This window comes from Sodalis sp. RH14, from assembly GCF_047324285.1.
Classification (GTDB): Bacteria; Pseudomonadota; Gammaproteobacteria; order Enterobacterales; family Enterobacteriaceae; genus Acerihabitans.
Genome location: NZ_CP178739.1, coordinates 806,189 through 863,859 on the forward strand (window position 1 = coordinate 806,189; position 57,671 = coordinate 863,859).

Here is a 57,671-nt window from a genome sequence, read left to right on the forward strand (position 1 = left end):
CTGGCCGTCGATCGCGTGATTGGCCTTGAGAACGCCATGCCCTGGCATCTGCCTGCCGATATGGCCTGGTTTAAGCGCAATACCCTGCATAAACCGGTGATCATGGGCAGGCGTACCTATGAATCCATCGGCCAGCCCCTGCCGGGGCGGTTGAATATCGTCCTTAGCCGCCATCCGGCGGCGGACGACCGCGTCACCTGGGTGACCACGCCGGAACAGGCCCTGGCCGCCGCCGGTGAGGCACAGGAAGTGATGGTGATTGGCGGCGGCAAGATCTATGCGCATTTCCTGCCGCAGGCCGCGCGTCTTTACCTGACGCATATTGATGCCGAGATTGACGGCGATACCTATTTCCCGGAGTACGAACCGGATCAGTGGCAGTCCACTTTCAGCGAATTCCACGATGCCGATGAGAAGAACAGCCACAGTTTCTGCTGGGAAATACTCGATCGCCGCTAAGCGCAGACGTCGGCGTTAACGCCGAATCAACGGCCATCCGGTCGTTGATTCCCTCCCCTTACATAAGCGACGTCGCCTCGACGCCGCTCTCATCCTGGCGATTGGAGGGCTGGATAAAGTAGCGTTTATCTTCCCAGCGCAGCATGGTCAGGTGGCCGCCCCAGCAGCAGCCGGTGTCCAGCGCATACACATTCGCCGGCGTGCCTTTACCCTCAAGCGACGCCCAGTGACCGAAGGCAATGCTGTAGTTCTCCGCCACCGGTCCCGGGATCATAAACCACGGCCGCAGCGGGGCAGGGGCGCTGCCGGGGGCATCCTTGGCAATCATGTCCAGCTGGCCGTTGGGGAAACAGTAGCGCATCCGGGTCAGGGCATTGGTGCTAAATCGCAGCCGCGCCAGGCCGCTTAGCTCGGGCGACCAATTGCTGGGCATATCCCCGTACATAGCGTCCAGAAACAGCGGGTAGCTGTCGCTGCTGAGTATCGCTTCCACTTCCCGGGCGCAGGTCTTGGCGGTGTCCAGATCCCACTGCGGCGTGATGCCGGCATGGGCCATCACCAGTTTTTTTTCTTCGTCCACCTGCAGCACCGGTTGCCGGCGCAGCCAGTTGATCAGCGTATCGGCGTCGGGGGCTTCCAGCAACGGGGTAATACGATCACGGGGTTTATTACGGCTGATGCCGGCGTAGACCGCCAGCAGGTGCAGATCATGATTGCCCAGCACCATCCGCACGCAGTCGCCGAGTTCGCGCACAAAACGCAACACTTCCAGCGAAGCGGGCCCGCGCGCCACCAGATCGCCGGTGAGCCAGAGGGTATCCGCCGCGGGATTGAAGGTCACTTGGGACAACAGTGACGTCAGCTCGTCGTAGCAGCCATGAATATCCCCGATTAAGTATGTCGACATAATTAGTGTATAAGTGTTGGGATTGCTAAGCGAAAGACGGGAATGGCAATACGAAAAGACTGCCCCTCATGATCCAGCATTTCATAGTGGCCTTCCATCGTGCCCAAAGGCGTTTCGAGAATGGCCCCGCTGGTATATTGAAACTCGCTGCCGGGCAGGATGATCGGCTGCTCGCCGACCACGCCCTCGCCCTGGACCTGTGTTTCCTTGCCGTTGGCGTTGGTTATCAGCCAATAACGCCCGACCAGCTGTACGTTATGCCGCCCGAGATTACGTACGGTAATAGTATAAGCAAAGACATAACGCTCCTGTTCGGGCATAGACTGTGTCTCGACATACATACTTTGAACCTGTACACAAACGCGTGGCGAATTAATCATGACAGCTGCTCCTGTTATTCCTGTTGCGAAGGGTGCTCCGCCAGCCAGTTCGCCAGTTGGCAGTACTGCGCCACGGTAATATTTTCAGCGCGCAGGATCGGGTCGATGCCCAACGCCTTTAATTGCTCCGCGGTAAAAAGGTTACCCAGGCTGTTACGCACGGTTTTGCGGCGCTGGTTAAACGCCTGGCTGGTAATGCGCGCCAGCACCTGCAGGTCGCTGACCGGGTAGGGCAGCTCGGCGTAAGGCACCAGCCGTACCACCGCGGAGTCCACTTTTGGCGCCGGCCGGAATGAGGTCGGCGGCACTTCCAGCACGGGAATGATCTGGCAATAATACTGCGCCATCACGCTCAGGCGGCCATAGGCTTTGCTGTCCGGGCCGGCGACCAGCCGGTTGACCACTTCTTTTTGCAACATAAAATGCATGTCGCGGATTGCCTGAGTATAGCCGAAAAGGTGAAACATCAACGGCGTGGAAATATTGTACGGGAGATTGCCGAATACCCGCAACGGCTGCCCCAGCTGTCGCGACAGTTCGGCAAAATCCACCGTCATGGCATCCTGCTGCACAATGGTCAGCTTGCTGTTCAGGAACGGATGCGTCGCCAGGCGGGCGGCCAGATCGCGATCCAGCTCGATGACCGTCATATGATCGATGCGTTCCGCCACCGGTTCGGTCAGCGCGCCGAGGCCGGGGCCGATTTCCACCATGGCCTGATCGGGCAGGGGATGGATGGCGGAGACGATGGAATCGATGATATTGCCGTCATGAAGAAAATTCTGACCAAAACGTTTGCGGGCCAGATGGCCCTGGTGAACAAGTTTACTCATTACGGTTATTTATCATTTTAATGGCGAGATTTAACGCCGTTTTGATGCTGCCGGCCTCCGCCAGACCAGTGCCGGCCAGTTCCAGCGCGGTGCCGTGATCGACGGAGGTACGTATAAAAGGTAAACCGAGGGTAATATTGACCGCGCGGCCAAAACCCTGGTATTTCAGTACCGGCAGGCCCTGGTCGTGGTACATCGCCAGCACCGCGTCGGCATGTTGCAGGTATTTGGGCTGAAACAGCGTGTCGGCCGGCAACGGCCCGACCAGGTCATAGCCTTCCCCGCGCAGGGCGTCCAGCGTGGGGATGATGATATCGATCTCTTCCCGGCCCATATGCCCGCCTTCGCCCGCATGGGGGTTCAGTCCGCAGACGTAGATACGTGGACGGGGAATGCCGAACTGCGCGCGTAAATCACCATCGAGAATGGCGATCACTTCCCGCAGGGTTTGCGCCGTGATGGCCGCCGGCACCGCCGATAACGGCAGGTGGGTGGTCGCCAGCGCCACGCGCAGCGATTCGGTGGCCAACATCATGACCACCCGTTCGCGCCGGCTGCGCCCGGCGAAAAATTCGGTATGGCCGGTAAAGGCCAGACCGCCGTCGTTAATAATGCCCTTGTGCACCGGGCCGGTAAGCAGGGCGGCAAACTCGCCGTCCAGGCATCCGTCGCAGGCGCGCGCCAGGGTGTCCACAACATAGCCGCTGTTGGCGACATCCAGCGCGCCGGGCGTAACCGGGGCGGGGGCGGTAATGGCCAGTACGCTGACGCTGCCGGCAGGCCTCGGCGCCGCCGGCTGCTGCGGCTGATAAGGGTAAAGCCGCAGCGGCAGCCCAAGGCGGCGCGCGCGGGCGAGCAGGACATCCGGATCGGCGCAGACCACCAGTTCCACCGGCCAGGCCTGCTGCGCCAGCATGGCGACCAGATCGGGACCAATCCCGGCGGGTTCGCCGGGAGTGATCGCCAGCCGCGCGTTATTGCGCATCGCCATCCATGATTTTGACGTAGGCGCCGGCACGCTGTTCCTGCATCCAGGTCTGCGATTCTTCGGCGAATTTGCGGTTGAACAGCAGGCGATAGGCCTGATCTTTTTTGGTGGCGTCGGTACGGTCAACCTGGCGCGTGTCGAGCAACTGGATCAGATGCCAGCCGAAAGAAGAATGCACCGGCTGGCTGATTTCGCCTTTCTTCAGGCGCATAAGCGCGTCCTGGAACGCGGGATCGTAAGCCTGCGGAGCGGCCCAGCCCAGATCGCCGCCCTGGTTGGCGGAGCCGGGGTCCTGTGACAGCAATTTGGCCTGGGCGGCGAAATCGGTCTTGCCGCTTTTAATCAGCGCCAGCACCTCGTTAAGCTTGGCTTCGGCCTGCTGGTCGGTCAAGACCACCGACGGGCGCAGCAGGATATGCCGGGCATGGACTTCCGTGACCGAGACCTTTTCATCGCCGCCGCGGATATCGTTGACCTTCAGGATGTGGAAGCCGACGCCGGAGCGGATCGGACCGATAACCGCCCCTTTGGGCGCCCCCTGCAGGCGTTCAGCGAACAGGCTCGGCAATTCTTCCAGCTTGCCCCAGCCCATTTGGCCGCCTTTCAAAGCCTGCGGATCCGCTGAGTAGCTGATGGCCAGCTTGCCGAAATCGGCGCCGCCCTTGATTTGCTGCACCAGCGAGCCGGCCATGGCTTCCGCTTTATCCACCTGCTCCTGCGTCGGATTTTCCGGCAGCGGGATCAGAATATGGCTTAAGTTGTATTGCGCGCCGTTGCCGGTTTGCGCCGCAATCTGCTGGGCCAGGGAATCCACTTCCTGCGGCAGGATGGTCACGCGGCGGCGTACTTCGCCGTTGCGCACTTCGGCAATCAGCATCTCCTTGCGGATTTGCTTACGATAGGTGTCGTAGCTGATGCCGTCATAGGCCAGGCGGCTGCGCAACTGATCCAGCGTCATTTTATTTTGCGCGGCAATGTTGGTAATGGATTGGGTCAGCTGTTCGTCCGTGACGGTAACGTTATTGCGCTGGGCGATGGACAGGATGATATTGTCCATGATCAAACGTTCGATAATCTGACGACGCAGCGTCGCGTCATCGGGCAACTGCTGTTTTGCATCCTGGGCATTGCGTTTCACTGATTGCAGCAGTCCGTCCACATCACTTTCGAGAACGACACTGTTATCGACCACGGCAGCAACTTTGTCCACCACTTGGGGCGCTGCGAACGCGGTTCCGGCGCACATCGCCATGCAGAGAATAAGCGTTCTCCAGTTTTTCATAACTTTTCCATTTATATCAGCCGCATTCGCGGATTCTAGATTAACGTTCGCTGGTCCGAAACGGCCTTAAAACGCCCGTTGGTACGGCAGTATGCCGGAACCCAGCAACTTGTCGGTACCGAGACCGTAATCGCTGCTCAGACCGCGCAGTTGTATATTAAACGTCACGGCATTGTCGTAATTACTGGTGTTACTGTTGTAGTTCCAACTGGTGATCTTGCGATCGTAGCCCACCGTCGCCGCCCAGCAACAGGTGTTGTACTGCACGCCAATCAGCTGTTCGGCGGGCTGGCTTGCCTTGGTATCATAATAATACGCGCCGACAAGCGACCACCGGTCGCGGATTGGCCAGCTGGCGATGGTGCCAATCTGCGCGATCCCCTGCTGATAGCCCGGATGCGAAATGTTGGGCAACATGGCCTGGATATATTCGGGACTGGCATAACGGTAGTTCAATTGAACCATCCGGTTATCGTCGCGACGGTATTCCAGGACCGCGTCGCCCAGCGCCACGCTGTTCAGCCGGGTATCATACTGTACGCCGCCGCGCGCGGCCCACTGGTTATTGATCTGCCAGAAGGTGTCGCCGGCCCAGACGACGCTGCCCGTTTCGGCATCCTGATCCAGGCTGCTGTTGGTCGAACCGGTGCGCGGACGGGTAAAGTAATAGATTTGACCCAGCGAAGCGTTAAAACGTTCAACCAGGGCGTCATCATAAAGCCGGGTGGTTACGCCGCCCGATACCTGGTTGGCGGAGGCGATGCGATCGAGGCCGCTGTAGCTGCGGTCGCGGAACAGGCCCGTATAGTCGGTCTGCAGCAGCGTGGAATCGTACACGTTGATATTGCTCTGGTCGCGGTAGGGCACATACAGGTATTGCACCCGCGGTTCCAGGGTCTGGGTATAATCCTGCGCCCAGTCCATATTCCGTTCAAAAATCATTTTGCCGTCGGTCTTGAACTGCGGCATCACCCGGTTGACCGTGCCGTCCAGCCGGCTGTCGGGATTATTGGTATTGTAAGTATCGAGATTGTCCTGCTGATAATGGGTGGCCATCAGCTTGGTTTCGGTGTTCAGGCTGCCCCAGCGGTTGGCCAGCGGCAGGCTGATGGTCGGTTCGACATGCAGCCGCGTGGCCTCGGGGTTATTGCTGCTGACGCTGGTAAACTTGGCGGCCTGGCTGACGATGCGGGTATCAAACGGGCCGACATCGTTCTTGTAATAGGTGACGTCAAGCTGCGGCGCCGCGCGGTAGGCGCTGCTGTCGCCGAAATTAGAGAATATCTGGAACTGCTTGCTGGCCAGGGTGACGTCCCAGTTCTCGTCGGAATAACCGACGCTGAATTTCTGCGTGGCGTAGCCGTCGGTAGTGGAACCGTACTGCGAGGTCAGATCGGTAAAATAATAGGGATCGCTGACCCGGGTATAATCGACGTTGAAACGCCAGACGTCATCCATCACGCCGTTGTGCCGCCAGTACAGCATCCAGCGGTCGGTATTGCTGTCGGAGGGATGATCGGTGGCGTATTCCGAATCGCTGGGCAACCAGTCGAACTGCACCAGGCCCATCCCCGGCGCGGTCAGGTAGCGGAATTCGTTTTGCAACTGGGTGCCGCGTTTACTCATATAATGCGGCGTAATGGTGGCGTCGTAGTTTGGCGCCAGGTTCAGGTAATAGGGGGCGGAAAATTCAAAACCGCTCTTGGTGCCGTATTTGGCATTGGGGATCAGGAAGCCGGAACGGCGCTTATCGCCCACCGGCAGCTGAAGGTAAGGGCTGTAGAACACCGGCACCTTGCCGATCCTGAAGCGGGCGTTATAGATTTCCGCCACCTGTTCTTCACGGTCGTGGATGACTTCCGAGCCTTGTACGCTCCAGCTGTCGTCCCCGGGCAGGCATGAGGTAAAGGTGCCGTTTTCCAAGACCGTGTAGCGGTTTTGGCCGCGCATTTTCATGGTATCGGCATCGCCGCGTCCCTGGCGTCCCACCATCTGGTAGTCGCCCTGGTAAACGTCGGTGTCCTTGGTATTCAGGTTTGACCAGGCCTTAGGTCCATTGAGTTTGATCTGGTTATCGCTGTAATGGACGTCGCCGGTGGCCGTGGCGGTACGCACCGGGTCTTGCTGGCCGGACTGTGTCTGCTGTAGCTCCACCTGTTTGGCATTGAGCGTGCTGTTGCCCTGTTCCACGTCCACGTTGCCGGTAAACAGCGCGTTATCCGGGTAATTGGCCGTCGTATGGTCCGCCTGGATATGCACCGGCAGTTGATTCGGGTCGCCCGTGACCAGCGGCTTGGTATAGGCAGGCACGCCCAGCATGCATTGATCGGCAAAATCCGCCAACGCATGATGGCTATAAAGCGCCGACCAGATCAGGCTGGCCAGCAATGTAGGGAAACGTTTCTTCATATGCTTTTCGGGTGTTCCGTCATCTTGGGCTTCATGCCGTCAAACGGTCAGAGACTATCTCACTCACCGGAGTTGCGCCAGTGTTAAATCCTGCCGTTTATCCGCGCACCGTTAGGCACAGCGATAAATGACAGGTATGATAAAGCAAATTTGCAGTGACGGCATGATGAATTGAGGAGTATATGCGGTATTGGGGTAAGGTGTTGGGCGTTATTCTGGGTTTTCTATCCGGAGCAGGGTTTTGGGGCGTGGTGTTAGGCTTCCTGATTGGCCATATGATTGATAAGGCGCGCGGTGCACGCGGCGGCGGCGGTTTTTTCGCCGATCAGCAGACCCGGCAGAATGTCTTTTTCCGCACCACCTTTCAGGTCATGGGGCATCTTACCAAATCAAAGGGGCGCGTTACCGAGGCGGATATCCAAAACGCCAGCCTGATGATGGATCGCCTGCGGCTTGACGGCGCCGCGCGCACCGCGGCGCAGCAGGCCTTCCGTGAAGGCAAGGAAAGCCAGTTTCCGCTGCGCGCGTCGCTGCGCGAGTTTCGCCAGGTCTGCTTCGGGCGTTTTGATCTCGTCAGGATGTTCCTGGAAATCCAAATCCAGGCCGCGTTCGCCGATGGATCGTTACATCCCAACGAGCGGCAGGTGCTGTATGTGATTGCCGAGGAACTGGGCATCTCGCGGGTGCAATTCGATCAGTTCCTCAGCATGATGGAGGGCGGCCAGCAGTTTGGCGGCGGCGATTACGCGCAGGGCGGCTACCGGCCCGGCGGCGAGCGCGGTCCCACGCTTGAGGACGCCTGCAAGGTGCTCGGCGTCAACAGTACCGACGACGCCATCGTCATCAAGCGCGCCTATCGCAAGCTGATGAGCGAACATCATCCGGATAAGCTGGTGGCGAAAGGGCTGCCGCCGGAAATGATGGAAATGGCCAAGCAGAAAACGCAGGCCATTCAGGCGGCCTACGATCTGATTAAGCGCGAGAAAGGGTTTCACTGATCGTCCGCCGCATGCATTACGGCGGGCCGCTCAGAAATCCGCTTCGCAGCGGAAATGAATGGGCGAGTGGAAGGCCGGGTGGGTAATGGCCAGCTCCTGGGCATGCAACAGCAGCCGGCCGGCCATGGCCTTGGCCTGCGGCGTGGCGTAAAAACCATCGCCCAGGATCGGATGACCGATAGCCTGCATATGCACCCGCAGCTGGTGCGAGCGCCCGGTGACCGGCATCAGCAGCACCCGCGCGGTGAGATCGGCGTCATAAGACAATACCCGGTATTGCGTTTGCGCCGCCTTGCCGGTGGCAAAGCACACCTTTTGCAGCGGCCGGTTGGGCCAGTCGCATATCAACGGTAAATCAATCAATCCCTCTTCCTGGGCGGGGTGTCCCCATACCCTGGCAATATAGGACTTGCGCGGCTCGCGTTCGCGGAACTGGCGTTTCAACTCCCGCTCCGCCGCCTTGGACAAGGCCACGACCATCACGCCGCTGGTGGCCATGTCCAGCCGGTGCACGGACTGCGCCAGCGGGAATTGCGCCAGGACCCGGGTCATCACGCTGTCGTTATGCTCAGGCAAGCGGCCGGGAACCGACAGCAGGCCGCTGGGTTTGTTGACCGCCATAATATGCGCGTCCTGGTACAGGATATGCAGCCAGGGTTCGGTGGGCGGATTATAGGGTTCCATGCTGCTCCGGTTTGCCCGGGGCGTCGCCCCGGGTAGGTCATGCTTACTGATGGGTCACCACGATCAGGCGAATGGCATCCAGCCGCCAGTTTGCCTGGTCCAACTGCTCGAGCACCTGCTGGCGGTTGGACGCCAGCGTCTCCAGCTCGTCCTCGCGAATCGCCGGATTGACGGCCTTTAACGCCTCCAGGCGATGCAGTTCGGCGCTCAGGCTTTCGTCCGCCTGCCGCCGGGCGTTGTCTATCAATACCTGGGCCTGTTTCGCCACCAGCGCTTCGCTGCTTTGCAACAGCTTATGCACCTCCGGCTGTACCGCGCTGACCAGTTTACCGGCGGTATGACGCTTCACCGCGTTGAGCTGGCGATTAAACTGCTCGAATTCAACCTGGCCGGCCAAATCATTGCCGTTCTGATCAAGCAGCAACCGGACCGGCGTGGCGGGCAGGAAGCGGCTCAACTGCAGTTTTTTCGGCGCGGGCGCCTCCACCACATACACCAGTTCCACCAGCAGGGTGCCCGCCGGCAGCGCTTTATTGCGCAGCAACGATACCGCGCTGGTGCCGCTGTCACCCGATAATACCAGATCCAAACCGTTGCGGATGATCGGATGCTCCCAACTGATAAACTGGGTATCTTCCCGGGACAGCGCCTGCTCGCGGTTAAAGGTAATGGTGCATCCTTCCTCGGGCAGGCCCGGGAAATCAGGCACCAGCATATGCTCCGAGGGTGTCAGCACGATCAGGCTGTCGCTGCGATCTTCCTGGTTGATGCCCACGATATCAAATAAGTTAAGCGCGAAATTCACCAACTGGGCGTCGCTGTCCTGGCCGGCGATGGCATCGGCCAGCGCCTGCGCCTGTTCACCGCCGTTGGAATGCTGCTCCAGAAGACGGTCGCGCCCCTGTTCCAGTTGCAGCTTCAACAGGTCGTGCTGGCGGCGGCAGGCGTGGATAAAGTCATCCAGGCCGTCGAGTTTGGCGGGTTCGCCCAGGTAGCCGATCAACTGCTGGTAGTATTGATCGTACAACGTCCGGCCGGTGGGACAGGTATGTTCAAACGCGTCCAGGCCTTCATGATACCAGCGGATCAGCACCGCTTGGGCCGTTTGCTCCAGATAAGGCACGAAGATCAGGATATCGTGGTTCTGGCCGATGCGATCCAGGCGGCCGATGCGCTGCTCCAGCAGATCCGGATTGAATGGCAGATCGAACATCACCATCCGGCTGGCGAACTGGAAGTTACGGCCCTCGGAGCCGATTTCCGAACAGAGCAGCACCTGGGCGCCGTCGTCTTGCGCGGCGAAATAGGCGGCGGCGCGGTCGCGGTCGAGCAGCGACAGACCTTCGTGGAACACCGCGGCGCGGATCCCTTCGCGCTCGCGCAATACCTGTTCAAGCTGCAGCGCGGTGGCGGCATGGGCGCAGATCACCAGCACTTTCTCCTGCCGGTTTTGCAGCAGGAAATCCATCAGCCATTCGACGCGGGGATCGAAGTTCCACCAGGTGGCGTTCTGGCCCTCGAACTGCTGATAAATCTGTTCGGGATAAAGCATGTTGCGCGCCCGATCGTCCAGCGTCAGTTTACCGCCCATGATGCCGGCCACTTTAATGGCGGTCTGGTATTGCGCGGGCAGCGGCAGCCTGATTTGATGCAGCAGCCGGCGCGGGAAGCCTTTCACCCCCTGGCGGGTATTGCGAAACAGCACCCGGCTGGTGCCGTGGCGATCCATCAACATGGCGATCAGTTCATGACGCGCCGCCTGGGCGCGCTCATCCTCGCCATTGGCGACGGAAAGCAGGGGTTCGATGCTTTGCTCGCCTATCATATCGGCCAGCAGGTTCTTGGCGTCCTTGTCCAGCGCCTTGCCGTTCAGCAGCAGGGTCACCGCGTCGGCTACCGGGCGGTAACGCTGTTGCTCCGCCACGAACTCCTGGTAGTCATGGAACCGATCGGGATCCAGCAGCCGCAGCCGGGCGAAATGGCTTTGCAGCCCCAGCTGCTCCGGGGTGGCGGTCAGCAATAAGATCCCGGGAATACTGCGCGCCAGCTGTTCGATGACCTGATATTCGCGGCTGGGGGCCTCCTCGCTCCAGGAAAGATGATGGGCTTCATCCACCACCATCAGGTCAAAATCGGCGTCGGCCAGCTTTTCCAGCCGCTCGTGGTTACGGCGGACAAAATCCAGCGAGCACAGCACCAGTTGTTCGGTTTCAAACGGATTATCGCTGTCCTGCATGGCCTCGGAGTAGCGCTCGTCATCGAACAGCGAGAACAGCAGGTTGAAACGGCGCAGCATTTCCACCAGCCATTGATGCATCAACGACTCGGGAACGATGATCAGCACCCGCTCGGCGCGGCCGGTGAGCAACTGCTGATGGATAATCATGCCGGCCTCGATGGTCTTGCCCAGGCCCACTTCGTCCGCCAGCAAAACCCGGGGAGCGTAGCGCTGTCCCACTTCGGAGGCGATATGCAACTGGTGGGGAATCAGGTTGGCGCGGATGCCGCGCAGTCCGTTCCAGGCCTGGCGGAACTGCTCACTGTGAAACTTGCGCGCCCGATAACGCAGGGCAAAACGGTCCATGCGATCGATCTGGCCGGCGAACAGTCGGTCCTGGGGTTTGCTGAAGGTCAGCTTGCTGTCGAGCAGGACTTCCCGCAGGGCCGTATCGGCCTGGCCGTTATCCAATCGGGTGCCGATGTAGGTCAGCAGGCCGTCTTCTTCACGCACGGATTCCACGCTGAGCTGCCAGCCCTCGTGGCTGGTGATGGTATCGCCGGGATTAAATATTACGCGGGTGATAGGCGCATCCGCGCGGGCATAAAGACGGTTTTCACCGATAGCGGAAAACAGCAGGGTGACCATGCGGGCATCCTGTGCCACCACGGTTCCCAGTCCTAATTCACTTTCCGTATCGCTGATCCAGCGTTGACCTAAGGTAAAAGGCATAAATTCTCGGCTCGGTGTTATGTTAGGCAAAAATACCGGCAATAGCGCGGCTTACCGCGGCCTGGTGCCACGGCGGTGAAAAATGCGGCAAGAGTGATGCTGAGGTCTGAAAAGGCGCTATGTTAATGGATGAGTGTCGCTTCGTCACCTACCAATCCATCACTTTCGCATCAAAACAGTCCCATCTGACCTGATATAAGCGTAGCAAAGTCATCACGCAGGAAGGGGAGGATGGCATCCGCCACCGGCTGGAGCTGTTTGGCCAGGTAGTGATTATAGTCCGGCACGCTTTGCCGGATTTCCAGGGGCTCGGGACCGTGGGCGGTCATGATATAGCTTATCCACCCGCCGTTTTGGTACTGCTGCTGCCGGCCGTGACGGGCATTATACTCATCGGCGATAAGCGCCGCGCGGGCCTGGGGCGGCACGTTTTTCTGGTATTCGCTTAACCTGCGCCGCAGGCGTTTGCGATACACCAGCAGGGCGTCCAGCTCGCCGGACAGGGTGCGGCGGACATAATCGCGGACAAAATCCTGATACGGCTGGCGCCGGAAGATGCGCTCATACAATTGTTGCTGGAACTGCTGGGCCAGGGGCGTCCAGTCGCTGCGCACGGTTTCCAGGCCTTTAAATACCATGCGTTCGCCCTTGTCGTCCTGTACCAGGCCGGCATAACGTTTTTTGCTGCCCAGCTCCGCGCCGCGAATCGTAGGCATCAGGAAACGGGTGAAGTGTGTCTCGTACTCAAGTTCCAGCGCGCTTTCCAGCCCCATGGTGTCGCGCAGGTGCGTTTGCCACCATTGATTGATATCGCTGACCAGGCGTTGACCGATGGCATTGGCCGCTTCGCTATCGTGGGCGTGCTTCAGCCAGACAAACGTGGAGTCGGTATCGCCGTAGATTACCGGATAACCCCGGGCTTCGATAAGCTCGCGGGTGCGGTGCATAATGTCATGGCCGCGCAGGGTAATGGAGGAGGCCAGCCGGGCGTCGAAAAAACGGCAGCCGGGCGCGCCCAGCACGCCGTAGAAAGCGTTCATGATAATTTTCAACGCCTGCGATAAGGGCCGGTTATTTTCCCGTTTCGCCCGCTCGCGCCCGAGCCAAAGCTCCCGAACGATGTCCGGCAGGCAGTGATGGGTGCGGGAGAAGCGCGCGCCGATAAAACCCGCGACCGTCCCGTCCGGCGCGTCGCCGGCCATGCCTTCGATCAGCCCCACCGGATCAATGAGAAAGGTGCGGATAATAGAGGGATAAAGGCTTTTATAATCCAGCACCAGCACCGAGTCGTACAGGCCGGGGCGGGAATCCATGACATAACCGCCGGGGCTGGCCTGCATCGGTACATCGCCAAGATTGGGCGCCACAAAACCCGCCCGGTGCATTCTGGGCAGGTAGAGCCAGGTAAACGCGGCCACCGATCCGCCGCTGCGATCGGCGGCCAGCCCGGTGACGGTGGCGCGTTCCAGCAGAAACGCCAGCAGGCGGGTATGGTCAAAAATACGCGTCACCAGCTCACAGTCCTTGAGATTGTAGCGGGCCAGCGCCGGCTTATCTTCCTGGTACAACCGGTCGATTTCGTCCATGCGCTGGTAGGGCGTCGAGATATCCTTTCCCTCGCCCAGCAGCGTCTGCGCCACGTTTTCCAGGCTAAACGAGGAAAACTGCCAGAAGGCGGATTTCAGCGCCTCGATGCCGTCGATAATCAGGCGGCCGGCGGCGCTGGCGAAATAATGTCCCGCCTTGGCGCCATGTTCGCGCCATTCCAGCGCCGCGCCGCCGCGCCCGAGCAGCAAAGGCTGATGGTAGCGTTCCGCCTGTTTTTGCAGGATACGTAAATCAAACTGCACCAGGTTCCAGCCGATAACGGCATCGGGGTCATGGTCGGCGAACCACTGGTTCAGGCGCTGGATCAACGCCGCGCGGGTGGGTACGTATTCAAGGAATCCGGACGACCCGGCGCCGGCGGCCGGGGGCTCGCCCAGCATATAAACCCGCCGCTGCCCGCAGCCTTGCAGACCGATGCAATAGAGTTCGCCAAAACGGTTGGTTTCAATATCCAGCGAAACCAGTTTCAGCGCGGGCCGGTAATCAGGCGACGGCTTAAGCCGCGCGTGGGTGATAACGCCGTTTTCCTGCACATGGCCGTCAAACCAGACCGGGGCGGTGATAAAACGCTCCATCAGATAACGCTCCGGTGGGCGAATGTCGGCTTCATACAGCGGTATGCCGGACTCGTGGCACCGTTTTTCCAGCCGGCCTAAATCGCGATAGTGCCGGCAGTAAACGCCGACCACCGGGCGACGATGAAAGTCACGCAGCGCCAGCGGACGCAGCTCGCAGCCGGGGATGGCGGCCGCCAGGGTTTGCGCGCGCGGCAGGCACTCCGCGGGCATAAACGCCACCGCTTGCTGCGGCGGCAGGCTGATTTTCCGCGCGCCGCCATCGGTCGCCAGCCAGAAATCGATGACGGCGCCTTCGGGAGTATCCCGCCAGTGGCGGGTAAGGACAAAACCCTGGCCGGGCAGGGATTGGTCTGGCATGGCGTCTGGATATCCGGTTAAAGTAAATGAAGCGTCGCCTTATCTCGGGCAACCTGATAATTATGATTATTTATACAGTATTTGTCCAGTTGCGCGGCGTCCGGACAAGCGCAGCCAAATCTTCATACAATTGTTACGTTGACCGGCGGGCCTTCTAGCCCTGACAATCCATCGGCTTATAGAAACCTGAGGGGGTTATGCTGGCTTTTTTCGAACACTGGGTTACGCAGTCATTGGCTTTTTCGCTTTTTGCCGTCTCGTTGGTGGCATTTCTTGAATCCCTGGCTTTTGTCGGGCTGTTATTACCGGGTACGGTGATGATGGCGACGCTGGGCGCGCTTATCGGCAGCGGCGCGATGGGATTTTATCCCGCCTGGGCGGCCGGCATTATCGGATGCTTTCTTGGCGATTGGATTTCCTATGTTATCGGCCATGGCTGTAAAAAATCGCTGAAACGCTGGTCTTTCCTGAAAAAAAACCGCGCCACGTTGAATAAAATCGAACATGCCCTGCACCGGCATAGCGTGTTGACGATCCTGGCCGGCCGGTTTATCGGCCCTACCCGGCCGTTGGTGCCGATGGTGGCCGGGATGCTGGACCTGCCGCCCCTGAAATTCGCCTTGCCCAATGTTATCGGCTGCCTCACCTGGCCACCTGCGTATTTTATGCCCGGCATCCTGGCCGGGGTGGCTATTAATATCCCAGACGGACAGCACTCCGGGCAATTCCGTGGCCTGCTGTTAGGCGTGGCCCTGTTGGGCTGGCTGGCCGGCTGGCTTGGATGGCGCTGGTTGCGAACCGATAAACGCCAGGCCGATCGCCTCACCCGCTGGCTGCCGCTGTCGCGATTGCGCTGGCTGGCCCCCCTTTGCCTCCTGGCGATGGCGGCGGCGCTGGTTGCGCTTATCCAGCATCCGCTGATGCCGATCTACGCGGCTCAATTCTGGAAAGTGGTCAGGGTGTGACCGACGGCTTCAGTATTTGGAGAATAAGGTATATATCGCCTTACCTAAATCCGGCTGCGTTCCTATAATCGAGGAAAAATTCTCCGCCAGCACCGTTCCGGTACTGGTGAGTAATTCACGGAACTGCGGGGCGGTAAGGTTTTTTTTATTGGCGATGGCAATACTTGACAGGCATGCCGCCACACCCGCCACGATGGGATTGGCCGGCGAATTGCCGGAAAAATTATTGATGTACCAGGCATTGGTTTTATTGAGCAGCGTGGCATAACCGTATGAGGTCGTTACCACAAAATCACCCCAGCTCGAACTGTCTATGCGCGAACCAAAATTACTGTAGGCGGCCCTTAGTCCCGTCCTTGGGTCGAGGGCTCCGACAATAATAGCGCCTGAATCCCTTTGATGACGATTGAATTTGCCGTTAAGTATCGGATGGTCTAAATTAATCGCGCCATTCCCCGCCGCCTCAATAACGTGGATACCTTTGGATGTTAACGCGGAGATCATATCAAACCAGGCAGGTTCAAATTCGACCGGAAGATAACATTCCTGATTATAATAAGATCTATTTCCTCCTTGATGCTGCATACCTATTTGGATAACGTCTCCCGCCTTAAGACGGTGATAAAGGTTATAGAGATATTGCAGGCCCCGGGCGGCATAACCCACCTTCGCCCGGCTGGCGATCCCCATAATGCCATACCCCAGCTCCAGCCCCGCCATCACACCCACGGACGCGGTATTGTCGCAGCCGACGGTGACGGCGCCTTCGACAATAGCGCGCTCCGGAGGAAGGTTATTATGACCGGTGAACCAGGCATCAGGCTCGTTGGTAATGATGGTGACATTTTCGCCCCTGCCCCCGGCGTAACTTAGACCGGCGGTGCCGTCGACACCGCCGAGCCTGAAGCTATTGAAACAATGCCGGGCAGGCCAAAGATAATATTGTAAAGGGACGAAGTTATAATTTTCCACGCCGTTAAGCGTTTTTGGCTCATCATCAAGGGTGGGTTGCTCGGTGTGAAGAGCGTTATAACTTCTTGCGCCCCGTAGCGATACGGGTTCGGTAGTGGGATAAACCGTCTCGACTGAGCTGAATAGCGCAATGGCGTGAAGTATTTCATTAATATATTCAACAGCGTTGACATTCTCATTAAAAAATTTGATTTTGAAATAGCGATCCAAGCCAAATGTTTTATTCATTTCTTTGGCCGCATCATCACGAGGACTGCCGGATATGTCAAATAAAGGGGAAACTCCCATGGTTTCAAAGTTAAATTTGAGCTCGTGCTCAATTTTTTGCGCTTCTGAAAAGTAATACGCGCCGGCATTGTTTCGTTTAAGTTGAAACACGATGTTAGTGTATTTGACGCCCTGCTGGGCAAAGAAGTCAATTTTTTTAAGAATTTTGTCACTCATTATAGTTAACCCCCGATAATAAAATCGTATTTGACGGTTGACGAATCATCCCGTCATTTATGATGTTTGGTCTGATAAGAAGTAAAATTTGCACAAAGGCATTGCTGCCGCGGTGATTCAGTTTCTCCTGATGTTTAAATTAATGGTTTGCATAAATTTTTAATGAGAAAAAGATGACAGTCACTATTGTCCCTTCTTGCGCAGGGTGCATGACCTACTGTCGCGTAAAGTTAAATTCAGCTGTGTTAAATAAGATTCTTTAAAACTTAATGCAGATTGTACTCAATATACAATAATCGAAGTGGATGTTTAATAAGTGATTTTTATATATGATTTTTATTTAATATAAACTCTAATTGCAATAAATCAAACAACATTCTCAAATAATAGTGTGAAGCAAGTCAATATTTATTCTAATGTTAAATTATCTTAACTTTAAAATGCTATTTATACGTAATTTCTTATTTTTCATTAAATTCAAAGAAAAAAACATGGATAATAATAAAAAAAAGCTTATGTGTGGCGAAAAAACGGCGACCAGCAAAAGTGCAGGCCGGTTTTTCTTCCGCCGCGGAGGGACGTAACAGCAGTGGTTGTAAAACGTAATGGGGGGTGGTGTGATATGTTTGACAATATAATCATGATGTTGTGCGTGGGGTATTCAGTGGGGTGATACCGGGATGGGGCCGGATGGCGGCTTTTTGGCGTGAAAGGCCAGCATCCCAACTCCCTTATAGGCGGGCTGAAACGCTGGCGATAAAAATCACTACTCGTAAATTGCGGGCATTGCCAGGCGGCATGCGAAAACGCATGACGCTTTTCTGCCGTATCTTGATTATTTTATTTATGAGTTTCCCCAGCATTGACGATAAGCTGTTTACAAATACGTTCATTAGTACAACATAATTAAAATGCTATTACTGCCGATGCCTGTAACCACTGGGGTGCAACAATAAGCCCTTACCAATGGATGCTCTGTGGCATTTCCAGGCGACATTTAATTCCATCTCATAATAGTAACAATTTATTTGGCAAAATGTGAATCGGCTCAAGAATGCTATTTTTGGCTATTTGCCGCGATCTTATTCCAGCACGGGAAGCCATCGCGTCATTATGCGGCGCCGGGCATCGGTGATGTTAATCCTCTCCGGCCAACCGCGGGCGCGGGTCCGGCGCGTGCGGCGCAATACCCAGGACGGCGGCTTCGCCGGCTTCGCCGCTCGCCAGGCGCGCGGTCGGGCCGTCGTAATAAATGCGGCCATCGACAATCAGCAGGGTGCGCGGCGCGATGCGCACGGCGTCATCCAGGTTGTGCGATACCATTAACAGGGTCAGGCCGCGGCTGGCGCACACGTCGTCCACCCGTTGCAGCATATCGACACGCAAGGCGGGGTCGAGCGCGGAAAACGGCTCATCAAGCAGCAGGATGGGGCGGTCGCGCACCAGACAACGCGCCAGGGCCGCCCGCTGCCGTTGCCCGCCGGACAGTTGCCCCGGCAGGCGGTCCAGCAGTTTCTCCAGCCCTACCTGTGCCGCCACCGCATTTAACGCTTCCCGTTGCGCCGGAGTCAACGCCAGCCCCGGATGCAGCCCAAGGCCGATGTTTTCCGCCACCGTCAGGTGAGCGAACAGGTTATGCTCCTGGAACAGCATGGAGACGGGGCGCCGGGCGGGCGGGGTGGCACTGTGATCCTGGCCGTTTAACCACAGGCTGCCGCTGTGCAGGGGCAGAAAACCGGCTATCAGGTTGAGCAGGGTGCTTTTGCCGGCACCGCTGGGGCCCAGAACGGCGACCTTTTCTCCCGCCGCCAGCCGCAGGTCAAAACGCATCGGCAAATGTTGGTAAAGATAGGTCGCTTTATCCAGTTTTATCATGCAGCCCCGTGAGTTTCTCGATTAGCGTAAATAATAAAAAGCACAGCGCCAATAGGAACAGCGCGGTAACGGCCCCGTCCTCGCTGCGATAAGCGCCGATTTGCTGGTAAAGATAGAGCGGCAGGGTCCGGAAATGTTCATTGCCGAACAACGCTACCACGCCAAAATCACCCAGCGACAGGATAGAGGCGAATGCCATGGCGCGGCCAATCGGCTGGCGCAGCGCGCGCCATTCCACCCAATGTAGCCGTGTCAGGCCGCGCATATCCAGGGACAGGCATAAACGATTATACCTTTCCGCCAGGTCCAGCATCGGCGTTTCCAGAATTTTCAGGGCGTAGGGAATGGCCATCAGCGCATTGGTCAGTATGACCAATGCATAGGGGGAACGGGGCAATCCCAGGGTATGGGTGGCGATCAGGAAGAAACCGGTGGCCAGCACAATGCCCGGCATCGCCAGGATCAGCATGCCGCTAAGATCGAGCAGCTGCGCGGACCAGGGACGTTGACGCAGCCTCAGCTCGCGGCTGCTCCATAGCAGCATCAGCGTTAGCACCACGCACAGCAGGCCCGCGCCCAGGGCAATGCGCAGCGACGTCAGCAATGCCGACCACAGCGCCGGCTGCGACAGGACCCGCGCCATGCCCGTATTGACACCGCCGGCCACCACGGCCAGCAGGGGCGGCGCCAGCAGCGCCAGCGCCAGGACAATAACCAGCGCGTCGGTCAAACGGCGCGCCAGATTATCGCCGGGATTGCGCCACTGGGAAAAATGCGTCGCGCCGACGGGAAACGCGCGGGTCAGCCGTTGGCTGGACAAGACCAGCCCCAGGCAACAGATCATTTGCACCAGGGCCAGCAGCGCCGCGCGGCCGGGATCGTAGTCATAGCTTAAGGCCTGGTAAATCGCCAGCTCAATGGTGGTCGCCCGCGGTCCGCCGCCCAACGACAGCACCGTGGCAAAACTGGCGAAACACAGCATAAATATCAGCGCCGCCGCAGGCAGCAGTTGACGGCGCAGATAAGGCCACTCAAGAATGCGGAAGAAATGCCAGCCCGCCATGTCCAGCTGCGCGGCCAACTGGCGCTGCTCCACCGGAATGCCTTCCAGCGCCTGCAACAACAGGCGGGTGGCCAACGGCAGGTTAAAAAATACATGGGCCAGCAGGATCCCCCGCAGGCCGTAGGGTGAAAAACCGTAGGGAATATGCAGCCAGAGGCATAGCTGCGCCAGCCAGCCTTGGCGACCATACACGCTCAGGATGCCGAACACGGCCACCAGCACCGGCAGCACCAGCGTCATGGCGCAAAAGCGCAGCAACAGCAGGCGTCCCGGAAACCGCCGGCGGTAAAGCGCCCGCGCCAAAAAAACGGCGGGCAGCACCGATAGCAGCGCCGACAGCAGCGCCTGCCAAAAGGTAAAACGCAGGACATGCCACAGATAGCTGTCCGACAGCACGTCGCGCCATTGGAGCGTCGGCGCGTTCAGCCACAAGGCGCCGACTGCCGTCAGGGCCACGGCCGTCAGCATCAGCGCGGCCAGCAGTCCCGGCCATAACCAGCGCGGTATCATCGGCCAGGCATCATTGGCTGACGGAACGCAACCAATCCTGGGTCCACGCGCCGCGTTTGGCCGCCACGTCATCCGCGCTGAAATTCAGCGTCTTGGCCGGCAATACGTCAAAGCCGGCCGGCAGCGCGGTTTTGATCACCGGATACATCCAGTTGCCTGTGGGAATGGTCTGCTGGAAAGCCGGGGAAACGACAAAACGCATAAACTGCTGCGCCAGCTGCGGATTTTTACTGGCGGCTAATTGTCCGGCCACCTCGACCTGGAGATAGTGGCCTTCGCTGAAGGTCGCCGCCGCATAGTTATCCTTCTTTTCCTCGTTGATATGATAGGCCGGCGACGTGGTATAGCTGAGCACCATGTCCGCTTCTCCTTTCAGGAATAAGCCATAGGCTTCGCTCCAGCCCTTGGGCACGGTAACGGTTTTTTTCGCCAGCCGTTGCCAGGCCTGGGGCGCTTTATCGCCATATACCTGCTGCACCCAGAGCAATAAGCCCAGTCCCGGGGTACTGGTGCGCGGATCTTCGTAAATGATTTTCAGCGCCTGCGGCCCGTCTATCAGCTCATGCAGGCTTTTGGGCGGATTTTTCAGCTTGTTCTTGTCATAGACAAACGCAAAATACCCGTAATCAAAAGGCAGGAAGGTGGGATCATGCCACGCCTGCGGCAAGGTCAGATGAGCGGTGTCGACGTTATGCGCCGTAAAGAGATGCGTATCCTGCGCGGGCTTAAGCAGGTTGTTATCCAGGCCCAGCACCACATCCGCGTCGCTGTTCTTGCCTTCGATGCGCAAACGGTTGAGCAGGGCGACGCCATCTTCCTGCACGACATATTTCAGCTCGCAGCCACAGTCTTTTTCAAAGGCGGTTTTTATCGCCGGCCCCGGGCCCCATTCGGAGGCAAAGGAATCATAGGTATAAACCGTCAGGACGGGTTTTGCCAACGCCGGGGCGGCGGCGAGCAATAGCAGGCAGGGTAACCATTTTTTCAACACTTTGCGCTCCTGGAAAAAAAAAGGCGGCAAAGGCGTTTGAGGCGGCAGCGGGACGCACTCTCAAATCCCTTCGCCGGTATTAGCCGGATCAGGTTCGACGGGTATACTCTCAGCTTGCGCGCCGGCTAACGCTATGCCGGACGCTTCGCACCCCGTTGAGAACAAATGCAAGTGTAATGGTTTTATCCCTGGCTTAACAGCCTGTCTTACGTGTCTAACGTATCTAACGTATCTAACGTGTCTAACGTGTCTTATGTGTCTTATGTGTCTTATGTGTCTTATGTGTCTTGCGGGTCTTGCGGGTCCGGCGGGGCGAACCAGGCGGATTTGAAATCAAACCATCCCAGCGTATTCATCCTGACCCCGCGCATGCTGCGCTGGCCCTGTAGAATCAGCCAATGATGGAACAGCGGGTGCAGGCGATGGCCGGTGATAAGCGATTGGCACCATTGCGCCATGGACAGGCCCTTGCCGCGCCATTTCTCCAGCGCGTCGCTAAGGTCGGCCGGCAGGCAATGATGCATCAGCGGCATCTCGTAAAAGCTGGCGAACAGGGAATAATCCAGCGGCAGGTAAAAATTAGCGCTGCCGAGCCATAAATCGCTCTCGGCCTCACCGTTATGCCAGGTGGCATAATCCACGGTATTGATCACCAGCGCGATGTCCTGCCGGGCCAGCACCGCACCGAGCGCGCGGCAAAGATCATCGAATTCCGAATGGGCGCGATAAACCGTCAGGGTGATGCTGCGCAGCTCCGCGGGCCTTGGCCGCGGTTGCGCGACCCGGCTATGGCGCCAGCGCGGCAGGATACCGTAGGCCGGCGACCAGTAATGCTGGTAGGCCGATCCCGCCTCGGTCAGCATGGCGATGGGATCGATATTTTCACTCAGCCAGCGGCGGGTATCATCGTTTTGCATCAGCGGCGAACGGGCATCAAACAGCAGGAAATAGCAGCCTTCCTCCAGCCGGGTTTCCAATTGACCCGGGGTGCTGTTATCCGCCTGGAGCTGGACGCCGGAATAGCTCAGCTCGGCGGTGAGTTCCGGCAAGATCCAGATATTCACTTCATCAATCAGTGCGCGATAGCCGAAATAATCATCAAAGGCGCGAATCTTCAATAAGCTTTCCCGGTTGTCGATCACCGCATAGGGTCCGGTGCCGACGGGACGGCGGACGAAGTCCGGCATCGTCTCCCATTCCTGCGGCAAAATCATGGCCGGCACGCTGCCCAATAGCCAGGGCAGCCAGTCGTCCGCGGCGGTCAGGGCGACATCAACGGTATTGGGGATGGCGGACGAGACGGCTTTTATATGGCAAAACAGCGGATTTCCCCGCAGGCGCAGCAGCGAGCTGCACACATCCTGCGGCGTCAGTTCCCGCCCATGATGAAAATGGATCGCCGGACGCAGGTAAAAGCGCCATAACAACGGCGAAATTTGCTGCCAATGATGGGCGAGGTCCGCTTCCAGTTCCCCATTTTCCTCATTTATTTTGGTCAGGCCGCTGAAAATCTGCCGCACGATGTGGTTCTCAGAACGCCGCAAAGGACTGCCGGGCAGCAGGTTCAGCAGCGGGCGATAATACAGTACCCGCAATATGTGCTTGCCCTGGCGGAAGCTGCGGCCCAGATGGGAAAGCAGCATCTGGCGTACCCTGTCCTTATCGCCCACCAGTTGGACCAACTGCTCGATGCGATCCTGCTCCAGCAGATCCTCCGCCCGCTGCTGTTGCAACGCCAGGCCGGTATAGTGAAAGGTCAGCTGCGAGCGCTTGCCGCGCCCGGCTGTCGCCTGCCACTGCAGCCAGCCCATTTCCTGCATGGTTTTCAGCAGCGTACGCACATGCCGGCGCGTACAGCTCAGCGCCTGCGCCAGTTCGTTCAGGGTGGTTTCCTGTGTCTTGCCCTGGCAGCTTTGCCACAGGCGGATAAATTGTTGCTGCAGGCGTGGCGAGGACATAAAAGAGGAACACTCCTTAAAAAGTCATCTGTTTTTCTTCCGGTATCTTAAGCCGATACTGGTCGTGTCGAAAGGGCAGAATAGGGATTGTAACGATGAAAATAGCCAATTTGCGCCGGTTTTATCAGCATTATTTTACCGCCATTTGCGGGCGCGGCGTGATCCGTCCCGACAGGGGCCGCAGCGGACAGCGCATGGCGCTGTTGTTACAGGTAACCCAATGGCATACGGATTCACTGTCCGAGCAGGAATACCGGGAGTGGATGTGATGTCTCGTGGCGGGGGGTGATATAAAAGTCCTGCGGTATTTTCGCTTGCCGTAAGTTTGGTTTTATATGTTGAGCCGGGCGCTGGCAAGCGACAAGGGGATGGCAGTCGCGCCATCCCCTTGACCCCGCGCTCCCGGCAGGTCGCGCGCCGCAAGCGGTGCCTTCCTGCGCCGGATCCACCTTTTCGCACCGGCCCGTACGCGCTCCCGGCGCGAACGGGCCTCTCGCCGCGTCCAGCGGCTCGTGCCGGTGGAACCGGCTCCGTCAGCGCGCTCAATGCCGGCCAAAGGGCCGCTCCCCTTATCACCGGCGTTCACATTCCAGGCATTTAAGTTACCGGCGTATAAATTCCCGGCATTTAAGTTACCGGCATACAAATTCCCGGCGTTCAAATAAAGACTTTTTAATTACAGACGTTGGTTTTGACGTTGTACCGGCATAAAGTGCGCTGGCGGCACAATGCCCGGCTGGATGAGCCGCCGGGAGCGGCGAAAGCTAAGGGTCGCGCCGGGAGCGCGTCCCGTGCGGTCCATAAGAAGGGATATTGTGACGCCAGGGACCGCGCAGCGGCGCACGATCTGCCGGAAGCCCGGGAGACAAGAGGGATGGGCTAGCATCCCTCTTGTCGCTTGCCTGCACCAGGCAACAGGGAACGCCGCTGCTAGCGGCAAGAGAAACCTGCTCCCAGCGTACCCACGCCGTCGCCAGCAATCGACACTTAGTGCAAAAACGCCGGCTGGCTCGCCTCATAATCCGCAATCGCGCCTTCATGCTGCAACGTCAGTCCGATACTGTCCAGCCCGTTGATCATGCAATGCTTGCGAAACGCATCGATCTCGAACGGATAGCTCTTCTCGCCGGCAATGACCCGCTGGTGTTCCAAATCCACCGTGAAGGTGATGCCTTCATTGGCCGCGACCAGGAGGAACAGTTCATCCACCTGCTGCGGCGACAACGTAATGGGCAGCAGTTGGCTGTTAAAGCTGTTGCCGTAAAAAATATCGGCAAAGCTTGGCGCGATGATCGCCTGAAAGCCGTAATCGGCCAACGCCCAAGGCGCATGTTCACGCGACGAGCCGCAGCCGAAGTTTTCCCGCGCCAGTAAAATGCTGGCGCCGCGATAGCGCGGTTTATTCAGTACAAAGTCGGGATTGGGCACCTTGCCGGCGTCGTCGAGAAAACGCCAGTCGTTAAACAGATGTTGGCCGAAACCGGTGCGGGTGACCTTTTGTAAAAACTGTTTCGGAATAATGGCGTCGGTATCCACGTTAGCGGCATCCAACGGCGCCACCAGCCCGGTATGTTGGGTAAATTTTGCCATAAAACTGTCTCCTTAATTCAATTCGCGAATGTCGGCAAAATGACCGGTAACCGCCGCCGCCGCCGCCATGGCCGGACTGACCAGATGAGTTCTGCCGCCGCGACCCTGGCGCCCTTCGAAATTACGATTGCTGGTGGATGCGCAACGCTCGCCTGGGTTAAGACGATCGTTATTCATGGCCAGGCACATGGAGCAGCCGGGTAAACGCCATTCAAAGCCGGCGTCCAAAAAGATTTTGTCCAGGCCTTCGGCTTCCGCCTGGGCCTTGACCGGTCCGGAACCCGGCACCACGATGGCCTGTACGCCGGTGGCGACGCGGCGCCCCTTGGCTACGGCGGCGGCCGCGCGTAAATCCTCGATGCGCGAGTTGGTGCAGGAACCGATAAACACTTTATCGATAGCCACGTCGGTCAGGCGGATGCCGGGCTGCAAATCCATATAAGCCAGCGCCTTGGCGGCGGAGTTGCGTTCCGCCGGATCGCTGAACGAGTCGGGCGACGGGATTATCTGGTTAATGGCAATCACCTGACCCGGATTGGTACCCCAGGTGACCTGCGGAGCGATATCGTCGGCGCGCAGGGTGACCACGCTATCGAAGACCGCGTCGTCGTCGGACTTCAGGGTATTCCAGTAGGCGATCGCCTGCAGCCAGTTATCGCTTTTCGGCGCGAACTGGCGGCCCTGCAGATAGGCGTAAGTCGTGTCGTCCGGCGCCACCAGACCGGCCTTGGCGCCCATTTCTATCGCCATATTGCACAGCGTCATGCGGCCTTCCATGCTCAGGGAGGTGATCGCCTCGCCGCAGAATTCCACCACATGGCCGGTACCGCCGGCGGAGCCGGTTTTACCGATGACCGCCAGCACGATATCCTTGGCGGTAATGCCGGGGGCGGCGCGGCCGGTAACTTCAATCTTCATGGTCTTGGCCCGGCCCTGTTTCAGGGTCTGGGTGGCCAGCACGTGCTCCACTTCCGAGGTGCCGATGCCGAAGGCCAGCGCGCCGAAGGCGCCGTGGGTGGCGGTATGGGAATCGCCGCAGACGATGGTCATGCCCGGCAGCGTCATGCCCTGCTCGGGACCGATCACATGTACGATGCCCTGGTAGGGATGATTCAGGTCATACAGCTGGACGCCGAATTCCGCGCAGTTTTTTATCAGTTCCTGCATCTGGATACGGGCCATCTCGCCGCTGGCGTTAATGTCCCTGGTTTGGGTGGAGACATTATGGTCCATGGTGGCAAAGGTTTTTGACGGCTGGCGCACGGGACGGCCCATGGCGCGCAGGCCGTCGAACGCCTGCGGCGACGTCACCTCATGCACCAGGTGACGATCGATATACAATAAAGGCGTTTCTTCCGGCGCTTCGTAGACGACGTGCGCATCATATAATTTTTGATATAACGACTTGCCCATACTCTTCATGCCCCCTGGGTAATATAACCGGCGATAATACTGCCCATCTCATCGGTGCCGACCGCGGCGCCGCTGCCGGCCAGATCGGCGGTACGGTGTCCGGCTTCCAGCGCCTGGTTGACCGCCCGTTCAACGGCGGCGGCGGCTTCATCCAGGCCCAGGCTGTAGCGCAGCAACAGCGCGGTGGACAGGATTTGCGCCACCGGGTTGGCCAGGTTCTTGCCGGCGATATCCGGCGCCGAACCGCCCGCGGGCTCGTAGAGACCGAAGCCTTGTTCATTGAGGCTGGCGGAGGGCAGCATGCCCATCGAGCCGGTGATCATGGCGCATTCATCGGACAGGATATCGCCAAACAGATTGGAGCACAGCAGCACGTCAAACTGGGACGGGTCCTTGATCAACTGCATGGTGGCGTTATCGATATATAAATGCGCCAACGCCACGTCCGGATAATCCTGGGCGATTTCAGTGACGATTTCACGCCACATAATCGAGCTTTGCAGCACGTTGGCTTTATCGATCGAGGTCACTTTGCCGCGGCGCTTGCGGGCGGATTCAAAGGCGATGCGGGCGATGCGCTCGATTTCAAAGCGGTGATAGACCTCGGTATCGAACGCGCGTTCATGCATGCCGCTGCCTTCCCTGCCTTTCGGCTGGCCGAAATAGATGCCGCCGGTCAGCTCGCGTACGCACAGGATATCAAACCCGCGGGCGGCGATATCGGCGCGCAGCGGACAGAAATCCTCCAGACCCGGATACAGCCGCGCCGGACGCAGGTTGCTGAACAGTTTGAAGTGTTTACGCAGCGGCAACAGCGCGCCGCGCTCGGGCTGCTGGGCCGGCGGCAAGTGTTCCCATTTCGGGCCGCCCACCGAGCCGAACAGAATGGCGTCGGCCTGCTCGCAGCCGTTGACCGTGGCGGCGGGCAGCGGGCTGCCGTGGCGATCGATGGCGGCGCCGCCGACGTCGTATTCGCTGGTGGTGATGCGTACGTCAAAACGCTGGCGCACGGCGGTTAAAATTTTGTAGGCCTGCGCCATGACTTCAGGGCCAATGCCGTCGCCCGGCAATACCGCTATATGATATGTCTTACTCATGTTCACACCGTTTCCTGGTAATCCCGTTTATTGTTTTGCCCTTGCAGACGCTGCAGTTCGATTTCGACCTGCCGCGCGCGCCAGATATTGTTCATCACGTGTATCATTGCCTTGGCCGAGGATTCGATGATATCGGTGGTCAGGCCGACCCCGTGGAAGCGGCGGCCGTGATAATCCACCACGATATCCACCTGGCCCAGCGCGTCGCGGCCGTGGCCTTTTGCGGTCAGCTGATATTTCTGCAGCGTGATGGGATAGTCGGTGATCCGGTTCAGCGCCTGGTAGACCGCGTCCACCGGACCATTGCCGGTTGCCGCTTCGGATTTGGTTTCCTCGCCGCACACCAGCTTAACCGACGCCGTGGCCATATCGTTGGAGCCGGACTGGACGCTGAAATAGTCCAGGCGGAAATGTTCGGGTTCTTCCTGCTGCTTGCTGATAAACGCCAGCGCTTCGAGGTCGTAATCGAATACCTGGCCTTTTTTGTCCGCCAGCTTGACGAAGGCGGCATACAGTTCGTCCAGATTATAATCCTGTTCCTGATAGCCCATTTCCTGCATGCGATGCTTCACCGCCGCCCGGCCGGAACGCGAGGTCAGGTTTAACTGCACTTCCTTCAGACCGATGGTTTCCGGCGTCATGATTTCGTAGTTCTGGCGGTTCTTCAGCACGCCGTCCTGATGGATGCCGGAGGAGTGGGCAAAGGCGTTGGACCCCACCACCGCCTTGTTGGCCGGGATGGGCATATTGCACAGCTGGCTGACAATCTGGCTGGTACGGTAGATTTCCTGATGATTGATATTGGTGTGCACGCCCAGGATATCGGCGCGCACTTTAATCGCCATGATCACTTCTTCCAGCGCGGTGTTGCCGGCGCGCTCGCCGATGCCGTTCAGGGTGCCTTCGACCTGCCGGGCGCCGGCCTGCACCGCGGCGATGGAATTGCCGGTCGCCATGCCCAGATCGTCGTGGCAATGCACCGAGATAATGGCTTTATCAATATTGGGCACGCGTTCATACAGGGAGGTGATGATGCCGCCGAACTGCACCGGGGTGGTGTAGCCGACGGTATCGGGAATATTGATGGTGCGGGCGCCGGCGTTAATCGCCGCTTCGACGATACGGCACAGGTTATCGATCGGGGTCCTGCCGGCGTCTTCGCAAGAGAATTCCACATCGTCGGTGTAGTTGCGCGCGCGTTTGACCGACTGCACCGCCATCTCCATCACCTGTTCGAAGCTGCGCTTGAGCTTGGATTCAATATGCAGCGTGGAGGTCGCCAGGAACACATGGATGCGGAACGCCTCGGCGACGCGCAAGGCTTCGGCGGCCACATCGATATCTTTTTCCACGCAGCGGGCCAGGCCGCAAACCCGGCTGTTCTTGATTTGACGGGCAATGGTCTGGACCGACTCAAAGTCGCCGGGAGAGGACACCGGGAAACCCACTTCCATTACATCGATGCCCATTCTTTCCAGAGCCAGGGCGATTTGCAGTTTCTCTTTCACACTCAGGCTGGCCTGCAATGCTTGTTCACCGTCGCGCAGCGTGGTATCAAAAATTATAACTTGTTGGCTCATGATTAATCCTATCTTCGTTTTTGGACGCGGTTTCTGGGCACGTTGCGCGGGCAAAAAAAAACCCGCGCCATGCGCGGGTTCTTTATCTGGGACGTATGAGTCAGCTCTGAACTCCGTGTACCAGCGTACCGCGCATCGACAGTGCGAGTAGTAGTAGGCCTAGTAGACGGAAAGAAGCGAACATGTTAGAGCGGCGTCCCAGTTCATGAATGAGTCATTGTATTTATAGGTACAGGATTCATTGGCGGGTGTCAACCATTCATACGCAATGCTTATCACCGCGCGCATTTCGCGGTTAATCCATGCAAATGTTAAGATGCTGTAATTATCCCGTCCAGCAGCGCGGTGGGTTTTGTGCCGCGTTAAAAGCAGTGTTTTATAGCGTCAATCTCGAGAACGGTAGCGTAAAAATTATTAGCGCCGCCGCGGTGCTGATTTTTGCTATTTGCCTGCCTTATCATCTGGCGTTATCGTTACCGGTCATAAATTAATAACAAAAATATTTCAGGGGCAGCTTTTCCCATCCCTGTGCCAAGCGACAGCGGCCTGTTGCTGCTGCGAAGAACCTACGTAAGCCTGGAGGCAAACCCATGGAGATGTTGTCAGGAGCCGAGATGGTCGTCCGATCGTTAATCGACCAGGGCGTGAAGCATATATTCGGTTATCCCGGCGGGGCCGTGCTGGACATCTACGATGCGCTGCATACGGTAGGCGGGATCGATCATATCCTGGTGCGTCACGAGCAGGGCGCGGTGCATATGGCCGACGGCTATGCGCGCGCCACCGGCAAGGTGGGCGTGGTGCTGGTGACCTCCGGCCCGGGCGCCACCAATGCCGTGACCGGCATTGCCACCGCCTATATGGATTCCATTCCCCTGGTGGTGATTTCCGGCCAGGTGGCCAGTTCGCTTATCGGTTTCGACGCTTTTCAGGAATGCGATATGGTGGGCATTTCCCGCCCGGTGGTGAAACACAGCTTTTTGGTGAAGAAAACCGAAGATATCCCCGGCATCCTGAAAAAAGCCTTTTACCTTGCCGCCACCGGCCGTCCCGGCCCGGTGGTGATTGACGTGCCCAAGGATATCGTTAATCCGGCCAATAAATTTCCCTATCTTTACCCGGACTCGGTATCGCTGCGTTCCTATAATCCGACGGTACAGGGCCATAAAGGGCAAATACGCCGCGCGCTGCAAACCCTGCTGGCCGCCGAGCGTCCGGTTATCTATACCGGCGGCGGGGCGATAACCGCCGGTTGCCATCAGGAGCTGCGTCTGCTGGCCGAAAAACTCAATATACCGGTGACCAGTTCTTTGATGGGATTGGGCAGTTTCCCGGGTACACATCGCCAGAGCCTGGGCATGCTGGGGATGCACGGCACTTATGAAGCCAATATGGCGATGCATCGCGCCGATGTGATTTTTGCAGTCGGGGTGCGTTTTGACGATCGCACCACGAATAATTTATTAAAATACTGTCCGGATGCCACGGTGCTGCATATCGATATCGATCCGGCCTCGATTTCCAAAACCGTTACGGCGGACGTGCCCATCGTCGGCGACGCCCGCCAGGTGCTGGTGCAAATGCTGGATCAGTTGGAGCAGGGCGAGAATACGCAGCAGTTCGACGCGTTGCGCGACTGGTGGCAGGATATCGAACAGTGGCGCGCCCGCCATTGCCTGGACTACGATCACCGCAGCGGCAAGATCAAGCCGCAGGCGGTGATCGAAACCTTGTTCCGCCTGACCGGCGGCAAGGCGTATGTGACTTCGGATGTCGGCCAGCATCAGATGTTCGCCGCGCTCTATTATCAATTTGACCAGCCGCGCCACTGGATTAACTCCGGCGGCCTGGGCACCATGGGCTTCGGGTTGCCCGCCGCGCTTGGCGTGAAGTTGGCGCTGCCCGACGAAACGGTGATTTGTATTACCGGCGACGGGAGTATCCAGATGAATATTCAGGAGTTGTCCACGGCGCTGCAATATGATCTGCCGGTGGTGGTGGTGAGTCTGAACAATCGTTATCTGGGTATGGTGAAGCAGTGGCAGGATATGATCTATTCCGGCCGTCATTCCCAGTCCTATATGGAATCGCTGCCGGATTTCGTCAAGCTGGCGGAAGCCTACGGCCATGTGGGCATTTCCATCCAGTCGCCGGATGAGCTGGAAAGCAAGCTGGCCCAGGCGCTGGCGCAAAAGAATCGTCTGGTGTTCGTGGATGTGATGGTTGACGGTACGGAACATGTCTATCCCATGCAGATTCGGGGCGGCGGCATGGACGAAATGTGGTTAAGCAAAACGGAGAGGACCTGATCATGCGCCGGATTTTATCAGTATTGCTGGAAAACGAGTCGGGCGCGTTATCGCGGGTGATCGGGTTGTTTGCCCAGCGCGGTTACAATATCGAGAGCCTGACCGTGGCGCCGACCGACGATCCCACGTTGTCGCGCATGACCATCCAGACCATGGGCGACGCCAAGGTGCTGGAGCAAATCGAGAAACAGCTGCATAAGCTGGTGGATGTGCTGCGCGTGAGCGAGCTTGGGCAAGGGCAGGGTACTCATGTCGAGCGGGAAATCATGTTGGTGAAGGTGCAGGCCGAGGGCGGCGCGCGCGAGGAAGTGAAGCGCTGCGCCGATATTTTCCGCGGGCAGATCGTGGATGTGACCTCGTCGCTGTATACCGTTCAGCTGGCGGGGACCAGCGATAAGCTGGATGCTTTTTTGTCCACTATTCGCGACGTGGGCAGTATCGTCGAAGTGGCCCGGTCAGGGATCGTCGGGCTGGCGCGCGGCGATAAGGTGATGCGCTGAGCATCGAGTCGTAGGGGCGCTCTCCCTTTAACACGCTTTATGCGGCATCGGTGATGACGGGCATAGCCTGCCATGGGGCCTCGGTCGGGCGGGCACACCACGCCCGATTCAACCCCATCGGCATGCTCTCCCTTTAACAGGTTTTATGCGGCATCGGTGATGGCGGGCATAGCCTGCCATGGGGCCTCGGTCGGGCGGGAACACCACGCCCGATTCGACCCCCTTGGCACGCATTTCCTTGAACACGTCTGCTTTACGTTTGGTGTTGGCACGCTCTTCCTTGAACAAAACGGTTTCTGCTTTGTGTACCGCCATTTCCCCGCCTTACTCGCGCGTCTATTCGCTTCTTGGCGTTTTATGCTGATAAAAGTTGTAGCATAATGATATACCCCGATGAGAATATGGATATATTGGGTCACTGTTAAATCTTTCAGCGCAAAGGAGTCTCTGTGAAACTGGATGAAATCGCGCGCCTGGCAGGCGTTTCGCGCACAACCGCCAGTTATGTGATCAACGGTAAAGCGAAACAATACCGCGTTAGCGATAAAACCGTGGAAAAGGTGATGGCGGTGGTTCGGGAACATAACTACCATCCCAACGCGGTTGCCGCCGGTCTCAGGGCAGGGAGGACGCGTTCCATCGGCCTGGTGATACCCGATCTGGAGAATACCAGTTATACCCGCATCGCCAACTATCTGGAGCGCCAGGCGCGCCAGCGCGGCTATCAGTTGCTGATCGCCTGTTCCGAGGATCAGCCGGATAATGAAATGCGCTGCATTGAACATCTGCTGCAACGGCAGGTGGACGCCATTATCGTTTCCACGGCCTTGCCGCCGGAACATCCATTTTACCAGCGCTGGGCCACCGATCCTTTTCCTATTATCGCCCTCGATCGCGCGCTTGATCCCGATCATTTTATCAGCGTGGTGGGCGCGGATCAGGATGATGCGGAAATGTTGTCGCGGGAACTGCGCAGTTTTCACGGCGCGTCGGTTTTGTATTTAGGCGCTTTGCCCGAGCTGTCGGTGAGTTTCCTGCGCGAGCAGGGCTTCAGGCGCGGATGGGAAGGCGACGCCAGGCAGCCTGATTTCCTCTATGCCAATAGTTATGAGCGCTCGTCTTCGGCGGCGTTGTTCAGCCAGTATCTGGAGAGCCATGACATGCCGCAGGCGATTTTTACCACGTCGTTTTCCCTGCTGCAGGGCGTGATGGACGTGACATTAAAGCGTAGCGGCAGGCTGCCGCCCGATTTGGCGATCGCCACTTTCGGCGATAATGAACTGCTGGATTTCCTGGAGTGTCCGGTGCTGGCGGTGGCGCAGCGTCATCGTGAGGTGGCGGAGCGGGTGCTGGAATTGGTGCTGGCAAGCCTGGACGAGCCGCACAGGCCGAAACCGGGATTGACCCGTATCAGGCGCAGCCTGTTTCGCCGCGGCTCGCTCAGCCGCGCCTGAGGGCCTTGCCCGCCCTCGCCCGCAAGGTGGTTAAGCCCGGTGAAGCCGGGCTGTCGGGTTCCGGCCCGGCGCCAATGCTGCCGGACCGGGTTTGCGGGGTAAATCAGTTAACGTAGCCTTTCACGTGGAACAGCCGGCGGCAATACTCAAGAAAATAGCCATATGCCACGCCCAGAATCATCGACCCTACCGCATTAGACGTGACCGCCGTCAAAATCTGTTGTGAATCCGCGCCGACCGCCAGCAGGATCAGGACATACACCGGCGATTGAAAACTGACATAGGCCAGCAAATCGGCAATGTTACGCGCCCAGAACCGGTTCGGGCCGTGACGGCGCGCCAATCTCAGCACCGCATCGCGATACTGGCCGAACGGCCAGGCAATGACAATGTTGACCGGAACGGAAAGCAATCTGGAGGATAAGGATTGTTGAAGTGTCATGCCGGACAGCAACACCTCAATAAACATCCCCGCGATAAAGCAATACACCACCAAAGCAAATGTGTCAGCCGCAGCCATGCGCAGACGAGATGAGCGCGAAAACATAACGGGTAGCTCCAAAGGAAAAAGGTCGCCGGGTGATGCGTTTACGCATCGGTGATAGTGTTTTGTGGTGTGTATTCTATGTGGCATAGAGTACATCACTGGATGTAAGTAGTTAACTAGCTAATAGTTTTTATTTCAATCATATGAGCAGCTCCTTATGCTTAATTTCCAGCGTTGATGTTCACGTTAAGCTATTTCATTCGGCCTGGAAACTTTAATGATTTATTTTCAATAAGTTATGTAGCGGTCGTTGGCGGAAGGTTTGGATTTGGCGGCAATTGTTCGCGAAATAAATGACAGTCAGCCAATTTCTACAGGCAAAATTTGCGTTAGGAATATTCTGGATTGGCTAATTAAGCTGGACATTCATAAATAAAATTGCGGATAAAATCGCCAGTTTTATCGGTAAATAAAAGTAAAGACCACATTATTAATGTCGGCGCATCTTTATATTTCAAAGCCTGTTTAGGATGGCTTGCGCGACGGCAATTATAAAAAAATTGCGCTAAAACAAATGCACCGCCGTCCAGGCCGATCTGGCGATTGAGCGAGGCGCCGCGGTAAGCGTATAATCGGCGCCGGCGACCCGACGCTCCCTCAGGCGGCTTGGTCTGGGTTTATATCAAAAAATTGCTAATTTTTAATCGAAACACCGCATTTATGAATATCATGATGTTATTAGTGTACTTTTTTGCCCCTCTGCAACTAATTCCCGTCAGAGTTTCTTAATTGATGCATAAATAATCCCATTCTTGCTCGTTAGTAGCTTGACAATGTTTTAATACCATTCGTACACTCTTTTGCGTGGGAATAAGTGGGGTTTCGTGGTGAAAAGGGTTTTTCGGGGGTAAATCGACATATGTTCCGTGGGGCAACGTTGGTTAATCTCGACAGTAAAGGCAGGCTAGCCGTGCCAACCCGCTACAGGGAAAAGCTGATCGAGGAAACGGAAGGATTGATGGTGTGTACCATCGACCTCCACCAACCATGCCTGTTGCTTTATCCCCTGCCGGAATGGGAAGTGATTGAACAGAAGCTTTCCCGTCTGTCGAGCATGAACCCCGCCGAACGCCGAGTGCAGCGCCTGTTGTTGGGACATGCCAGCGAATGCCAGATGGATGGCGCCGGGCGGCTGCTTATTGCGCAAACATTACGGCTCCACGCCGGACTTACCAAAGAAGTGATGCTGGTTGGACAATTCAATAAATTTGAATTGTGGGATGAACAGACCTGGTATCAACAAGTCAAGGATGATATCGACGCTGAACTGTCGGCGCAGGAACCACTCTCTGTGCGACTACAAGACTTGTCACTATAGCTATGGCAGAAACTTATCAACATACCACCGTCTTGCTGGATGAAGCGGTTAACGGCCTGAACCTGCGCCCCAATGGCATTTACATTGACGGCACGTTCGGTCGCGGTGGTCATTCGCGCCTGATCCTGTCCCAATTGGGGGCGGAGGGACAACTGCTGGCTATTGATCGCGATCCCCAGGCCATTGAAGCCGCCCGCGCCATAGACGACCCCCGGTTCAGCGTTATCCACGGCCCGTTTTCCGCCATCGCGGACTATATGTCCGAGCGCGGGCTGACCGGCCGCGTGGACGGCATCCTGCTTGATTTGGGCGTGTCGTCGCCGCAGCTTGACGATCCGCTGCGCGGGTTTTCCTTTATGCGCGACGGTCCGCTGGATATGCGCATGGATACCTCCCGCGGGCTGTCCGCCGCCGAGTGGCTGGCCAAGGCCGGCGCCGACGATATCGCCTGGGTGTTAAAGACCTTCGGCGAAGAGCGCTTTGCCAAACGCATCGCCGAGGCCATCGTGGAAAAAAGTAAGCAGTCGCCGATGACGCGCACCCATGAACTGGCCGAGCTTATCGTTAACGCCAGCCCGTTTCGTGAAAAGCATAAGCATCCGGCGACCCGCAGCTTCCAGGCGATCCGCATTTATATCAATAGCGAGCTGGAAGAACTCGAACGGGCGCTGGATAGCGCCCTTGGCGTATTGGCGCCCGGCGGGCGCCTGTCGGTCATCAGCTTTCACTCGCTGGAAGATCGGCTGGTCAAACGTTTTATCCGCGACCATAGCCGCGGACCCCAGGTGCCTGCGCGCATGCCGTTGACCGAAGCGCAGATCGCCGAGCAGGGCGGCCAGGCGCAGCTTAAGCCGGTGGGCAAAATGCAGCCGTCGGAGCGGGAAGTGGCGGATAACCCGCGCGCGCGCAGCTCGGTGTTACGTTTTGCCGAGAGGCTGCCGTCATGATCGGCGGCGAACGGCACGGCCTGGTCGGCATTATCGGCGGCGATCTGCTGCGCCAGGGGAAAATCCCGTTTATTTTGCTGGTCGCCGTACTGGTGTCCGCGATTCTGGTGGTGACGACCACCCATGAAACGCGGCGCCTGACCGCCCAGCGCGAGCAACTGGTCCTGGAACGGGACGCGCTGGATATCGAATGGCGCAACCTGATCCTGGAGGAAAACGCCCTGGGCGACCATAGCCGGGTCGAACGTTTCGCCACGGAAAAACTGATGATGCAGCATGTGGATCCTTCACAGGAAAATATTGTGGTTCAACCTTAACGCAACCGGATAACTAAACATTTAATGAAAGCCGCGCGAGCGATAAAATTGAAACGCTATGTAGATCAGGCCAGCTTTGTCAGCTGGCGTTTTGCGTTGTTGTGCGGCTGTATTTTACTTGCGTTGCTGGGTCTGGTTTTTCGCGTAGGCTACCTGCAGGTTATCAATCCGGACATGCTGGTGCGCGAGGGCGATATGCGGTCCCTGCGTGTGCAGGAAGTGCCCACCGCGCGCGGCATGATAAGCGACCGTGCCGGGCGCCCCCTGGCGGTCAGCGTGCCGGTCAACGCCATTTGGGCCGACCCGAAGGAAGTGAACGAACATGGCGGCATCACCGTCGACAGCCGCTGGAAGGCGCTGTCCGACGCATTATCCATCCCCCTCGATCAGATGTCCTCGCGCATTAACGCCAATCCCAAGGGACGCTTTGTTTACCTGGCGCGTCAGGTCAATCCGGCCATTGGCGACTACATCCACAAGCTGAAGCTGCCCGGTATTTATTTGCGCCAGGAGTCGCGGCGTTACTATCCGGCGGGGCAAGTTACCGCCCACCTGATCGGTTTTACCAATATCGACAGCCAGGGCATCGAAGGGGTGGAAAAAAGCTTCGACCGCTGGCTGACCGGCCAGCCCGGCGAGCGCACGGTGCGCAAAGACCGCTTCGGCAGGGTGATCGAGGATATCTCCACCGTCGATAGCCAGGCGGCGCATAACCTGGTCCTCAGTATCGACGAACGGCTCCAGGCGGTGGTCTACCGGGAATTGAACAACGCGGTGGCCTTTAATAAAGCCGAATCGGGCACCGCGGTGCTGGTGGATGTCAACACCGGCGAGGTTCTGGCGATGGCCAACAGCCCTTCCTATAACCCTAATAACCTGAGCGGGACGACCAAGGACGTGATGCGCAACCGCGCCATCACCGATATTTTCGAACCGGGTTCCACGGTGAAGCCGATGGTGGTAATGACCGCCTTGCAGCGCGGCGTTATCAAGGAAAATAGCGTACTCAATACCGTGCCTTATTACATCAACGGCCATGAGATCAAAGACGTGGCCCGTTATGCCGAGCTGACCCTGACCGGGGTTTTGCAAAAATCGAGTAACGTCGGCGTTTCCAAGCTGGCGTTAGCGATGCCCTCCTCGGCGCTGGTAGATACCTACTCGCGTTTTGGCCTGGGTAAGGCGACCAATTTGGGGTTGGTCGGAGAAAGCAGTGGCTTATTTCCCCATAAACAACGGTGGTCTGACATAGAGAGGGCCACCTTCTCTTTCGGCTACGGGCTAATGGTAACGCCGTTACAGTTAGCGCGTGTCTATGCCACGGTCGGCAGCCTGGGCATTTTGCGCCCGCTGTCGATTACCAAGGTCGATCCGCCGGTGGCGGGCGAGCGTGTATTCCCCGAGACCCTGGTGCGCACCGTGGTGCATATGATGGAAAGCGTCGCGCTGCCCGGCGGCGGCGGCACCAAGGCCGCCATCAAAGGCTATCGCATCGCCATCAAGACCGGCACCGCGAAAAAGGTCGGTCCCGACGGACAATACATCAATAAATACATCGCCTATACCGCGGGCGTGGCGCCGGCCAGCCAGCCCCGCTTCGCGCTGGTGGTGGTCATCAACGATCCGCAGGCCGGCAAATACTACGGCGGCGCCGTATCCGCGCCGGTGTTCGGCGCCATTATGGGCGGCGTGTTGCGAACGATGAACGTGGAACCGGATGCTCTTCAGACCGGAGATAAAAATGACATGGTAACTAATCGAAAAGAGGGATCAGGTGACCGATCGTAATTTGCGCGAATTGCTCGCTCCGTGGGTGCCCCAGGCGCCGGAGCGCGCGCTCAGGGAAATGACGCTGGACAGCCGCACGGCGGCTGCCGGGGATCTGTTTGTGGCCGTAGCCGGCCATAAAGCGGACGGGCGCAGCTATATTTCCCAGGCTATTGCGCAAGGTGTTGCCGCCGTGGTGGCGGAAGCCGACGGCGAGGCCGCGGATGGCGAGCTGCGCGAGCAGCATGGCGTCCCGGTTATCTACCTTGCCGGACTGAACGCGCGGTTATCGGCCCTGGCCGGCCGTTTTTACGGCCAGCCGTCGCAGGCGCTGCGGCTGGCCGGCGTCACCGGCACCAACGGTAAAACCACCACCACCCACCTGCTGGCGCAATGGGCGCAGCTGATGGGTGACACGAGCGCCGTCATGGGCACCGTGGGCAACGGTTTATTCGGCCAGGTCGTCCCGGCGGAAAATACCACCGGCTCGGCCGTTGATGTGCAGCAGACGCTGTATCAGCTACATCAGCAGGGCGCGGAGTTCGCCGCCATGGAAGTCTCTTCCCATGGCCTGGTGCAGCACCGGGTGGCCGATGTGCATTTCGCCGCCGCCGCGTTTACCAACCTGAGCCGCGATCACCTGGATTACCATGGCGATATGGCCCATTACGAAGCGGCTAAATGGCAGCTGTTCGCCAGCCCTAATGTGGCGCAGCGCATTATCAACGCCGACGACGAGGTGGGCCGGCGCTGGCTGGCCCGGCTGCCTGAGGCGGTGGCGGTATCCGTCAGCCAGCGCCTGCCGTCGCCCTTGCCCGCCCGTTGGCTGCAGGCCACCCGGGTGCAGTATCACGCCACCGGCGTGGAAATCCAGTTTGATTCCAGCTGGGGCGGCGGGCAAATCCGCAGCCGGCTGATTGGCGAGTTTAATGTCAGCAACCTGCTGTTGGCCTTTGCCACCCTGCTGGCGCTGGGCTATCCGCTGGCTGAACTGGCCCGCAAAGCGGGGCAGTTACAGTCGGTAAACGGCCGTATGGAAGTATTTCATGCCGCCGGCAAACCTACGGTGGTGGTGGACTACGCCCATACGCCGGATGCGCTGGAAAAGGCGCTGGCGGCGGCCAGGCAGCACTGCCACGGTAAACTGTGGTGCGTGTTCGGCTGCGGCGGCGATCGTGATAAAGGTAAGCGCCCGCTGATGGGCGGCATCGCCGAACAATACGCCGATCGGGTGGTGATCACCGATGACAATCCACGCGGCGAGGCGCCGATGGCCATCATCAACGATATCCTGGCGGGGCTGCTGAATGCGGGCGGCGCCACGGTGATCCCGGGCCGGGCCGAAGCGGTAACCAGCGCCGTGATGCAGGCCGGCGAGCAGGACGTGGTGCTGGTGGCGGGCAAGGGCCATGAGGATTACCAGCTGATCGGCAAGCAACGCCTGGATTACTCCGATCGTACCACCGTGGCGCGTTTATTGGGGGCGCTCGCATGATTAGCGTATCCCTCGCAACGCTGGCCCCGGTGCTGAACGCGGAATTTATCGGCGCGGACAGCGTTATCAGCGCCGTATCCACCGATTCGCGCGCCGTGGCGCCGTCCGGTTTATTCGTGGCGCTCAAGGGCGAGACGTTCGATGCCCATGATTTTGCGCGGCAGGCTATTGCCGGCGGGGCTATCGCCCTGCTGGTGAGTAAGCGCTTACCGGTGGACGTGCCCCAACTGCTGGTGGCCGATACCCGCCGCGCCCTGGGATTGCTGGGCGCCTGGGTGCGCAGCCAGGTGCCCGCGCGGGTCGTGGCCCTGACCGGCTCGTCCGGCAAGACGTCGGTCAAGGAAATGACCGCCGCCATCCTGCGCCAGTGCGGACGGGTGTTATATACCGACGGCAATTTCAACAATGACATCGGCGTGCCGCTGACGCTGCTGCGCCTGACGCCCGCGGATGATTTTGCGGTTATCGAGCTTGGCGCCAACCATATCGGCGAAATCGCCTATACCACCGATCTGGTCAGGCCGGAAACGGCGCTGGTAAACAACCTGTCCGCCGCGCATCTGGCGGGTTTCGGTTCGCTGAGCGGCGTGGCGCAGGCCAAAGGCGAAATTTTCGGCAGTCTGCCGCCCCAGGGCCGGGCCATTATCAATGCCGATAGCCACGATTGGCCGCACTGGCAGGCGCTGCTGCAGCATAAGCAGGTATGGCGCTTCTCGCCGCAGGCGGGCGACGCGGTGGATTTTTACGCCAGCGACGTTTGCGCTACCCAGGGCGGAGTCGATTTTACGCTGCATTGCCCGTTGGGCGAATGCCGGGTGAAACTCCCCTTGCCGGGGCGCCATAACGTGGCGAACGCGCTGGCGGCCAGCGCGCTGGCGCTGTCGGTCGGCGCCACCCTTGAAGCCGTGGTTCTCGGCCTGGCGCAGCTGAGCGCCGTGCCGGGCCGGCTGTTTCCCATTACGTTGGGCCAGGGCCGGTTGTTGCTCGACGACAGCTATAACGCCAACGTCGGCTCGATGACCGCCGCGGCGCAGGTTTTGGCCGACATGCCGGGTTACCGGGTGATGGTGGTGGGCGATATGGCCGAGCTGGGCGACGGGGAAGAAGAATGCCATCGCCAGGTGGGCGACGCCATACGTATGGCGGGCATTGACAAAGTTTTAAGCGTCGGCAGGCTGAGCCAGGCAATAAGCGAAGCCAGCGGCCGTGGCGAACATTTCCAGGATAAAGCGTCGCTGACTTCCCGTCTGACGCAGTTACTGTCTGAACATGCGGTAATTACCCTATTAGTCAAAGGTTCACGTAGTTCCGCAATGGAGCAGGTAGTGCGCGCGTTACAGGAGAAAGCAACATGTTAGTTTGGCTGGCCGAACATTTGGTCCAATTTTATTCGGGCTTTAACGTCTTTTCGTATTTGACGTTCCGCGCCATCGTCAGCCTGCTGACCGCGTTATTTATTTCGCTGTGGATGGGACCGCATCTGATCGCCTGGCTGCAAAAATTGCAAATCGGCCAGGTGGTGCGCAGCGACGGACCGGAGTCGCATTTCAGCAAACGCGGCACTCCCACCATGGGCGGGCTGATGATTTTAACCTCCATCACCATTTCGGTGCTGATGTGGGCTTACCCGTCGAATCCGTATGTATGGTGCGTGCTGTTTGTGCTGCTGGGTTACGGCGTGGTCGGATTTATCGATGACTACCGCAAGGTGGTGCGCAAGGATACCAAGGGACTGATTGCCCGCTGGAAGTATTTCTGGCAGTCGATCATCGCCATTGCGGTGGCGTTTACCATGTACCAGGTGGGCAAAGGGACGCCGGCCACCCAACTGGTGGTGCCGTTTTTCAAGGACATCATGCCCCAGCTCGGGCTGCTGTATGTCCTGCTGGCCTACTTCGTCATCGTCGGCACCAGCAACGCGGTAAACCTGACCGACGGGCTGGACGGCCTGGCGATCATGCCGACGGTGTTTGTCGCCGCCGGGCTGGCGCTGGTGGCCTGGGCCACCGGGAATATGAATTTCGCCAACTATCTGCATATCCCCTATATCCGTTACGCGGGGGAACTGGTGATAGTCTGTACCGCCATCGTCGGCGCCGGGTTGGGTTTTTTATGGTTTAACACCTACCCGGCCCAGGTATTTATGGGCGATGTCGGCTCACTGGCGCTGGGCGGGGCGCTTGGCACCATTGCGGTACTGTTGCGCCAGGAGTTCCTGCTGGTGATCATGGGCGGCGTGTTTGTCATGGAGACCATGTCGGTGATCCTGCAGGTGGGGTCGTTTAAACTGCGCGGCCAGCGGATTTTCCGCATGGCGCCGATTCATCATCATTATGAGCTGAAAGGCTGGCCGGAACCGCGCGTGATCGTGCGCTTTTGGATAATCTCGCTGATGCTGGTCCTGATTGGACTGGCGACGCTGAAGGTGCGGTAACTATGATGACCGACTATCGGGGTAAAAATGTTGTCATTATCGGGTTGGGACTGACCGGTCTCTCCTGCGTTGATTTTTTTATCAGCCGAAACGTCACGCCCCGGGTGATGGACACCCGTTTTACACCGCCAGGGCTGGATAAGCTTGCCGATAAGGTGGAACGGCACCTGGGCGGCCTGAATGAAGACTGGCTGCTGGAGGCGGATCTGATCGTCGCCAGCCCCGGCATCGCCCTGGCGCATCCGGCCCTGGCCGCCGCCGCCGCCGCGGGCGTGGAAATCGTCGGCGATATTGAACTGTTTTGCCGCGAGGCCCGGGCGCCTATCGTGGCGATTACCGGTTCCAACGGCAAAAGCACCGTCACCATGCTGGTGGGCGAGATGGCGAAAAGCGCCGGCTGGCACGTGGGCGTGGGCGGTAATATCGGCTGGCCGGCGCTGATGCTGCTCAACGAGCCTTATCAGCTGTACGTGCTGGAACTGTCGAGCTTCCAATTGGAAACGACCTCCAGCCTGCGCGCCGCCGCCGCCACCATCCTCAATGTTACCGAGGATCATATGAACCGTTATCCGCTGGGTATGCAGCAGTACCGCGCGGCCAAATTAAAGATTTACGAACAGGCGCGGGTCTGCGTGGTGAATGCCGACGACGCCCTGACCATGCCGGTGCGCGGCAATGACCCGCGCTGCGTCAGTTTTGGCGTCGGCGCCGGGGATTACCGGCTCGATCTGCGCCCGGACGGCCAATGGCTGAGCGTCCGGGGCGAGGATGTGCTCAATACCGCCGCGATGAAGCTGACCGGACGCCATAACCATACCAACGCCCTGGCGGCGCTGGCCCTGGCCGATGCCGTATCCGTCCCGCGCGCGGCGAGCCTGAAGGCGCTGGAGACGTTTACCGGCCTGGCCCATCGTTTCCAACTGGCCTATGAACACCGCGGCGTGCGCTGGATCAATGACTCCAAGGCCACCAATGTCGGCAGTACCGAGGCGGCGCTGCATGGCCTGGTGGTCGACGGCACGCTGCATTTATTGCTGGGCGGCGACGGCAAATCGGCGGACTTTAGCCCGCTGCTGCCGCTGCTGCAGGGCGAACGGATAAGACTGTACTGCTTTGGCCGCGACGGCGCGCAGCTGGCCGGCCTGCGTCCGGAAGTCTCGACGCTCACCGAGACCCTGGAACAGGCAATGAAACTGATTGCCGGCCAATGCGGGGCAGGGGACATGGTCCTGCTGTCGCCGGCGTGCGCCAGCCTCGATCAATTCCGTAGTTTTGAACATCGCGGCGATGAATTCGTGCGGCTGGCAAAGGAGTTAGGCTGATGCATATGCCGGGGCTGAGCCGTTTTGGCGGACTGAAAGATTGGATTATGGGCGTGCGCGATGTCGAGGCGCCCACCAACGTGCTCTACGATCGCACTTTGCTTTGGCTGACGCTGGGCCTTGCCTGCCTCGGTTTTATCATGGTCACCTCGGCGTCGATGCCCATCGGCCAGCGGCTGTCCGACGACCCGTTTTATTTTGCCAAGCGCGATGCCTTTTACCTGGCGCTGGCGTTCGGCCTGTCGCTGGTGACGTTGCGCATACCGATGGAAGTCTGGCAGCGCTACAGCTCGGGCATGCTGCTGATCACCATGGTGATGCTGCTGGTGGTGTTGGTGGTGGGCAGTTCGGTCAACGGCGCCTCGCGCTGGATAGCGCTGGGACCGCTGCGTATCCAGCCGGCGGAATTATCCAAACTGTCGCTGTTTTGCTATCTCGCCAGTTACCTGGTGCGCAAAGTGGAAGAAGTCCGTACCAACTTCTGGGGCTTTTGCAAACCGATGGGCGTGATGGTGGTTCTGGCGGTGCTGCTGCTGGCGCAGCCCGACCTGGGCACCGTGGTGGTGCTGTTCGTGACCACGCTGGCGATGCTGTTTTTGGCCGGCGCGAAGCTGTGGCAGTTCCTGTCGATTATCGGCTCGGGCATTTTTGCCGTGGTGCTGTTGGTTATCGCCGAACCCTACCGTATGCGCCGCGTCACCTCGTTCTGGGATCCCTGGCAGGACCCCTTCGGCAGCGGTTACCAGCTGACCCAATCGCTGATGGCGTTCGGCCGCGGCGAATTCTGGGGACAGGGGCTGGGGAACTCGGTACAGAAACTGGAATATCTGCCCGAGGCGCATACCGACTTCATCTTTGCGATTTTAGGTGAGGAACTGGGGTATTTCGGTGTGGTTTTGGCGCTGTTGATGGTATTCTTCGTCGCTTTTCGCGCCATGTCCATCGGGCGCAAGGCGCTGGAGATCGATCAGCGCTTCTCCGGATTCCTGGCCTGCGCCATCGGGATCTGGTTCAGTTTCCAGGCGTTGGTCAACGTGGGGGCGGCCGCGGGCATGCTGCCCACCAAGGGGCTGACGTTGCCGCTTATCAGTTATGGTGGGTCGAGTTTGCTGATTATGTCTACCGCCATCGTATTATTATTGCGTATCGATTATGAAACGCGCCTGACCAAGGCGCAGGCGTTTGCAAGGGGGCCCCGATGACCGGCAAAACCAGGCGTTTAATGGTGATGGCCGGCGGTACCGGCGGTCATGTATTCCCGGGGCTGGCGGTGGCGCATTATCTGATGGCGCAGGGCTGGCAGGTACGCTGGCTGGGCACCGCCGATCGCATGGAAGCCGATCTGGTGCCGAAAAACGGTATCGACATTGATTTTATCCGCATCAGCGGATTACGCGGCAAAGGATGGCGGGCACAGCTGTATGCGCCGGTGCGCATCTGGCGGGCGGTGCGGCAGGCGAAAGCCATTATGCGCGCCTACCGGCCGGATGTGGTGCTGGGCATGGGCGGTTATGTTTCCGGTCCCGGCGGCCTGGCGGCGTGGCTGTGCGGGGTGCCGGTCGTCCTGCATGAGCAAAACGGCATCGCCGGCCTGACCAACCGCTGGCTGGCGAAGATAGCGACAAAAGTATTGCAGGCGTTTCCCGGCGCGTTTGCCAACGCCGACGTGGTGGGCAACCCGGTGCGCACCGATGTGCTGGCGCTGCCGTTGCCCGCGGAACGCCTGCGGGACCGGCAGGGACCGGTGCGGGTGCTGGTGATTGGCGGCAGCCAGGGCGCGCGCGTTTTGAACCAGACCATGCCCGGCGTGGCCGCCCGGCTGGGCGAGCGCATCACGCTTTGGCACCAGGTGGGCAAAGGCGCGCTGGACGAAGTGAACCAGGCTTATGCCGCGCTGGGACAGACCGGGCATAACGTGACCGAATTCATCGACGACATGGCGGCGGCTTACGGTTGGGCGGATGTGGTGGTTTGCCGCTCCGGCGCCCTGACGGTAAGTGAAATCGCCGCCGCCGGCCTGCCCGCGATTTTTGTGCCGTTTTTGCATAAAGACCGGCAGCAGTACTGGAACGCCCGTCCGCTGGAACAGGCGGGCGCGGCGCGGATTATCGAACAGCCGCAGTTCTCGGTGGACAGCGTGAGCGAGACGCTGGCCGGATGGGATCGATTGACGCTGCTGGCGATGGCGCAGAATGCCCGCAAAGCGGCGATTCCGGACGCGACGGAGCGGGTGGCGCGGGAAGTGGCGGCGGCGGTGAAGGCGGATAACCGCTACGCGCCGGCAATGTGACATTAACCGGACGGGGCCATGGCGCCGTCTGTTGAGAAATCATAATACTTTAAGTGGTTAAAACGTGAATACACAACAACTGGCGAAACTGCGAACTTTTGTACCCGAGATGCGGCGTGTGCGGCAAATCCATTTTGTCGGCATCGGCGGCGCGGGTATGGGCGGTATCGCGGAAGTGCTGGCGAACGAAGGCTATCAAATCAGCGGCTCCGATCTGGCGCCGAATGCCGTGACGCAGCAATTGACGGAACTGGGGGCCACGATCTTTTTTAACCACCGCCCGGAAAATATCAGCGAGGCAAGCGTCGTCGTCGTCTCCAGCGCCATCGCCAGCGACAATCCGGAAATCGTGGCGGCCAAAGAGGCCCGGATCCCGGTTATCCAGCGCGCGGAAATGCTGGCGGAGCTGATGCGTTTTCGCCATGGCATCGCCATCGCCGGCACCCATGGCAAGACCACCACCACCGCCATGGTGGCCAGTATTTACGCCCAGGCCGGGCTGGACCCGACCTTTGTCAACGGCGGGCTGGTAAAGGCGGCCGGCGTGCACGCCCGGCTGGGGTGCAGCCGCTACCTGATTGCCGAAGCGGATGAAAGCGACGCCTCGTTCCTGCACCTGCAGCCGATGGTGGCGATTATCACCAATATCGAAGCCGACCATATGGATACCTACCAGGGCGATTTCGAACTGCTGAAACAGACGTTTATTACGTTTTTACATAATTTGCCGTTTTATGGCCGCGCGGTGATGTGCATGGACGATCCGGTGATTCGCGAGCTGCTGCCGAAAGTGGGCCGTCATATCACTACCTATGGCTTCAGCGATGACGCGGATGTGCGCATCACCGATTACCGCCAGCAGGGGGCCCAGGGCAGCTTTAATCTCCATCGGCAGGATAAGCCGGTGCTGGCGGTAACCCTTAACGCGCCGGGCCGCCACAACGCGCTCAACGCGGCGGCGGCGGTAGCGGTGGCTACCGAGGAAGGCATTGAGGACGACAGTATTTTGCAGGCGCTGTTCCAATTCCAGGGTACGGGGCGCCGTTTTGATTTCCTCGGCAGCTATCCCCTGGATAATGTGAACGGCAAGACGGGCGAGGTGATGCTGGTGGATGACTATGGCCACCATCCGACCGAGGTGGACGCCACCATCAAGGCGGCGCGCGCCGGCTGGCCGGATAAACGCCTGGTCATGGTGTTCCAGCCGCACCGGTATACCCGCACCCGCGATTTATATGAGGATTTCGCCAACGTGCTGTCCGGGGTGGATGTGTTGCTGATGCTGGATGTCTATCCCGCCGGCGAGTCGCCAATCCCGGGCGCCGACAGCCGCTCATTGTGCCGGACCATCCGTGGACGGGGAAAGATCGACCCCATCATGGTGCCGGACATGGAGTCGCTGCCGGAAATGCTGGCGCTGGCGTTGCAGGATAATGATCTGGTGCTGATGCAGGGCGCCGGAACCGTAGGCAAAATCGCGCGCAAAGTGGCCGATAACCATTTGCAGCCCCGACCAATCGCAGAGGGACGACATGCCTGATAACAACCATCCGCCGGGCGGCGTTTTCGTCAACCACCGCGTGCCGTTGCGGCCCGCAGATAGCGTGGCGGGCTGAACTATGTCCCAGGCAGCGATAAACATCCGCAGCCGCGAGGCTGAAAGCGCCGCCACAGGGCGCAGCAACGGCGGCCAGCTGGCGGGGCTGATATTCCTGATGATGGTGCTCGCCACCATCGTCTGGGGCGGCTGGATGGTGGTCGGCTGGATGAAAGACGCGCATCGTCTGCCGCTTTCCCGGCTGGTGGTTACCGGACAACGTTATTACACCACCAACGATGATATCCGCCAGGCGATACTGGCGCTGGGCGCGCCGGGCACGTTTATGACCCAGGACGTCAATGTCATCCAGCAGCAGATAGAACGGCTGCCGTGGATCAAGCAGGCCAGCGTGCGCAAGCAGTGGCCCGATGAACTCAAAATCCACCTGGTGGAATATGTACCGGTGGCGCGCTGGAACGATTTGCATATGCTGGACGCCAGCGGCAAGGCCTTCAGCGTTCCCGCCGAGCGTATCGGCAACCAGCCCATGCCGATGCTGTACGGACCGGAAGGCAGCGAACAGGATGTGCTGACGGGCTACCGCACCATGAATGACGTGATGACCGCCAATAAATTTCAGTTAAAAACGGTCAGTATGAGCGCACGGCATTCCTGGCAGCTGACGCTTGCGGATGATATCCGGCTGGAATTGGGCCGCGACGACCGGGCCCGGCGTTTGCAGCGCTTTATCGGGATTTATCCGGTTCTACTCCAGCAGGCCCGGACCGATAACAAACGCATCAGCTATGTGGATTTGCGCTATGACGCGGGAGTCGCGGTAGGCTGGGCGCCGGCGTTTATCGATCAGCAGCAAAATAGTATTTCGCAACAGAATCAGGTACAGGCTAAATAATAATGATCAAGTCGACGGACAGAAAACTGGTAGTTGGACTGGAGATCGGTACGGCAAAGGTCGCCGCATTGGTAGGGGAAGTTCTGCCCGATGGCATGGTCAATATTATCGGGGTGGGCAGCTGCCCTTCCCGGGGTATGGATAAAGGCGGCGTAAACGATCTCGAATCGGTGGTGAAATGCGTCCAGCGCGCCATCGATCAGGCCGAGCTGATGGCGGATTGCCAAATCTCCTCGGTTTACCTGGCATTATCCGGCAAGCATATAAGTTGCCAGAACGAAATAGGGATGGTTCCTATTTCAGAAGAAGAAGTTACGCAGGAAGATGTGGAGAATGTGGTGCATACCGCCAAATCCGTGCGGGTGCGCGACGAACACCGGATTTTGCATGTGATACCTCAGGATTATGCCATCGACTACCAGGAAGGCATCAAAAATCCGGTCGGTTTATCCGGCGTGCGCATGCAGGCTAAGGTTCATCTGATAACCTGCCATAATGATATGGCGAAGAACATTGTTAAAGCCGTCGAGCGCTGCGGCCTGAAAGTGGATCAGCTGATTTTCGCCGGCCTGGCGTCCAGCTACGCGGTACTGACCGAGGACGAGCGCGAACTTGGCGTCTGCGTGGTGGATATCGGCGGCGGCACCATGGATATCGCGGTCTATACCGCGGGCGCCCTGCGGCATACCAAGGTGATACCGTACGCCGGCAACGTGGTGACCAGCGATATCGCCTATGCCTTCGGTACGCCGCCGGCCGACGCTGAGGCCATCAAGGTGCGCCACGGCTGCGCCCTGGGCTCGGCGGTCAGCAAAGACGAAACCGTCGAAGTCCCAAGCGTTGGCGGCCGTCCGCCGCGCAGTCTGCAACGGCAGACCCTGGCGGAAGTGATTGAGCCGCGTTATACGGAATTATTGAACCTGGTGAACGACGAAATCCTGCAACTGCAGGAGCAGCTTCGCCAGCAAGGGGTTAAGCATCATCTGGCCGCCGGCATCGTGTTAACCGGCGGCGCGGCGCAAATCGACGGCCTGGCGGCCTGCGCCCAACGGGTGTTCCATACGCAGGTGCGTATTGGACAACCGCTGAATATTACCGGTCTGACGGATTATGCGCAGGCACCGTACTATTCTACCGCTGTCGGGTTATTGCATTACGGTAAAGAGTCTCATTTGAGCGGTGAGATTGAAGTGGAAAAACGTACCTCGGTAAGCAACTGGGTCAAACGCATCAGCAGCTGGCTGAGGAAAGAGTTTTAATTGTTTACTTGCGGGGTCATGCTGTGCAGGCGGCTGGCTCCGATGCGACAGGCACAAAACGGAGAGAAACTATGTTTGAACCTATGGAATTAACCAACGACGCGGTGATTAAAGTCATCGGCGTCGGCGGCGGCGGCGGCAACGCCGTTGAGCATATGGTGCGCGAACGCATCGAAGGCGTGGAATTTTTTGCGGTCAACACCGATGCCCAGGCATTGCGTAAAACCGCGGTCGGCCAGACCATCCAGATTGGCGGCGGCATCACCAAAGGTCTGGGAGCGGGCGCCAATCCCGAGGTGGGTCGCAATTCCGCCGAGGAAGATCGCGAAGCGCTGCGCGCGGCGCTGGAAGGCGCGGATATGGTGTTTATCGCGGCCGGCATGGGCGGCGGCACCGGCACCGGGGCTGCGCCCGTGGTGGCGGAAGTGGCCAAGGAATTGGGCATTTTGACCGTGGCCGTGGTGACCAAGCCGTTTAATTTCGAAGGCAAGAAGCGCATGGCGTTTGCCGAGCAGGGGATCGCCGAGCTGTCCAAGCACGTGGACTCGCTTATCACCATCCCCAACGACAAATTGCTCAAGGTGCTCGGACGCGGTATTTCGCTGCTGGACGCCTTCGGCGCCGCCAACGACGTACTGAAAGGCGCGGTGCAGGGTATCGCGGAATTGATCACCCGTCCCGGTCTGATGAACGTCGACTTCGCCGACGTGCGCACCGTCATGTCCGAAATGGGCTATGCCATGATGGGCTCGGGCGTTGCCTGCGGCGAAGATCGCGCGGAAGAAGCGGCTGAAATGGCGATATCCAGCCCGCTGCTGGAAGATATCGATTTGTCCGGCGCGCGCGGCGTACTGGTCAATATCACCGCCGGCTTCGACCTGCGTCTGGATGAGTTCGAAACCGTGGGTAACACTATCCGCGCGTTCGCCTCCGACAACGCGACCGTGGTCATCGGCACCTCCCTTGACCCGGATATGAACGACGAGCTGCGTGTGACGGTCGTGGCCACCGGTATCGGCATGGACAAGCGTCCTGAAATTACCCTGGTGACCAATAAGCAAAACAGCCAGCCGATAATGGAAAACCGCTATCAGCAGCATAATCACGGCATGTCGCCCATACAGCAAGAGCAGAAAATTGCGGCCAAGGCGGTCAACGAGCAAAACTCGCAGGCCGGCAAGGAACCCGATTACCTGGATATCCCGGCGTTTTTGCGCAAGCAGGCCGACTAAATCAGACGAAATTGGGAATCTCCGCTCTTTGTGCTAAACTGCCCCACCGACGTTAGCCTATAATGTGTCGGTGGTATGGATAACATTGCGAGATAAACTGATGATCAAACAGCGGACACTGAAACGTATTGTGCAGGCCACAGGCGTTGGTTTACATACCGGTAAAAAGGTAAAACTGACCCTGCGCCCTGCATCGGCTAACACCGGGGTCATCTATCGCCGCACGGATTTGAATCCTCCGGTGGACTTCCCGGCGGATGCTAAATCGGTGCGGGATACCATGCTTTGCACGTGTCTGGTCAATGAGCATGATGTTCGTATCTCCACCGTCGAACATCTTAACGCCGCATTGGCAGGTTTGGGCATCGACAACATCATCGTTGAAGTCAATGCGCCTGAAATTCCTATTATGGACGGCAGCGCCAGCCCCTTTGTCTATCTGCTGATGGACGCCGGAATCGAGGAGCTTAACTGCGCCAAGAAATTCCTGCGCATCAAGGACAAGGTTCGCGTTGAAGATGGCGATAAATGGGCTGAACTGACGCCGTTTAATGGTTTCAAGCTCGATTTTACCATTGATTTCAAACATCCTGCGATCGATGCAAGCTCGCAACGTTATTGCCTGAATTTTTCCGCCGAGTCTTTCGTGCGGCAAATCAGCCGCGCGCGCACCTTCGGGTTTATGCGCGACATCGAATACCTCCAGTCCCGGGGCCTGTGCCTGGGCGGTAGTTTCGATTGCGCCATCGTGGTTGATGATTATAAAGTGCTGAACGAAGATGGGCTGCGTTTTGAGGATGAGTTTGTCCGCCACAAAATGCTCGACGGTATCGGCGATCTGTATATGTGCGGCCACAATATCATTGGTTCGTTTACGGCGTTCAAGCCGGGCCATGCATTAAATAACAAATTGCTGCAGACCGTCCTGGCCCGCCAGGAAGTCTGGGAAATGGTGACCTTCGAAGACGAAGCCGAAATGCCGCTGGCATTTGCCGCGCCCTCGTTTGTGATTGCCTGACGCACGGGTATTTAGCGCTCTAACGGACTGTTATTTCCCACGACGGGTGGGGTTGGCACCTTCTCCGGCCAGCCCTGCCAGCCGTTCGAGCAGCTTTTGCAGCTTCTCGGGGCTGCGGGCCGCCAGGTGGCGAATCGCCTCGGCGCTCTGCGGGCTTAGCCTGCGTCTTTTTATGTCCTCCCCCTGATCCTTTATCTGCCGCTCGCTGCTGTTTTGCGTGATCAAATGCCCTTTTGTTGCCAGTGTCGGGTTAATCCTGATGTCGATGGATGACAATGATGGTAGAATCTGCGCTCGTAAAGCGGATAATAACCGTGATTGTTCATAGCGTAACCTCATCATCCAACTGGCATTGGCGGTTTCAAGCACCAATACCCCTTGCCTGAAATTGGCTACGCGACACCAGGGTTTCATCGGCGCGGGAAGCAGCGCGGCCACTGCCTGGTTCAGCTTTAACAGCGCCACGGCGCGTTGCTGGATTTGCTGCAGGGTCTGGCGCTCCGGCGTCGCAAGAACAGTAAACAGGGTATCAATGGATTGTGGACGACTGTCGCGCATAACAACTCCGGCGGAATGCATTAAGTAATGGGTATTTTAAATTGTTGGCGACAATTTGGCAGACGTTATTTCTGGCCGCATCTCCTGTTGGGGATGGTCGCGGCCGGCTTTGGCGTGCCTTATGCCCTCAACAGCGGGCAGGAGCAGGCGCAGCTGGCCAATACCCTGCCAAGCCTGAGCCGGCAAAACGCCTGTCACGCCGGCTTTACCCACCTGGCCCTGCTGAAGGACGCGCAGCGCCGTCCGTCGTTTACGGTGGATTATTGGCATCAGCATGCCATTCGCACGGTCATCCGCCATTTGTCCATTGCCTGGGTGGCGCAGCACGCCGGCGTTCCTGCATTGACGGCGGACAATGCCGCCCCGTTAAACCTACAGCGCCAGGTCCTGTTAAGCTCCCTTAGCGCCCTGCTGACCCACGAGCCCAAGCTGCCGGCCGTCATTCGTCATATCGCCCGGGCGGACTACCGGCCCGTTATCGATCATCGTACAGGAATTCGCCTGGCGCAGGTACAGGGAATTCGCGCCGGACCCCTCCGCCTCAGCTAACCGTATATCACGGACTTTTTATACCCCTTACGCATCTATTGGCCGCTGCCTGATAATCAGCGCCGGCCGTGACGAGATTTAAATAATTATGTTATCTAAACTGCTTACAAAAGTTTTTGGTAGTCGCAACGATCGTACCCTGCGCCGCATGAGCAAAACCGTTGAACTGATTAACCGGATGGAGCCGGAGCTGGAAAAGCTGAGCGACGCGCAGCTGGCCGCCAAGACCGTGGAGTTCCGCGCCCGTCTTGAGAAGGGCGAAAGCGTCGACAGCTTACTGCCGGAATCCTTTGCCGTGGTGCGCGAGGCCAGTAAACGCGTCTTCGGCATGCGCCACTTCGATGTCCAGCTACAGGGCGGCATGGTGCTTAACGACCGCTGCATCGCGGAAATGCGCACCGGTGAAGGTAAAACGCTGACCGCCACCCTGCCGGCGTACCTGAACGCCCTGAGCGGCAGGGGCGTCCATGTGGTCACGGTCAATGACTACCTGGCCCAGCGCGATGCCGAAAACAACCGTCCGCTGTTTGAATTCCTCGGGCTGACCGTCGGCATCAACCTGCCGAATATGCCGGCTCCGGCCAAACGCGCCGCCTATGCCGCCGATATTACCTATGGCACCAATAACGAATACGGTTTCGATTACCTGCGCGACAACATGGCGTTCAGTCCGGAAGAGCGCGTACAGCGCAAACTGCACTACGCGCTGGTGGATGAGGTCGACTCCATCCTTATCGATGAAGCCCGTACGCCGCTGATTATCTCAGGCCCGGCGGAAGACAGCTCCGAAATGTATATCCGGGTGGATAAACTTATTCCCCACCTGATCCGCCAGGATAAAGAAGACTCCGACTCGTTCCAGGGCGAGGGGCATTTTTCGGTGGATGAAAAATCACGCCAGGTCAATCTCACCGAGCGCGGCCTGGTGCTGATTGAAGAACTGATGGTCCAGGCCGGTATTATGGAAGAGGGCGAGTCGCTCTATTCCCCGGCCAATATCATGCTGATGCATCACGTCACCGCCGCGCTGCGCGCCCACGTGCTGTTCTCGCGCGATGTGGACTATATCGTCAAGGACGGCGAGGTGATCATCGTCGACGAACATACCGGCCGCACCATGCCGGGACGCCGCTGGTCCGACGGGCTGCACCAGGCGGTGGAGGCCAAGGAGCATGTGGCGATCCAGAACGAAAACCAGACGCTGGCCTCCATCACGTTCCAGAATTACTTCCGCCTGTATGAAAAACTGGCCGGCATGACCGGTACCGCCGATACCGAGGCCTTTGAATTCAGCTCGATCTATAAGCTCGATACTATCGTGGTGCCGACCAACCGGCCGATGATCCGCAAGGATTTACCGGATCTGGTCTATATGACCGAAAAAGAAAAGATCGACGCCATCATCGATGATATCAAGGCCTGCTCCGCCAAAGGGCAGCCGGTGCTGGTGGGGACCATTTCCATCGAAAAATCCGAAGTGGTGTCGCGCGAGCTGGAAAAAGCCGGCATCGAGCATAAGGTGCTGAACGCTAAATTCCATGCCATGGAAGCGGATATCGTGGCCCAGGCCGGTTCGCCCTTTGCCGTGACCATCGCCACCAACATGGCCGGTCGCGGTACGGATATCGTGCTCGGCGGCAGCTGGCAGGCGGAGATTTCCCACCTGGAGAACCCGAGCGAAGAGGACATCGCCGCAATCAAAGCCGCCTGGCAGATTCGCCACGACGCGGTGCTGGCCTCCGGCGGCCTGCATATCATCGGTACCGAACGCCATGAATCGCGCCGTATCGATAACCAGCTGCGCGGCCGTTCCGGCCGTCAGGGCGACGCCGGCTCCTCGCGTTTCTACCTGTCGATGGAAGATGCCCTGATGCGTATCTTCGCGTCCGACCGCGTCACCGGCATGATGCGCAAGCTGGGCATGAAACCGGGCGAGGCCATCGAGCATCCTTGGGTGACCAAGGCTATCGCCAATGCGCAGCGCAAGGTGGAAAGCCGCAACTTCGACATCCGTAAACAGCTGCTGGAATACGATGACGTCGCCAACGACCAGCGCCGGGCTATCTATAGCCAGCGCAACGAACTGCTGGATGTGGCCGATATCAGCGAGACCATTATCAGCATCCGCGAGGACGTGCTGAAAACCGTGCTCGACAATCATATCCCGCCGCAGTCCCTGGAAGAAATGTGGGACGTGCCGGGACTGGAAAAACGGCTGAAGGACGATTTCGATCTGGATATGCCGATTGCGGAATGGCTGGATAAAGAGCCCGGCCTGCACGAGGAAACCCTGCGCGAGCGCATCCTGGAACAAACGCTGGAACAGTATAAGCGTAAAGAGGAGGTGGTCGGCACCGAGATGATGCGCAGCTTTGAAAAAGGCGTGATGCTGCAAACGCTTGATTCCTTATGGAAAGAACATCTGGCTGCGATGGACTATCTGCGCCAGGGTATCCATCTGCGTGGTTACGCCCAGAAAGATCCCAAGCAGGAATACAAGCGTGAATCTTTCGCCATGTTTGCCGCCATGCTGGAATCGCTGAAATATGAAGTCATCAGCACCCTAAGCAAGGTCCAGGTGCGCATGCCCGAGGAAGTGGAAGCCCTGGAGCAGCAGCGTCGTGAAGAGGCGGAGCGCCTGGCGCGCCAGCAGCAGCTTAGCCACCAGCCCGAGCCGATGCTTGCCGACGTGGGTGCCTTGGCCAACACGCCGGTGCATGAGGGACGCAAGGTCGGGCGCAACGATCCGTGCCCCTGCGGTTCCGGTAAAAAATATAAGCAATGCCACGGCAAATTACAGCAATAATATAATAGTGATAGGCTAGGGACGCTGTCGCCTTAGGGTGACGGCGTTGAGCCGTGCTGAGATGATTTTATCGGAGTACCTGTGACAATAACTATTCGCACCATTGCCGTAGGCATTATCCGTAATGCGCAACAGCAGATCTTTATCGCCCAGCGGCCGGCGGACTCGCATATGGGCGGTTTCTGGGAATTCCCCGGCGGCAAAATGGAAGAGGGCGAAACCCCCGAGCAGGCGTTAAAACGGGAACTGCTGGAAGAGACCGGCATCAGGGTCGAACGGGCCGAACTGCTGGCCACCAGCCAGCACCAGTTTGCCGATCGGGATATGGCCTTCTATTTTTTCCTGGTCGAGGACTGGCAAGGCACGCCGTACGGCAAAGAGGGACAGCCGGTGCGCTGGTGCCCCCAGGCGGAACTGCGGGCCGATGAATTCCCGCCCGCCAATGCGTCAATCATCCGCCAGCTTATCGCCGCGACCTGACCTGCATCCGGCCCCGCCCCGGGGCCATATCACTTTCAGCGCTGATCTTCGCTCCAGTCTTCGCTATCGGTAAGCTGCGTATCGCTGGGGATAACTTTTTCCTCATCGGCCCATTCGCCGAGATCAATCAGCTGGCAGCGTTTACTGCAAAAAGGCCGGAACTTGCTCTGCGCAGTCCACTCAACGTCCGCGCCGCAGGTGGGGCAGTTTACTACCATGATATCGTCACTCAATGTTAACTCCTGAAACCTTGCAAATCGGGTCGGCTGTCACGCCAACCGATGCTCGACCCGTTATCTTAACGCAATTGATCAACAGCAGGCCAATTCAAAGGACAAACGGTTCGGCACCACGCCGTTTTCGCTGTCCAGAGATAAGAACCGGATGGCGTAGCGGGTTTTATGGCCGGAAACCTGCGGGTAAAGCTGGGACACCAGCGGGATGCGCATACGCAGCAAATCGGCGTCCTCGGCGTTATCCTGGAAAAAGCCGTTCAGGCTGATCTGGTTTTTAAAGGGTTCCGAATGCCGGACCAAATCCAGCGTAATGGTTAATGCGCTGTGCAGCGGGTCAAATGTTTTCAGCCACAGATTCACCTGCTGATCGCGCACGGTCTGCGGCAGATGAAGCCAGATATGCAGGCCGGGCAAATCAAAGCTGCAGCAGCCGCCGGGAATGGACAGGCGCTGGCGCACCGAGCCGATTAAACGGTCCTCGCGTACCGCCTGTCCCAGGCGCGGCGCGGCCATCAATACTGCGGCGCACTGTTTGAGTTCGCTGCGCAGCGCCCTGACGCGCTCACTGTCGACGCCGGGCACGCCGTCCCACTGCAGCATTTTCTGCTGCTGGCGGTCCAGTTCCTTGAGCATTTCAGTGCGTACATCGCCACGCTCAAGCACATCCAGCAAATCGGAGACGCTGCGAAAAAACGGCAACGCGCTTGAGATGTCAGTCAACGTCGGATAGTTATACAGTTGCTGCAGTAAAAATTCCAAACGCAGCCAGGTGCGCATTTTTTCATTTAACGGATGCTCAAACAGCACCGTGGTCGAGTAGACGTCACTCATTTTAATTCATCCTGTCGGGTTGCTGATGCCGCAAGCTGAAGGTAACGGCGGTGCAGTTTTGCCACCTCGGCCGTTAGCGCTTCGGGACGCCCGCTATTATCTATAATATCGTCGGCACAGGCCAGACGCTGTTGGCGTGAAACCTGCGCGGCAAGAATGCTTTTGACCTGGTCGGGGCTGATGCCGTCGCGGCTTAGGGTGCGGGCAATCTGGATCTCTGTCGGCACATCGACCACCAGTACCCGGTCCGCTTGGGACTGCAATTGGTTTTCAATTAACAGCGGCACCACCCATAATACGTAATGTCCATCGGCGCGGGCCAGTTGTTGCCGGGTTTCTTGTTGGATAAGCGGATGCAGCAAACGGTTAAGCCAGTCCTTGTCGGCGGGTGAACTGAACACGCGCTGGCGCAGCAATGCGCGGTCAAGTCGTCCGTCGGGCAGCAGGATCCCGGCGCCAAAACGGGCCTGTATGGCATGCAGCGCGTCGCTGCCCGGTTCTACAACCTGGCGGGCGATAACATCGGCGTCGACAATCGTGGCACCCAGTGCGGCGAAGGCATTGGCCACGGTACTTTTGCCACTGCCGATTCCCCCTGTTAATGCAACAATATAACGCATACAGTCTACTGACTCCTTACTGTATTCCTTTCTGCCCG

Annotated in this window: 49 protein-coding genes and 1 riboswitch (1 of these 50 cut by a window edge); of the genes, 25 read left to right on the forward strand and 24 right to left on the reverse strand. The window is 58.4% G+C overall.

From position 1 onward, the window contains the following. Positions 1-459: the 3' portion of a type 3 dihydrofolate reductase gene (gene folA / locus ACL2XQ_RS03560; protein WP_410016449.1), read on the forward strand. 24 nt of this gene lie to the left of the window's left edge; the window shows 459 of its 483 coding nt (coding positions 25-483); its start codon lies beyond the left edge, outside the window; its stop codon occupies positions 457-459. 58 nt (positions 460-517) lie between these two features. Here folA and apaH read toward each other — a convergent pair whose 3' ends face one another. From apaH to lptD, 6 genes are all read right to left on the reverse strand, one after another. After that, the gene (gene apaH, locus ACL2XQ_RS03565) at positions 518-1,366 is read right to left on the reverse strand and encodes a bis(5'-nucleosyl)-tetraphosphatase (symmetrical) ApaH (RefSeq protein WP_410016448.1); all 849 of its coding nucleotides are present in this window, start codon (positions 1,364-1,366) and stop codon (positions 518-520) included. A gap of 2 nt (positions 1,367-1,368) precedes the next feature. Beyond that, positions 1,369-1,746: a Co2+/Mg2+ efflux protein ApaG gene (gene apaG / locus ACL2XQ_RS03570; protein WP_410016447.1), complete on the reverse strand. Its 378-nt coding sequence runs from the start codon at positions 1,744-1,746 to the stop codon at positions 1,369-1,371. Between the two features lie 14 nt (positions 1,747-1,760). Next, positions 1,761-2,579, reverse strand: a complete 819-nt coding sequence (gene rsmA, locus ACL2XQ_RS03575) for a 16S rRNA (adenine(1518)-N(6)/adenine(1519)-N(6))-dimethyltransferase RsmA (RefSeq protein ID WP_410016446.1) — start codon at positions 2,577-2,579, stop codon at positions 1,761-1,763. After that, positions 2,572-3,564 carry a 4-hydroxythreonine-4-phosphate dehydrogenase PdxA gene (gene pdxA / locus ACL2XQ_RS03580; protein ID WP_413740063.1) on the reverse strand — a complete coding sequence of 331 codons (993 nt, stop codon included), beginning with the start codon at positions 3,562-3,564 and terminating at the stop codon, positions 2,572-2,574. Before pdxA ends, rsmA begins: the two co-directional genes overlap by 8 nt. Beyond that, entirely contained in the window at positions 3,554-4,849 is a 1,296-nt protein-coding gene (gene surA, locus ACL2XQ_RS03585; protein WP_410016444.1) for a peptidylprolyl isomerase SurA, read from the reverse strand. Before surA ends, pdxA begins: the two co-directional genes overlap by 11 nt. A gap of 66 nt (positions 4,850-4,915) precedes the next feature. Then, a complete protein-coding gene (gene lptD / locus ACL2XQ_RS03590; RefSeq protein ID WP_410016443.1) occupies positions 4,916-7,258 on the reverse strand; it encodes an LPS assembly protein LptD in 2,343 nt (780 codons plus the stop codon). Positions 7,259-7,440: 182 nt separating this feature from the next. Between lptD and djlA the strand changes: the two genes are divergently transcribed. Continuing rightward, positions 7,441-8,256, forward strand: coding sequence for a co-chaperone DjlA (gene djlA / locus ACL2XQ_RS03595; RefSeq protein WP_410016442.1), 816 nt, complete (start codon positions 7,441-7,443; stop codon positions 8,254-8,256). Between the two features lie 30 nt (positions 8,257-8,286). Here the strand turns inward: djlA and rluA are convergent, their stop codons facing one another. From rluA to ACL2XQ_RS03610, 3 genes are all read right to left on the reverse strand, one after another. Next, positions 8,287-8,940 (reverse strand): bifunctional tRNA pseudouridine(32) synthase/23S rRNA pseudouridine(746) synthase RluA, encoded by a 654-nt coding sequence (gene rluA, locus ACL2XQ_RS03600; protein WP_410016441.1) that lies wholly within the window; start codon positions 8,938-8,940, stop codon positions 8,287-8,289. A gap of 43 nt (positions 8,941-8,983) precedes the next feature. Further along, entirely contained in the window at positions 8,984-11,890 is a 2,907-nt protein-coding gene (gene rapA / locus ACL2XQ_RS03605) for an RNA polymerase-associated protein RapA (protein ID WP_410016440.1), read from the reverse strand. A 170-nt stretch (positions 11,891-12,060) separates the two neighbouring features. After that, the gene (locus ACL2XQ_RS03610) at positions 12,061-14,433 is read right to left on the reverse strand and encodes a DNA polymerase II (RefSeq protein ID WP_410016439.1); all 2,373 of its coding nucleotides are present in this window, start codon (positions 14,431-14,433) and stop codon (positions 12,061-12,063) included. 197 nt (positions 14,434-14,630) lie between these two features. Here ACL2XQ_RS03610 and ACL2XQ_RS03615 point away from each other — a divergent pair, with 197 nt between their 5' ends. Continuing rightward, entirely contained in the window at positions 14,631-15,398 is a 768-nt protein-coding gene (locus ACL2XQ_RS03615; protein WP_410016438.1) for a DedA family protein, read from the forward strand. A 9-nt stretch (positions 15,399-15,407) separates the two neighbouring features. Here ACL2XQ_RS03615 and ACL2XQ_RS03620 read toward each other — a convergent pair whose 3' ends face one another. From ACL2XQ_RS03620 to sgrR, 5 genes are all read right to left on the reverse strand, one after another. After that, positions 15,408-16,814, reverse strand: coding sequence for a S8 family serine peptidase (locus ACL2XQ_RS03620; protein WP_413722130.1), 1,407 nt, complete (start codon positions 16,812-16,814; stop codon positions 15,408-15,410). 1,137 nt (positions 16,815-17,951) lie between these two features. After that, positions 17,952-18,689 carry a thiamine ABC transporter ATP-binding protein ThiQ gene (gene thiQ / locus ACL2XQ_RS03625; RefSeq protein WP_410016436.1) on the reverse strand — a complete coding sequence of 246 codons (738 nt, stop codon included), beginning with the start codon at positions 18,687-18,689 and terminating at the stop codon, positions 17,952-17,954. Then, entirely contained in the window at positions 18,673-20,262 is a 1,590-nt protein-coding gene (gene thiP, locus ACL2XQ_RS03630; protein ID WP_413740064.1) for a thiamine/thiamine pyrophosphate ABC transporter permease ThiP, read from the reverse strand. Before thiP ends, thiQ begins: the two co-directional genes overlap by 17 nt. Before the next feature lie 10 nt (positions 20,263-20,272). Then, positions 20,273-21,253 (reverse strand): thiamine ABC transporter substrate binding subunit, encoded by a 981-nt coding sequence (gene thiB / locus ACL2XQ_RS03635; RefSeq protein WP_413730934.1) that lies wholly within the window; start codon positions 21,251-21,253, stop codon positions 20,273-20,275. Positions 21,254-21,300: 47 nt separating this feature from the next. Beyond that, positions 21,301-21,418, reverse strand: a riboswitch (TPP riboswitch). 113 nt (positions 21,419-21,531) lie between these two features. Next, positions 21,532-23,211: an HTH-type transcriptional regulator SgrR gene (gene sgrR / locus ACL2XQ_RS03640; RefSeq protein WP_413740065.1), complete on the reverse strand. Its 1,680-nt coding sequence runs from the start codon at positions 23,209-23,211 to the stop codon at positions 21,532-21,534. A gap of 95 nt (positions 23,212-23,306) precedes the next feature. Here sgrR and sgrT point away from each other — a divergent pair, with 95 nt between their 5' ends. Next, the gene (sgrT, locus tag ACL2XQ_RS03645; protein WP_410016432.1) at positions 23,307-23,480 is read left to right on the forward strand and encodes a glucose uptake inhibitor SgrT; all 174 of its coding nucleotides are present in this window, start codon (positions 23,307-23,309) and stop codon (positions 23,478-23,480) included. 718 nt (positions 23,481-24,198) lie between these two features. On the opposite strand, the gene leuD is transcribed toward sgrT, so the two are convergent. From leuD to leuA, 4 genes are read right to left on the reverse strand one after another with little or no spacing between them, the layout of a single operon-like run. Next, positions 24,199-24,801, reverse strand: a complete 603-nt coding sequence (gene leuD, locus ACL2XQ_RS03650; protein WP_410016431.1) for a 3-isopropylmalate dehydratase small subunit — start codon at positions 24,799-24,801, stop codon at positions 24,199-24,201. Between the two features lie 12 nt (positions 24,802-24,813). Next, a complete protein-coding gene (leuC, locus tag ACL2XQ_RS03655; protein WP_410016430.1) occupies positions 24,814-26,214 on the reverse strand; it encodes a 3-isopropylmalate dehydratase large subunit in 1,401 nt (466 codons plus the stop codon). Positions 26,215-26,219: 5 nt separating this feature from the next. Continuing rightward, positions 26,220-27,311, reverse strand: coding sequence for a 3-isopropylmalate dehydrogenase (gene leuB, locus ACL2XQ_RS03660; protein ID WP_410016429.1), 1,092 nt, complete (start codon positions 27,309-27,311; stop codon positions 26,220-26,222). Between the two features lie 2 nt (positions 27,312-27,313). Further along, positions 27,314-28,891, reverse strand: a complete 1,578-nt coding sequence (gene leuA / locus ACL2XQ_RS03665; RefSeq protein WP_410016428.1) for a 2-isopropylmalate synthase — start codon at positions 28,889-28,891, stop codon at positions 27,314-27,316. 590 nt (positions 28,892-29,481) lie between these two features. Between leuA and ilvI the strand changes: the two genes are divergently transcribed. Together ilvI and ilvN are read left to right on the forward strand one after the other, a co-directional pair. Next, positions 29,482-31,200, forward strand: a complete 1,719-nt coding sequence (gene ilvI, locus ACL2XQ_RS03670; protein WP_413727151.1) for an acetolactate synthase 3 large subunit — start codon at positions 29,482-29,484, stop codon at positions 31,198-31,200. Between the two features lie 2 nt (positions 31,201-31,202). Next, positions 31,203-31,700: an acetolactate synthase small subunit gene (gene ilvN, locus ACL2XQ_RS03675; protein ID WP_410016426.1), complete on the forward strand. Its 498-nt coding sequence runs from the start codon at positions 31,203-31,205 to the stop codon at positions 31,698-31,700. Between the two features lie 108 nt (positions 31,701-31,808). Here the strand turns inward: ilvN and ACL2XQ_RS03680 are convergent, their stop codons facing one another. Next, the gene (locus ACL2XQ_RS03680; protein WP_413740066.1) at positions 31,809-32,015 is read right to left on the reverse strand and encodes a hypothetical protein; all 207 of its coding nucleotides are present in this window, start codon (positions 32,013-32,015) and stop codon (positions 31,809-31,811) included. A gap of 134 nt (positions 32,016-32,149) precedes the next feature. Between ACL2XQ_RS03680 and cra the strand changes: the two genes are divergently transcribed. Beyond that, positions 32,150-33,154, forward strand: a complete 1,005-nt coding sequence (cra, locus tag ACL2XQ_RS03685) for a catabolite repressor/activator (protein WP_410016424.1) — start codon at positions 32,150-32,152, stop codon at positions 33,152-33,154. Between the two features lie 103 nt (positions 33,155-33,257). Here the strand turns inward: cra and ACL2XQ_RS03690 are convergent, their stop codons facing one another. Further along, on the reverse strand, positions 33,258-33,701 hold the full coding sequence (locus tag ACL2XQ_RS03690; RefSeq protein ID WP_410016423.1) for an L-alanine exporter AlaE: 444 nt from the start codon (positions 33,699-33,701) through the stop codon (positions 33,258-33,260). Positions 33,702-34,560: 859 nt separating this feature from the next. Between ACL2XQ_RS03690 and mraZ the strand changes: the two genes are divergently transcribed. The 15 genes from mraZ to lpxC all read left to right on the forward strand — a co-directional run bounded on the left by mraZ (position 34,561) and on the right by lpxC (position 51,553). Beyond that, positions 34,561-35,019 (forward strand): division/cell wall cluster transcriptional repressor MraZ, encoded by a 459-nt coding sequence (gene mraZ, locus ACL2XQ_RS03695; RefSeq protein WP_331119622.1) that lies wholly within the window; start codon positions 34,561-34,563, stop codon positions 35,017-35,019. A 2-nt stretch (positions 35,020-35,021) separates the two neighbouring features. Continuing rightward, entirely contained in the window at positions 35,022-35,966 is a 945-nt protein-coding gene (rsmH, locus tag ACL2XQ_RS03700; RefSeq protein ID WP_413740067.1) for a 16S rRNA (cytosine(1402)-N(4))-methyltransferase RsmH, read from the forward strand. Next, complete coding sequence (gene ftsL, locus ACL2XQ_RS03705; protein ID WP_410016421.1) at positions 35,963-36,283, forward strand: cell division protein FtsL; 321 nt, start codon at positions 35,963-35,965, stop codon at positions 36,281-36,283. Before rsmH ends, ftsL begins: the two co-directional genes overlap by 4 nt. 24 nt (positions 36,284-36,307) lie before the next feature. Then, the gene (locus ACL2XQ_RS03710; protein WP_410016420.1) at positions 36,308-38,071 is read left to right on the forward strand and encodes a peptidoglycan glycosyltransferase FtsI; all 1,764 of its coding nucleotides are present in this window, start codon (positions 36,308-36,310) and stop codon (positions 38,069-38,071) included. Then, on the forward strand, positions 38,058-39,545 hold the full coding sequence (murE, locus tag ACL2XQ_RS03715) for a UDP-N-acetylmuramoyl-L-alanyl-D-glutamate--2,6-diaminopimelate ligase (RefSeq protein WP_413722141.1): 1,488 nt from the start codon (positions 38,058-38,060) through the stop codon (positions 39,543-39,545). Before ACL2XQ_RS03710 ends, murE begins: the two co-directional genes overlap by 14 nt. Next, the gene (gene murF, locus ACL2XQ_RS03720; RefSeq protein ID WP_413740068.1) at positions 39,542-40,903 is read left to right on the forward strand and encodes a UDP-N-acetylmuramoyl-tripeptide--D-alanyl-D-alanine ligase; all 1,362 of its coding nucleotides are present in this window, start codon (positions 39,542-39,544) and stop codon (positions 40,901-40,903) included. The genes murE and murF overlap by 4 nt, the downstream gene beginning before the upstream one ends. After that, complete coding sequence (gene mraY, locus ACL2XQ_RS03725) at positions 40,897-41,979, forward strand: phospho-N-acetylmuramoyl-pentapeptide-transferase (RefSeq protein WP_410016417.1); 1,083 nt, start codon at positions 40,897-40,899, stop codon at positions 41,977-41,979. Before murF ends, mraY begins: the two co-directional genes overlap by 7 nt. A 5-nt stretch (positions 41,980-41,984) precedes the next feature. Further along, complete coding sequence (murD, locus tag ACL2XQ_RS03730; protein WP_413740498.1) at positions 41,985-43,301, forward strand: UDP-N-acetylmuramoyl-L-alanine--D-glutamate ligase; 1,317 nt, start codon at positions 41,985-41,987, stop codon at positions 43,299-43,301. Further along, a complete protein-coding gene (ftsW, locus tag ACL2XQ_RS03735; protein WP_410016416.1) occupies positions 43,301-44,503 on the forward strand; it encodes a cell division protein FtsW in 1,203 nt (400 codons plus the stop codon). Before murD ends, ftsW begins: the two co-directional genes overlap by 1 nt. Continuing rightward, complete coding sequence (gene murG, locus ACL2XQ_RS03740) at positions 44,500-45,591, forward strand: undecaprenyldiphospho-muramoylpentapeptide beta-N-acetylglucosaminyltransferase (RefSeq protein WP_410016415.1); 1,092 nt, start codon at positions 44,500-44,502, stop codon at positions 45,589-45,591. The genes ftsW and murG overlap by 4 nt, the downstream gene beginning before the upstream one ends. Positions 45,592-45,655: 64 nt before the next feature. Further along, positions 45,656-47,131, forward strand: coding sequence for a UDP-N-acetylmuramate--L-alanine ligase (gene murC, locus ACL2XQ_RS03745; RefSeq protein WP_410016414.1), 1,476 nt, complete (start codon positions 45,656-45,658; stop codon positions 47,129-47,131). Between the two features lie 79 nt (positions 47,132-47,210). Next, positions 47,211-48,044 (forward strand): cell division protein FtsQ, encoded by an 834-nt coding sequence (ftsQ, locus tag ACL2XQ_RS03750; protein WP_413740069.1) that lies wholly within the window; start codon positions 47,211-47,213, stop codon positions 48,042-48,044. Between the two features lie 2 nt (positions 48,045-48,046). Beyond that, positions 48,047-49,303 (forward strand): cell division protein FtsA, encoded by a 1,257-nt coding sequence (gene ftsA / locus ACL2XQ_RS03755; RefSeq protein ID WP_162363969.1) that lies wholly within the window; start codon positions 48,047-48,049, stop codon positions 49,301-49,303. A gap of 71 nt (positions 49,304-49,374) precedes the next feature. Next, on the forward strand, positions 49,375-50,535 hold the full coding sequence (gene ftsZ / locus ACL2XQ_RS03760; protein WP_410016412.1) for a cell division protein FtsZ: 1,161 nt from the start codon (positions 49,375-49,377) through the stop codon (positions 50,533-50,535). A gap of 100 nt (positions 50,536-50,635) precedes the next feature. Beyond that, positions 50,636-51,553 (forward strand): UDP-3-O-acyl-N-acetylglucosamine deacetylase, encoded by a 918-nt coding sequence (gene lpxC, locus ACL2XQ_RS03765; RefSeq protein WP_413740070.1) that lies wholly within the window; start codon positions 50,636-50,638, stop codon positions 51,551-51,553. 30 nt (positions 51,554-51,583) lie between these two features. Here the strand turns inward: lpxC and ACL2XQ_RS03770 are convergent, their stop codons facing one another. Continuing rightward, complete coding sequence (locus ACL2XQ_RS03770) at positions 51,584-52,111, reverse strand: DUF721 domain-containing protein (protein ID WP_410016410.1); 528 nt, start codon at positions 52,109-52,111, stop codon at positions 51,584-51,586. A 27-nt stretch (positions 52,112-52,138) separates the two neighbouring features. On the opposite strand from ACL2XQ_RS03770, the gene secM reads away from it, so the two are divergent. The 3 genes from secM (at position 52,139) to mutT (ending at position 55,946) form a co-directional block, all read left to right on the forward strand. Continuing rightward, positions 52,139-52,660 (forward strand): secA translation cis-regulator SecM, encoded by a 522-nt coding sequence (secM, locus tag ACL2XQ_RS03775; protein ID WP_413722143.1) that lies wholly within the window; start codon positions 52,139-52,141, stop codon positions 52,658-52,660. 88 nt (positions 52,661-52,748) lie between these two features. Next, the gene (gene secA / locus ACL2XQ_RS03780) at positions 52,749-55,466 is read left to right on the forward strand and encodes a preprotein translocase subunit SecA (protein WP_410016408.1); all 2,718 of its coding nucleotides are present in this window, start codon (positions 52,749-52,751) and stop codon (positions 55,464-55,466) included. A gap of 87 nt (positions 55,467-55,553) precedes the next feature. Further along, positions 55,554-55,946, forward strand: coding sequence for an 8-oxo-dGTP diphosphatase MutT (mutT, locus tag ACL2XQ_RS03785; protein ID WP_410016624.1), 393 nt, complete (start codon positions 55,554-55,556; stop codon positions 55,944-55,946). A gap of 35 nt (positions 55,947-55,981) precedes the next feature. On the opposite strand, the gene yacG is transcribed toward mutT, so the two are convergent. The 3 genes from yacG to coaE form a co-directional block, all read right to left on the reverse strand. Further along, positions 55,982-56,164, reverse strand: a complete 183-nt coding sequence (yacG, locus tag ACL2XQ_RS03790) for a DNA gyrase inhibitor YacG (protein WP_410016623.1) — start codon at positions 56,162-56,164, stop codon at positions 55,982-55,984. 93 nt (positions 56,165-56,257) lie between these two features. Next, positions 56,258-57,013: a cell division protein ZapD gene (zapD, locus tag ACL2XQ_RS03795; RefSeq protein ID WP_410016407.1), complete on the reverse strand. Its 756-nt coding sequence runs from the start codon at positions 57,011-57,013 to the stop codon at positions 56,258-56,260. Beyond that, positions 57,010-57,633, reverse strand: a complete 624-nt coding sequence (gene coaE / locus ACL2XQ_RS03800) for a dephospho-CoA kinase (protein WP_413740071.1) — start codon at positions 57,631-57,633, stop codon at positions 57,010-57,012. The genes zapD and coaE overlap by 4 nt, the downstream gene beginning before the upstream one ends. Positions 57,634-57,671 lie beyond the last annotated feature (38 nt).

Excerpts from the sequence above, each read along its gene's own strand:
- apaH (WP_410016448.1), bottom strand. The coding sequence starts at position 1,366 with ATGTCGACATACTTAATCGGGGATATTCATGGCTGCTACGACGAGCTG.
- apaG (WP_410016447.1), bottom strand. The coding sequence starts at position 1,746 with ATGATTAATTCGCCACGCGTTTGTGTACAGGTTCAAAGTATGTATGTC.
- rsmA (WP_410016446.1), bottom strand. The coding sequence starts at position 2,579 with ATGAGTAAACTTGTTCACCAGGGCCATCTGGCCCGCAAACGTTTTGGT.
- pdxA (WP_413740063.1), bottom strand. The coding sequence starts at position 3,564 with ATGCGCAATAACGCGCGGCTGGCGATCACTCCCGGCGAACCCGCCGGG.
- surA (WP_410016444.1), bottom strand. The coding sequence starts at position 4,849 with ATGAAAAACTGGAGAACGCTTATTCTCTGCATGGCGATGTGCGCCGGA.
- lptD (WP_410016443.1), bottom strand. The coding sequence starts at position 7,258 with ATGAAGAAACGTTTCCCTACATTGCTGGCCAGCCTGATCTGGTCGGCG.
- djlA (WP_410016442.1), top strand. The coding sequence starts at position 7,441 with ATGCGGTATTGGGGTAAGGTGTTGGGCGTTATTCTGGGTTTTCTATCC.
- rluA (WP_410016441.1), bottom strand. The coding sequence starts at position 8,940 with ATGGAACCCTATAATCCGCCCACCGAACCCTGGCTGCATATCCTGTAC.
- rapA (WP_410016440.1), bottom strand. The coding sequence starts at position 11,890 with ATGCCTTTTACCTTAGGTCAACGCTGGATCAGCGATACGGAAAGTGAA.
- ACL2XQ_RS03610 (WP_410016439.1), bottom strand. The coding sequence starts at position 14,433 with ATGCCAGACCAATCCCTGCCCGGCCAGGGTTTTGTCCTTACCCGCCAC.
- ACL2XQ_RS03615 (WP_410016438.1), top strand. The coding sequence starts at position 14,631 with ATGCTGGCTTTTTTCGAACACTGGGTTACGCAGTCATTGGCTTTTTCG.
- ACL2XQ_RS03620 (WP_413722130.1), bottom strand. The coding sequence starts at position 16,814 with ATGAGTGACAAAATTCTTAAAAAAATTGACTTCTTTGCCCAGCAGGGC.
- thiQ (WP_410016436.1), bottom strand. The coding sequence starts at position 18,689 with ATGATAAAACTGGATAAAGCGACCTATCTTTACCAACATTTGCCGATG.
- thiP (WP_413740064.1), bottom strand. The coding sequence starts at position 20,262 with ATGATACCGCGCTGGTTATGGCCGGGACTGCTGGCCGCGCTGATGCTG.
- sgrR (WP_413740065.1), bottom strand. The coding sequence starts at position 23,211 with ATGTCCTCGCCACGCCTGCAGCAACAATTTATCCGCCTGTGGCAAAGC.
- sgrT (WP_410016432.1), top strand. The coding sequence starts at position 23,307 with ATGAAAATAGCCAATTTGCGCCGGTTTTATCAGCATTATTTTACCGCC.
- leuD (WP_410016431.1), bottom strand. The coding sequence starts at position 24,801 with ATGGCAAAATTTACCCAACATACCGGGCTGGTGGCGCCGTTGGATGCC.
- leuC (WP_410016430.1), bottom strand. The coding sequence starts at position 26,214 with ATGGGCAAGTCGTTATATCAAAAATTATATGATGCGCACGTCGTCTAC.
- leuB (WP_410016429.1), bottom strand. The coding sequence starts at position 27,311 with ATGAGTAAGACATATCATATAGCGGTATTGCCGGGCGACGGCATTGGC.
- leuA (WP_410016428.1), bottom strand. The coding sequence starts at position 28,891 with ATGAGCCAACAAGTTATAATTTTTGATACCACGCTGCGCGACGGTGAA.
- ilvI (WP_413727151.1), top strand. The coding sequence starts at position 29,482 with ATGGAGATGTTGTCAGGAGCCGAGATGGTCGTCCGATCGTTAATCGAC.
- ilvN (WP_410016426.1), top strand. The coding sequence starts at position 31,203 with ATGCGCCGGATTTTATCAGTATTGCTGGAAAACGAGTCGGGCGCGTTA.
- ACL2XQ_RS03680 (WP_413740066.1), bottom strand. The coding sequence starts at position 32,015 with ATGGCGGTACACAAAGCAGAAACCGTTTTGTTCAAGGAAGAGCGTGCC.
- ACL2XQ_RS03690 (WP_410016423.1), bottom strand. The coding sequence starts at position 33,701 with ATGTTTTCGCGCTCATCTCGTCTGCGCATGGCTGCGGCTGACACATTT.
- mraZ (WP_331119622.1), top strand. The coding sequence starts at position 34,561 with ATGTTCCGTGGGGCAACGTTGGTTAATCTCGACAGTAAAGGCAGGCTA.
- rsmH (WP_413740067.1), top strand. The coding sequence starts at position 35,022 with ATGGCAGAAACTTATCAACATACCACCGTCTTGCTGGATGAAGCGGTT.
- ftsL (WP_410016421.1), top strand. The coding sequence starts at position 35,963 with ATGATCGGCGGCGAACGGCACGGCCTGGTCGGCATTATCGGCGGCGAT.
- ACL2XQ_RS03710 (WP_410016420.1), top strand. The coding sequence starts at position 36,308 with ATGAAAGCCGCGCGAGCGATAAAATTGAAACGCTATGTAGATCAGGCC.
- murF (WP_413740068.1), top strand. The coding sequence starts at position 39,542 with ATGATTAGCGTATCCCTCGCAACGCTGGCCCCGGTGCTGAACGCGGAA.
- mraY (WP_410016417.1), top strand. The coding sequence starts at position 40,897 with ATGTTAGTTTGGCTGGCCGAACATTTGGTCCAATTTTATTCGGGCTTT.
- murD (WP_413740498.1), top strand. The coding sequence starts at position 41,985 with ATGACCGACTATCGGGGTAAAAATGTTGTCATTATCGGGTTGGGACTG.
- ftsW (WP_410016416.1), top strand. The coding sequence starts at position 43,301 with ATGCATATGCCGGGGCTGAGCCGTTTTGGCGGACTGAAAGATTGGATT.
- murG (WP_410016415.1), top strand. The coding sequence starts at position 44,500 with ATGACCGGCAAAACCAGGCGTTTAATGGTGATGGCCGGCGGTACCGGC.
- ftsQ (WP_413740069.1), top strand. The coding sequence starts at position 47,211 with ATGTCCCAGGCAGCGATAAACATCCGCAGCCGCGAGGCTGAAAGCGCC.
- ftsA (WP_162363969.1), top strand. The coding sequence starts at position 48,047 with ATGATCAAGTCGACGGACAGAAAACTGGTAGTTGGACTGGAGATCGGT.
- ftsZ (WP_410016412.1), top strand. The coding sequence starts at position 49,375 with ATGTTTGAACCTATGGAATTAACCAACGACGCGGTGATTAAAGTCATC.
- lpxC (WP_413740070.1), top strand. The coding sequence starts at position 50,636 with ATGATCAAACAGCGGACACTGAAACGTATTGTGCAGGCCACAGGCGTT.
- ACL2XQ_RS03770 (WP_410016410.1), bottom strand. The coding sequence starts at position 52,111 with ATGCGCGACAGTCGTCCACAATCCATTGATACCCTGTTTACTGTTCTT.
- secM (WP_413722143.1), top strand. The coding sequence starts at position 52,139 with ATGGGTATTTTAAATTGTTGGCGACAATTTGGCAGACGTTATTTCTGG.
- secA (WP_410016408.1), top strand. The coding sequence starts at position 52,749 with ATGTTATCTAAACTGCTTACAAAAGTTTTTGGTAGTCGCAACGATCGT.
- yacG (WP_410016623.1), bottom strand. The coding sequence starts at position 56,164 with ATGGTAGTAAACTGCCCCACCTGCGGCGCGGACGTTGAGTGGACTGCG.
- zapD (WP_410016407.1), bottom strand. The coding sequence starts at position 57,013 with ATGAGTGACGTCTACTCGACCACGGTGCTGTTTGAGCATCCGTTAAAT.
- coaE (WP_413740071.1), bottom strand. The coding sequence starts at position 57,633 with ATGCGTTATATTGTTGCATTAACAGGGGGAATCGGCAGTGGCAAAAGT.